Genomic DNA, 51020 nt, shown 5'->3' with positions numbered 1-51020 from the left:
CATCACCGCCGGCGCTGCAGCGGGGCGCGGCGCCTCGACTGGCGGCGCCACGCGTGCGACCGGGGGCGGCGCATCCGCCTCGGCGAGGCGGTCGATCGGTTCCTCGGCAAGCGCGCAGTCGACGCCGGCCTCCAGATAGAAGGCCAGCAGCTCGCGGACGGTGGGGGTGGGTTCGCTGATCATGGCAACTTATGTCATTTGGGTCAGTTTAGGGGCCCTTGCATCCCAGCGAAACGCATTTCCGAGGTTGTCCTGCCCGGAAAAATCGGAAACAAGGGGGCGCAAACGACCAGGGACCGTCTCAAGGGCTGAGATCAGATGAGCACCGAAGAACTTCCCCCGCGCGAATCCATGGAATTCGACGTCGTCATCGTCGGCGCCGGCCCCTCGGGCCTGTCGGCTGCGATCCGGCTGAAGCAGCTCAACGCCGATCTCAATATCGTCGTGGTGGAAAAGGGCTCGGAAGTCGGCGCGCATATTCTTTCGGGCGCGGTGATCGATCCCGCCGGCCTCGACAAGCTCTTCCCCGACTGGCGCGAGGATGCCGATTGCTCGCTCAAGACCCAGGTGAAGGACGATCGCTTCTACTGGATGACGGCGGGCGGCGCGATCAAGCTGCCGAACTTCCTGATGCCGCCGCTGATGAACAATCATCATTGCTACATCGGCTCGCTCGGCAATGTCTGCCGCTGGCTGGCGCGCAAGGCCGAAGCGCTCGGCGTCGAGATCTATCCGGGCTTTGCGGCAGCCGAAGTGCTCTACGACGAGGCTGGCAACGTGAAGGGCATCGCCACCGGCGACATGGGCATCGGCAGGGACGGCAAGCCGAAGGACTCCTTTACCCGTGGCATGGAATTGCTCGGCAAGTACACGCTGTTCGCCGAAGGCGCGCGCGGCTCTCTCTCCAAGCAACTCATCGCCAAGTTCGCGCTGGATGCGAAGAGCGAGCCGGCGAAATTCGGCATCGGCCTGAAGGAAGTCTGGCAGATCGATCCCGCCAAACATCAGAAGGGGATGATCCAGCATTCCTTCGGCTGGCCGCTCGACATGAAGACCGGCGGCGGTTCGTTCCTCTATCATTACGACGACAATCTCGTCGCCGTCGGCTTCGTCGTGCATCTCAATTACGACGATCCCTATCTGTCGCCGTTCGACGAGTTCCAGCGCTTCAAGACTCATCCGTCGATCCGCGGCACCTTTGAAGGTGGCAAGCGGCTCGCTTATGGCGCGCGCGCCATCACCGAGGGCGGCTACCAGTCGGTGCCGCGCCTGAGCTTTCCTGGCGGCGCGCTGATCGGCTGCGCGGCCGGCTTCGTCAACGTGCCGCGCATCAAGGGCGTGCACAATGCAATGGGCTCGGGCATGCTCGCCGCCGAGCATGTCGCAGCCGCGCTCGCCGCGGGCCGCGCCAATGACGAACTCGTCGAATACGAGAACGCGTGGCGCTCGTCCTCGGTCGGCAAGGATTTGTTCCTGGTCCGCAACGTCAAGCCGCTATGGTCGAAGTTCGGCACCGTGCTCGGCGTCGCGCTCGGCGGCTTCGACATGTGGTGCAACACGCTCTTCGGCGCCTCGCTGTTCGGCACCCAGTCGCACGCCAAGCCCGATCGCGCCACGCTCGACACGGCGAAGAGCCACGCTCCGAAAAACTATCCGAAGCCCGACGGCAAGATTTCCTTCGACAAGCTGTCATCGGTGTTCCTGTCCAACACCAACCATGAAGAGGACCAGCCGGTTCACCTGAAGGTTGCGGACATGAACCTTCAGAAGACCTCGGAGCACGACGTCTTTGCCGGTCCCTCGAACCGTTACTGCCCGGCCGGCGTCTATGAATGGGTGGAGGAGGGCGCGAGCCCGCGTTACGTCATCAACGCCCAGAATTGCGTTCACTGCAAAACCTGCGACGTCAAGGACCCGAACGGCAACATCACCTGGGTTCCGCCGGAGGGCGGCGGCGGGCCGAATTACGAGGCGATGTAGGATTCGGGCAAACTGCCGCACGATCGCGTGAGGGGAAGTGACCGCGGATCACACTGCCCGCGGCCACGATAAGGCCATAGTAAAAGGGTTTTGGGGCGGACAGGGCCGGTAAGGGTGAGCGCCGAATCGGCTTCCGAAAACCCCGCCGAATCCTTGCGATTGGGCGCTAAAAGCGGCATTGTTCCCGGCTATGACGGTTCCGGGTCCCGATGCCACCGGTCGCGTTTGCAAGCGAGACGACCCTGACCTCCCAAACTTAAGGCGAGCCCTGATGTTTTCAAATCGTTTCAACCGCTGGACTGCTGCTGCCATCGCCCTTGCCGGTTCTGCGATCGTGGCGGTCCCGGGCGTGGTCCTGGCGCAGACGCCGGATCATCCAGCCGACACGGCGGTGCAGTTTCCGACCCGGAATGATTTGAAGTCGCTCACCGGTGCGGGCAGCTATCTCGCCGCGCGCCACGCCAGCGTCGAACGCGACGCCTCGTCCGCTGCCGCCTTCTACCGTTCGGCGCTGCGCACCGATCCGAAGAACAACGAGCTGCTCGACCGCGCTTTCATCTCCTCCGTCGCGGATGGCGACATCGACGAAGCCGTCAAGCTCGCCGAGCGCATCCTGACCATCGACAAGTCGAACCGTGTCGCGCGCCTCGTGGTCGGCGTGCACGACCTGAAGATGAAGAAATATGCGACCGCCCAGAGCAACATCAATCAGTCGATCCGCGGGCCGATCACCGATCTGGTCGCGACGCTGTTGTCCGGCTGGGCCGCGTACGGCGCGGGCGACTCGAAGGCCGCTGTCGCCAGCATCGACAAGCTGACTGGCCCGGAATGGTATCCGCTGTTCAAGGACCTCCATGCGGGCATGATCCTCGAGCTCGCCGGCAAGGAGAAGGACGCCGGAACCCGTTTCGAGCGTGCCTACAAGCTCGACGATTCCATGCTGCGCATCACCGAAGCCTATGCGCGCTGGCTGTCGCGCAACAAGGATGCGGCCGCTGCGACCACCGTCTACGAGGCCTTCGACAAGAAGCTCGCCCGTCATCCGCTGATCCAGGACGGCCTGCGCGAGACCCGCGCCGGCAAGAAGATGCCGCCGCTGATCGATTCCGCGCAAAGCGGTGCGGCCGAAGCGCTCTACGGCATCGGCGCCACGCTGACCCGCCGCGGCGGCGAAGACCTCGCGCTGGTCTATCTCCAGCTCGCGCTCTATCTCCAGCCGAGCCATCCGCTCGCGCTGCTCTCGCTCGCCGACCTCTATGAATCGGTGAAGCGGCCGCAGATGGCGATCAAGGTCTATGAGCGCGTGCCGGCGAACTCGCCGTTGAAGCGCAACGCGCAGATTCAGCTCGCGGTCGATCTCGACTCCGCCGACAAGACCGACGAGGCGATCAAGATCCTCAAATCCGTGGTCGTGGAAGATCCGAAGGATCTCGAAGCCATCATGGCGCTCGGCAATATCGAGCGCGGCCGCAAGAAGTTCGGCGATTGCGGTGGGACCTACTCGCAAGGCATCGCGGTGCTGCCGGCCGGCGCCGATAAGTCCAACAGCGTCTGGTACTACTACCGCGGCATCTGCGAGGAGCGCTCCAAGCAGTGGGGCAAGGCGGAAGCCGACATGAAGAAGGCGCTCGAGCTCCAGCCCGACCAACCGCATGTCCTCAACTATCTCGGCTATTCCTGGATCGACCAGGGCGTCAATCTCGACGAGGGCATGAAGATGATCAAGCGCGCCGTCGAGCAGCGCCCCGACGACGGCTACATCGTCGATTCTCTTGGTTGGGCTTACTATCGCATCGGCAATTACGAGGAGGCGGTGAAGAACCTCGAGCGTGCGATCGACCTGAAGCCCGAGGATCCCACCATCAACGACCATCTCGGCGATGCCTACTGGCGCATCGGCCGCACGCTGGAAGCCAAATTCCAGTGGTCGCATGCGCGCGATCTGAAGCCCGAGCCGGACGATCTGCCGAAGATCGAGGCCAAGATCGCCAACGGTCTGACCGACGACAATTCGAATTCTTCAGCCGCGCAGGCAGAGAAGAAAAAGGACGACGGCAAGGGCGGCTGATCGGGGCGCGCATGATCCGGACCCGGAGGGCCGCGTTAGCGCAAAGTGTTCAGCGGTTTTCCGACAAGATCATGCGCAAATGAAGTCTTTGGGGGTTGGTCGCCGATGTCGGCGTTGATTGAGGAAGGACGGGCGAAGGTCAATCTGAGCCTTCGCGTCGTCGGCCGTCGCACCGACGGCTATCATGATCTCGAAAGCGTGGTCGCATTTGCCGATTGCGCCGATCGTCTTACGCTCGAGCCGGACGGAGAGCTGAAGCTCACCACCACGGGCCCGCTCGCTGCAGCCTGCGGCGAAACCGCTGACAATCTCGTGCTCAAGGCGGCGAGGCTTCTCGCTGAGGCCGTGCCCAACCTGAAGCTCGGCGCCTTCGCGCTCGACAAGGTGCTTCCCGTTGCAGCCGGTATCGGCGGCGGCTCGGCGGATGCTGCGGCAGCCTTGCGGCTGCTCGCGCGCCTCAACAATCTGTCGCTCGATGATCCCCGTTTGCAGAAGGTCGCGCTTGCGACCGGTGCCGACGTGCCGGTATGCCTGCTCTCGCGCGCCTGTGACATGACCGGCGTCGGCGAGCAGCTCCTGCCGCTGATGCTGCCCAGCATGCCCAGCGTGATGGTGAACCCGCGCGTTCAGGTCGCGACCAAGGATGTGTTCCAGGCACTGGGCCTGCGCAACGGCGAGCTTCTGGTCGGCGTCACCGATGTCTTCGAAGCGCCGGCCTGGCCGGAGGAGGGCGGGTCGATCGCCGATTGGGTCGACGTTCTTTCGACCGTGCCCAACGATCTCGAAGAGCCCGCTATGCGCATCGAGCCCGTGATCGGCGACGTGCTGGAGGCCTTGCTCGCCTGTGCCGGCGTCAAGCTCGCCCGTATGTCGGGTTCGGGCGCGACCTGCTTTGCGATCTTCGGCAGCCCGGCCGAGGCGCATGCCGCGGCCGAGACGATCCGCCGCGACCACCCCGGCTGGTGGGTGCATGCGGGGACGTTGAGCTAGGGGCGATCACCGCCTAGCCCGGATGAGCGAAGCGACATCCGGGACATTTCCTTCCGCGCGGTCTCCCGCATATCGCTTCGCTCATGCGGGCTACGATTCAGCGCAAAGCCGATGTGCCCGTCCTACGCATCCGCCAGCCCGAGGAACCGCCTGATCGCGCCGAGCACCTCGCGCGGCCGGTCGTGATGCAGCCAGTGTCCGGCGCCGCTGATCGTCTCGATGCGCGCCTTCTGGAAGTAGCGCTCCAGGCCTGCTCCCCTGGAGCCGGCGAGGAAGCTTTCGTCCGCATTCAGGAGCAGCGTGGGGCAGGAGATGCGCGCCCACAATGCGACGTGATCGTCCGGCCAGAGCCGGTGCGGCGCAGAGGCGCGCTGATAGGGATCGAACTTCCAGCTATAGGTGCCGTCCTCGTTCCGTTGCGCGCCGTGAGTTGCAAGATGCAGCGCGAGGTCGCCAGACAGCCGCTTGTTGTGAAGCACCATCTGCGCAGCCGCGTCCTCGAGGGTCGAATAGCGGCGCGGCGTGCGGTCGTGCAGTTTGTCGAGCTGGTTGACCCATTTGGCGATGCGCTCATGCGTGGGGGCCTTTTGCGCATCCGGCAAGACGGTCACGCCGTCGAGAACCACCAGTGCCGACACCTGTTCCGGAAACGATCCCGCATAGATCAGGCTCACCATCCCGCCCATCGAATGGCCGACGAGGATCACCTCTTGTGCGCGGGTGGTGCGGACGAGCTGCGCCAGATCGTACACATACTCGGTCAGTGCGTAGCTGCCGCCCCTGGTCCAGTCGGAATCGCCGTGGCCTCGAAGGTCGGGAGCGAGCACGCGAAAATGCGGCTGCAACGCGCGGGCGATTGCGTCCCAGCTCCGGCAATGATCGCGGCCGCCATGAACCAGGATGACGACCGGTGCGCCCTCATTGCCCCAGTCGGCATAATGCAGCCGCAGGCCGTGAGACTCATAGAAGCAACTCTTTGGCCCAAGCATCGTGTGGCGATCCTATGCGGACGCTAACCTTGCACCGGCCTACGCGCCAGCGCGAGCGAGCGGCCGAGACCTGCGATGAAAACGCCGGAGCCTTGGGTGAGGCGCTGCATGAGACGTGGCCGGCTGATCAGTTGCGCGCGGGTCAGCGACGCCATCAGCACCACGACGATATCGGCGAGCGTGTTCAGCGTCACCGAGATCGCGCCGAGCAGGATGAATTGCAGCGTCGGGCTGGCGGACGGATCGAGGAACTGGGGGATGAACGCCAGGAAGAAGGCCGTGGTCTTCGGGTTCAGCGCTTCGACCAGCACGCCGTCGCGGAAAGCGCGTTTATCGCCGACGGGCTCCGCCTCCAGCGCGGGAGGCCGGCCGGCGCTGCGAAAGGTCCGGACGCCGAGCCAGACCAGATACAGCGCGCCCAGGAACTTCACGGCGGCGAACAGCTCGGCGCTCGCAAGGATGATGGCCGAAATGCCGAGGCTGCCTGCGACCACATGGACCATACCGCCCAGCGCCGTGCCGGCAGTCGAAGCGAACCCGCTTGTGCGTCCTTCCGCCAAGGTCCGCGCGGCGACGTAGAAGATGCCGGGACCGGGAACCAGGGCAATGACGAGGGCGGCGGCGAGGAACAGCCAGAAGTTCGCGTCGACCATTCGCGGAGGCCGCTAAAGCGCGATGAATTTAGGTTGAATCGTCATCGCGCTTTAGCTCCCTGTTTGAACACGATCTTTTCGGAAAACCGCTGCACACTTTTCCGGATCGTGCGCTAGTGCGACCGTGCGAGGCAGAACGCCACGACCTGCTCCAGCGCGCTCTTCATCGGCGAGGACGGGAACAGCGCCAGCGCATCGACGGCCATGGCGCCGTAGTGCTGGGCGCGGCTCAGCGTGTCCTCGAGCGCGCGGTGCTTGTTCATCAGCCCGATGGCGTGATCGAGATCGGTGTCCCCAATCTCGCCGCGCTCCAGCGCCCGTATCCAGAAGGCGCGCTCGCTGTCGTTGCCGCGGCGGAACGCGAGCACCACGGGCAGCGTGATCTTGCCTTCGCGGAAATCGTCACCGGTGTTCTTGCCGAGCTTGGCGCTCTTGCCGCCATAGTCGAGCACGTCGTCGACGAGCTGGAAGGCGATGCCGAGATTCATGCCGACCGAGCGGCAGGCGGTCTGCTCGGCCTTTGGGCGGTTGGCGAGCACGGGCCCGACTTCGCAGGCGGCAGCGAACAGTTCCGCAGTCTTGGCGCGGATCACGGCGAGATATTCGTCCTCGGTGGTCGCGGTGTTCTTGGCCGCGGCGAGCTGCATCACCTCGCCCTCGGCGATGGTCGCAGCCGCAGCCGAGAGGATGTCGAGCGCCCGCAGCGAGCCGACCTCGACCATCATGCGGAAAGCCTGTCCGAGCAGGAAGTCGCCGACCAGCACGCTCGCCTCGTTGCCCCAGAGCATGCGCGCCGACAATTTGCCGCGCCGCATCTCGCTCTCGTCGACGACGTCGTCGTGCAGCAGGGTCGCGGTATGCATGAACTCGACGGAGGCGGCGAGCTTGATATGGCCGTCGCCGGTGTAGCCGGCGAGGTTGGCCATGGCGAGGGTGAGCATCGGCCGCAGACGCTTGCCGCCGGAGGAGATCAGGTGGTTGGCAACCTCCGGGATCATGGTCACCTCGGAGCCGGTCCGCGACAGGATGGTCGCATTGACCCGCTCCATATCGGGGGCGACAAGGGCAACCAGCTCTTCGATCGACGCGCCGGGAGTTTCGAAAGGTACGATTACGGCCACGCCGGTCTCCAATATTTGCCCCGGAAGGGCTATTCTGATCCAAAGACAATAGAAACTGCGGGCGGATGCGGCAAGTGCCGCGGAACCATTGACATTTCCGCCCACCCCGCGTCAGGCAGGAGGCTCGTTTTGCGCGAACTGGTTCGGACCAACGACATGGTGCTGGTGTCGGCGATCGGCGCACTGCTCGACGGCGCCAATATCCACCATCTGGTGCTGGACCAGAACATGAGCATCATCGAGGGCTCGCTCGGCATCCTGCCGCGGCGTATCCTGGTCCATGAGGACGATGCCAGCGAGGCGCGACAACTCCTGACCGAGGCCGGCCTCAGCCATGAATTGCGCGGCGATGACTGAGCTCGCCCAAAATGTCACGGAGGATGGCGTCACCGAGGACGCGTTCCTTGGCGGGCAATTGTGCCTGATGCAGAAGCGGTCTGGTCACCGCGCCGGTCACGATGCGATCCTGCTGGCCGCGGCGACCGCGGCCGAGGCAGGCGATCGCGTCGTCGATTTCGGCGCTGGCGTCGGCGCGGCGGGCCTTGCGCTGGCGCGTCGCGTCCCCGGAATCAGCCTGACGCTGGTCGAGATCGATCCGGAGCTTGGCAGCCTCGCGCGCGCCAACGCGGCCGCGAATGCGATTGAAGCCGAGGCGATCGTCCTCGACACCACGGCCGGTGCGGAGAGCTTCGCGGCCTGCGGCCTTTTGCCTGACAGTGTCGACGTCGTCCTGATGAATCCGCCCTTCAACGATGCCCTGCGCCACCGCGGCTCTCCGGACCAGGCGCGTCACGTCGCCCATGTCGCGACGGAGGAGACGCTGCATGCCTGGGTGCATGCAGCGCGGCGCATTCTCAAGTCCGGTGGTGCGCTGACCTTGATCTGGCGCGCAGATGGGATAGCAGACGTATTGACAGCGCTGTCACGCGGCTTCGGAAGCCTCTCGGTGTTGCCGGTTCATGGCGATACGGAGAAGCCTGCGATCCGCGTGCTGGTCCGCGCCATCAAAGGCGGCAGGGCACCGACGCGCATCCTGCCGAGCCTGATGCTCAACGAAGAGTCACGTGTGCCTAAAAAAGAGGTGCAGGAGGTATTGGCCGGAAGGGCGGTGCTGCCGCTAGCGGTGCCGTGAAAATCTACTGGGGAAGCGAGTTCGACTGCTGTTCTTGCGTCGTGGTGAAGCGAATCGCAGTGAAAAGCGCACCCATCAACATCACTAGCAGATAGATCTTCATGGTGCCCTCCGCTGCGCCATTGCAGCCTCCCAATGGAGACTTTGCAAAACACGTTCCAGGCACTTCCAATGACAGTCGCGTGATAAGAAATGGTAAAGACGAGGTAACGGCATGGCCGAACAATTGAGCGATACGAATAAGTCGTCCGGCCTGATTGACGGGTTCATCGAATATCTGCCGGCACGCTTCCGTCCCGGCGTCGCCGTCGTGCCGGTGGTGCGGCTGTCGGGAGTGATCGGCGCGGTGACGCCGCTGCGGCCGGGCATGACGCTCGCCGGCGTGGCGCGCGTGCTGGAGCGTGCGTTCTCGTTCCGGAATGCGAAGGCGGTGGCGCTCGTCATCAACTCGCCCGGCGGCTCGCCGGTGCAGTCGCGCCAGATCTATCTGCGGATCAAGCAACTCGCGGCCGAGAAGAAGCTGCCGGTGTTGGTGTTCGTCGAGGACGTCGCCGCCTCCGGCGGCTACATGATCGCCTGCGCGGGCGACGAGATCTTCTGCGATCCCTCCTCGATCGTCGGCTCCATCGGCGTGGTCGGCGGCAGCTTCGGCTTTCAGGAGGCGATCAAGCGGCTCGGCATCGAGCGGCGGCTCTATACCGCCGGCGAGCACAAGGCGATGCTCGATCCGTTCCTGCCCGAGAACCCTGATGACGTGGCGCGGCTCAAGAAGCTCCAGCGCGAGATCCACGCGATCTTCATCGCTCTGGTGAAGGAGAGCCGTGGCGGGCGCCTGAAGGGTGACGAGGACACGCTGTTCACCGGCGAATATTGGGCGGGCGATACCGCGATCTCGCTGGGTCTTGCCGACGGCATCGGCGATCTCCGCTCAACTCTTCGTGCCCGTTACGGCGAGAAGGTTCTCACCCCCGTGATCGCGCAGCCGACCGGGCTGCTGTCCGGCCTGTTTGGCCGCAAAGCGCCCGGCGCAGGCCAGCTTTCGGCCCTGGAGGGGGTGACCAGCCTGCCGGATGAGCTGATTTCGGCGCTGGAAACACGGGCGATTTGGGCAAAATTCGGGTTCTAGCAGTAGCCAGCCCGCGCCATTTGGTCCGAACCAAGCCAATTGCGGCGCGGGCCCGTCTGCGCGAGAATGCGCGTGGGGGCTGAGCATTGAACAAGGATCGACCGATGCCGCCGTTCGTTGCATTCGCGGGCGTCCTGGGCGGGCTAGCCGTGGTCCGCTGGGCCTACAAGACCGCTGTCCGGATCAACCAGGAGCTGGAGGAGATGCGCCTGTCGCGCGTCGCCGAAGCCGCCCGCATGGGGGAAATCCAGACGCTGAAGCGCGACCCGGTCACCGGGGCGTATCGCCCGGGCTAGTCATTCGACTTTCTTGCACTGTCATTCCGGGTTCGCCCTTCGGGCGCCCCGGAATGGCGTCGCTGTCTGGGGCCAAAGGGCCCCCCTTTGCCTTGATTCCCACCGCCGCCGTCGATACGGTCCCGCGCGATTCAAAACCCCCCGCGAAAGCCTGACCTGACGATGGACGCCTCATTGCCCGCCCATATGCGCCCGGACCGCTCGTTCCAGGGCCTGATCCTGGCGCTGCAACGCTATTGGGCGGATTACGGCTGCGTGATCCTCCAGCCCTACGACATGGAGGTCGGCGCCGGCACGTTCCACCCTGCGACCACCCTGCGTGCGCTTGGCCCGAAGCCGTGGAATGCCGCCTATGTGCAGCCCTCGCGCCGGCCGAAGGACGGCCGCTACGGCGAGAACCCCAACCGGCTTCAGCACTATTATCAGTTCCAGGTGATCCTCAAACCGTCGCCGCCGGACCTCCAGGAACTGTACCTGAGGTCGCTCGCCGCGATCGGTATCGATTCCGCCGTGCATGACATCCGCTTCGTCGAGGACGACTGGGAGAGCCCGACGCTGGGCGCGTGGGGCTTGGGGTGGGAATGCTGGTGCGACGGCATGGAAGTCTCGCAGTTCACCTACTTCCAACAGGTCGCCGGCGTCGAATGCGCGCCGGTCGCGGGCGAGCTCACCTATGGGCTGGAGCGGCTTGCCTGCTACCTGCAGGGCGTCGACCGCATCATGGATCTCAACTTCAACGGCCGCGAAGGCGACCAGAAGGTCACCTACAGGGACGTGTTCTTTCAGGCCGAGCAGGAATATTCGCGGCACAATTTCGAATATGCCGACACCGCGATGCTGTTCGAGCAGTTCAAGATGGCGGAAGAGGCCTGCAAGAAATACCTCGCGGCCGGCTGGCGCGAAGGGGGCAATCGGAAACAACACCTGATGGCGCTGCCGGCCTATGACCAGTGCATCAAGGCGAGTCACGTGTTCAATCTGCTCGACGCGCGCGGCGTCATCTCGGTGACCGAGCGCCAGAGCTACATTTTCCGGGTGCGCGAGTTGGCCAAGGCCTGCGGCGAGGCCTGGGTGCACACCGAAGCGGGCGGAGTGGCCTGATGCCCGATCTGTTGCTGGAGCTGTTCTCCGAGGAAATCCCCGCGCGCATGCAGGCGAAGGCGGCCGACGATCTGCGCCGCATGGTCACCGACAAGCTCGTCGCCGAAGGTCTCGTCTATGAAGGCGCCAAGGCGTTTGCGACGCCGCGCCGCCTTGCCCTGACCGTCCACGGCATCCCTGCGCGCCAGCCCGATCTCAAGGAGGAGCGCCGCGGTCCGCGCGTCGGCGGACCGGAGCCTGCGATCCAGGGATTTTTGAAAGCCACGGGCCTTGCCTCGCTGAGCGAAGCAAAGATCCAGAGCGACAAGAAGGGCGACTTCTACATCGCGCTGATCGAGAAGCCCGGCCGTGCAGCGATCGACGTGATCGCCGAGATCCTCCCCGTGATCATCCGCACCTTCCCCTGGCCGAAATCGATGCGCTGGGGCGAGCGCTCGGCCAAGCCGGGTTCGCTCAACTGGGTGCGTCCGCTGCACGCGATCACCGCGACCTTCGGGCTCGAGACAGAAGAGCCTGATGTCGTGAAGTTCTCCGTGGACGGCATCGAGACCGGCGAGACCACCTATGGTCATCGTTTCCTGGCACCCGCCGCGATCAACGTGCGCCGCTTCGAGGATTACGAGGCCAAGCTGCTCGACGCAAAAGTCGTGCTCGATGCCGAGCGGCGCAAGGATTCGATCCTGACCGACGCCAAGCAGCTCGCCTTTGCCCAAGGCTTCGAGCTGGTCGAGGACCAGAACCTGCTCGACGAGGTCGCGGGCCTCGTCGAATGGCCGGTTGTGCTGATGGGATCGTTCGATCAGGAATTCTTGTCGATCCCCGCGGAAGTGATCCGCGCCACCATCCGCAACAACCAGAAGTGCTTTGTGGTCAGCGATCCCAAAACGGGCAAGCTCGCCAGCAAGTTCATTCTCATTGCGAATATCGAGGCGACCGACGGCGGCAAGGCGATCGTCTCCGGCAACGAGCGCGTGATCCGCGCGCGGCTGAGCGATGCAAAGTTCTTCTACGAGACCGACCTCAAGACGAAGCTGGAAGACCGGCTGCCGAAATTCGAGCAGATCGTGTTCCACGAGAAGCTCGGCACGCAAGGAGAGCGCATCAAGCGCATCGAGCGCCTGGCGGCCGAGATCGCGCCGCTGGTCGGCGCCGATGTCGCGAAAGCCAAGCGCGCCGCGCATCTGGCGAAGGCGGATCTGCTGACGGAAGTCGTCGGCGAATTCCCGGAAGTGCAGGGCCTGATGGGCAAGTACTACGCGCTGGCCCAGGGCGAGGACACCTCCGTCGCCGCAGCCTGCGAGGAGCACTACAAGCCGCAAGGGCCGGCTGATCGCGTACCGACCGATTCGGTAAGCGTCGCGGTGGCACTCGCGGACAAGCTCGATACCCTCGCCGGGTTCTGGGCGATCGACGAGAAGCCGACGGGAAGCAAGGATCCCTATGCGTTGCGCCGTGCGGCGCTCGGAGTGATCCGGTTGATTGCCGAGAATGCGCTTCGCCTGTCGCTGTTGAAGGCGGCCGCGTCAGCGCTTGCCGGTTTGTCGGTGAAGCCCACGGATACGCAGAAGATTCCGAACGACCTCCTCGCCTTCTTCGCCGACCGTCTCAAGGTTCAGCTCCGCGAGCAGGGCGCGCGTCATGATCTTGTCGACGCCGTGTTCGCGCTCGGTGGTCAGGACGATCTCCTGATGATCGTGCGCCGCGTCGAGGCGCTCGGAAAGTTCCTCGACTCCGATGACGGCAAGAACCTGCTTGCCGGCACCAAGCGCGCCGGCAACATCCTCAGCATCGAGGAGAAGAAGGACAAGCGCACCTTCGACGGCGCGCCGGATGCTGCGCTCTACAGCCTCACGGAGGAGAAAGCTCTGGCGAAGGCGATCGGCGAGGTGAAGGCGGAAGCGAGCGCTGCCGTCGCGAAGGAAGACTTTGCCGCCGCGATGAGCGCAATGGCAAAGCTCCGTCCGCCGGTCGATGCCTTCTTCGACAAGGTCCGCGTCAACGACGAGGACCCGAAGGTGCGCGAGAACCGGTTGAAGCTCTTGAACGAAATCCGTAGCGCGACGCGTGCGGTCGCGGACTTCTCGAAGATCCAGGATTGATCGCTCTCGTGCCCCGGATGCTGCACAGCGCGCCGCCTCTTGCGGCGTGATGCGCTGCTGATCCGGGGCCATGCCGCGTGCTGGCGGCACGAAGCTGGGTCCCGGCTCTGCGTCGCACCGCTACGCGCTGCGACGCGTCCGGGACACGAGAGCGCGAAAAAAAGCCCCGCCCGGCGGGGGGATGACCGGGCGGGGCCTGATGTCCGAAAACTCTACGCGCGCCGAGCCTTGTTATTGGCCTTTTGGGGGCACGCCGGACATCTAGTCCAGAACCTCGACGATGCGTCGCGAGCGCGGCTCGACCAGCACGGTTTCGCCGTTCACGACGGTGTAGCGATAGGTCGTGGCGCCGAAGCGCTGCGGCACATCGTAATAGGTGATGCCGGTTTCCGGCAGCACGGTGCCGATCACGATGCGGTCGGGGACACTGAAGGCCGGCACGCGCTGCTCGACGACATAGTCGCGAAACGCCGGTCGCTGCTCGACGGCGATGCCAGGGCTGCGTTCGACCACGACGGGCGCGCGGCCGATCGTGACGTCGGCTTGCGCCTGCGCCGCGACGGGCGCGGCGAGCGCTGCGCCAAGCGCTGCAAGAGCAAGAATTCTGTTCCGCATAGGCAACTCCTTCCGAAGGACGATTTCGGGATGCGCCAGTGGCGCGGTCGGTTGCCAATGCTGCGGCGTGCGCAATGTTCCGGAAAATTGAGTGCCGCATTCGCGGCAATTTCAGGCAGTTTTCGTGCGAGGCGGAACCCAGGTATGGGCTTGTGCGTCTCTACTCGCGGAACCGGGCCCGGTATGATCCGGCCGCGATTCGCATCACCCCGAAGCCTCGAGAAAGAAATTTCATGCATCTCACCGTCGCCCACATCTCGCCGATCATGTCGCTGATCGCCGGCGTGCTCATCCTGATCATGCCGCGGCTCCTGAACCTGATCGTCGCGATCTTTCTGATCCTGAACGGCGCGATCGGGCTTGGCCTCTTGAAGTGGCTGCATCTCTAATCTCCCCATCCCCCTTCAGTCCGACTTGCGCGAGCCCGCCCAAAATGGTGTAAGGCCCGCGATTTCCCGTTCCTCTCGCAGGTTGTGTGCAAGCTATGGCCAAAGCCGCCTCGAAGCCTAAGAAAATCCCAGCGAAATCAAAGCCCTCTGCCAAGGCGAAAGCCGCGCCGGCGGCCCGCAAGGCGTTGCCCAAAAGCGCGGTGAAGAGCGCCGCGAAGACGGCTGCGAAGCCCGCCCCCAAGCCGGTCAGCAAGCCGGTGGCTCCCAAGGTCGCGGCGAAGCCTGCGCCGAGTGCCGCCAAGGCGGGCAAGTGGGTCTACACCTTTGGCGACGGCAAGGCCGAGGGAAAATCCGAAATGCGCGACCTGCTCGGCGGCAAGGGCGCGAACCTCGCCGAGATGGCCAATCTCGGCCTGCCCGTGCCTCCCGGCTTCACCATCCCGACCTCGGTCTGCACCTACTTCTACGCGCACGAGAAGACCTATCCGAAGGAATTGAAAGCGCAGGTCGAAAAGGCGCTCGACTATGTCGGAAAGCTGACCGGCAAGGCGTTCGGCGATGCCAAGAACCCGCTGCTCGTCTCGGTGCGCTCCGGCGCGCGCGCCTCGATGCCGGGCATGATGGACACCGTGCTCAATCTCGGCCTCAACGACGAGACCGTGGAAGCGCTGTCGGAATTGTCGGGCGACCGCCGCTTTGCCTATGACAGCTATCGCCGCTTCATCACCATGTATTCCGACGTGGTGCTCGGCTTCGAGCATCACCATTTCGAGGAAATCCTCGACACCTTCAAGGACAGCCAGGGTTATTCGCTCGACACCGACCTCACCGCGGAGGACTGGGTCGATCTGGTCGGCAAGTACAAGGATGCGGTGGCGCACGAGACCGGCAAGGAGTTTCCGCAGGATGCGCACGACCAGCTCTGGGGAGCGATCGGCGCCGTGTTCTCATCCTGGATGAACGCGCGCGCGGTGACCTACCGCAAGCTGCACGACATTCCGGAATCCTGGGGCACCGCGGTCAACGTGCAGGCCATGGTGTTCGGCAACATGGGCGAGACGTCGGCGACCGGAGTCGCCTTCACCCGTAATCCCTCGACCGGCGAGAGCAAGCTCTACGGCGAGTTCCTGATCAACGCGCAGGGCGAGGACGTGGTGGCGGGCATCCGCACGCCGCAGGACATCACCGAGGATGCGCGGAAAGAATCCGGCTCCGACAAGCCGTCGATGGAAACGGCGATGCCGGAGGCGTTCAAGGAGCTGACGCGCATCTACACGCAGCTCGAAAAGCACTACCGCGACATGCAGGACATGGAGTTCACCGTCGAGCGCGGCAAGCTCTGGATGCTCCAGACCCGCGGCGGCAAGCGCACCGCGAAGGCGGCGCTGCGCATCGCGGTCGAGCTCGCCAATGAGGGCCTGATCTCGAAGAAGGAAGCGGTGACGCGCATCGATCCGGCTTCGCTCGATCAGCTGCTGCATCCGACCATCGATCCCAACGCCAAGCGCGACGTGATCGCCACCGGCCTGCCGGCTTCGCCCGGTGCTGCCTCCGGCGAGATCGTGTTCTCCTCGGATGAAGCCGCCAAGCTCCAGGCCGACGGACGCAAGGTCATCCTGGTCCGCATCGAGACCAGCCCGGAAGACATCCACGGCATGCACGCGGCCGAGGGCATCCTCACCACTCGCGGCGGCATGACCTCTCACGCGGCGGTGGTCGCGCGCGGCATGGGCAAGCCCTGCGTCTCCGGCTGCGGCACGATCCGTGTCGATTATGGCCGCGGCACCATGAGCATCGGCTCGCGCACCTTCAAGACTGGCGATGTCATCACCATCGACGGCTCGCTCGGCCAGGTGCTTGCCGGCCGCATGCCGATGATCGAGCCGGAGCTGTCCGGCGAGTTCGGCACGCTGATGAACTGGGCCGACCAGGTCCGCAAGATCGGCGTGCGCGTCAATGCCGATACGCCGGAGGATGCGCGCACCGCGCTCAAGTTCGGCGCGGAAGGCATTGGTCTCTGCCGCACCGAGCACATGTTCTTCGAGGAGACGCGCATCCGCACGGTGCGCGAGATGATCCTCTCCGAGGACGAGCAGTCGCGCCGCGCCGCGCTGGCAAAGCTCCTGCCGATGCAGCGCGCCGACTTCGTCGAGTTGTTCGAGATCATGAAGGGCTTGCCCGTCACGATCCGGCTTTTGGATCCTCCCCTCCATGAATTCCTGCCGCACACCCACGCCGAGATCGAGGAAGTGGCGCGCGCCATGAACACCGACCCGCGCCGCCTGGCGGATCGCGCGCGCGAGCTCTCGGAGTTCAACCCGATGCTCGGCTTCCGCGGCTGTCGCATCGCGATCGCGTATCCCGAGATCGCCGAGATGCAGGCGCGCGCGATCTTCGAGGCCGCGGTCGAGGCGCAGCGGCGCACCGGCAAGGCCGTCGGTCTCGAAGTGATGGTGCCGCTGATCGCGACCAAGGCCGAGCTCGACCTCGTCAAGGCGCGCATCGATGCCACCGCCCAGGCGGTGCTGCGCGACACCAACACCAAGCTCGCTTATCAGGTCGGCACCATGATCGAGCTGCCGCGCGCCTGCCTGCTCGCGGCCGAGATCGCGCAGTCGGCCGAGTTCTTCTCGTTCGGCACCAACGACCTGACGCAGACCACCTACGGCATCAGCCGCGACGACGCCGCGAGCTTCCTCGGTCCCTACGTGACCAAGGGAATCTTGCAGATCGATCCCTTCATCGCGCTCGATCAGGAAGGCGTCGGCGAGCTCGTCAAGATCGGCGTCGCGCGCGGCCGCAAGACGCGCTCTTCGCTCAAGGTCGGCATCTGCGGCGAGCACGGCGGCGATCCCGCCTCGGTGGCGTTCTGCCACGCGATCGGACTCGACTACGTCTCCTGCTCGCCCTATCGCGTGCCGATCGCACGCCTCGCGGCAGCCCAGGCCGCGCTTGGCAAAGCGGTTGCAAGCCAGGCGTGAGCTTGATCAAGATCTGAGAATGAGAGAGGCGGGGCCAAGGCTCCGCCTCTTTTCGTTTGCGCGCAACTGCACCCACATCGTCATTGCGAGCGCAGCGAAGCAATCCAGAAATCGTTCCACGGTGACAGTCTGGATTGCTTCGCTGCGCTCGCAATGACGAGCTTCTTGATGCCGCATGCCGCGCACACACCGTCATCGCCCGCGAAAGCGGGCGATCCAGTATTCCAGGGGCGGTGACGAATACGGAGAAGCCGCGGCGTACTGGATGCCCCGCTTTCGCGGGGCATGACAGTGGTGATGTGGAGGCGCTCCTTCGCAACGACGGAACCGCGCGCGTCCCGTATTGATGCGCACGCGCAAGAGTTCCTTCACCATATGCGTTGACGAGACGTTTACCTCTTTGCATGAGGTCGCATTTACCAATGCGTCCGGTCGCCCCGTGAAAACGCCTGCGATTGCTTGAGTGTGTTGCATACGCAACGCCGATTAACTCCCCGGCAACCTAAATTAGATAGCAACAAAAAGGATCGAATTGCACGGACGAACTGCATTCGATCTTCTCTAGCGTAAGCGTTGCGTGAGCGTATCGATGTTTGTGTTGCGTAACCATCCGAAGGGCGCGCGGTTCGCGTCCTTCGGAATCGGTCTCTGCATCTTCGCATTGGTGCCGAGAGAGACCGGATATCAGGACATTGCTTCGCTGCTGGCGCGCCAACCCGGCGTCGCCGAGCGCTGGCAGAGGCAGGTATTCTCCGCGGCGTCCTCGATCCAGCTCGCCACCTACAGCTTTGCCCGGCCGATCGGAACCTCGGTTCCGCAGAGCGCGAGCTATCGCCTCGCGAGCCTGGACGATCGCGACGTCACGGGCAGCATCGCGCGCAATCCGGCGCTCCAGGCGCCGCCGCGCTATCAGGCCGCTGATTTTCCGCGCGTGGATCGCACGCTGAAGGGCGACCGTCTCTCGACCGTCACGCCCGCGCCGGCTGAGCCGGCCGCGCCATCGGCGGCGCCCGCCGCGCAGGATCCCGCGACATCGAACAGCTCGGTCTTTGGCGCCAAGACGGCCGCGTTGCCGCAGGCGATGTCGCCGGAGTCCGCGGCCGCGCTTGATCCCGAGCTCGAGGAAGCGCTGCGCGCGCCGCCGCTGCCGCAATATTCCACCACGCCATCGGCGAGCGACACCGCGCTGTCGCTTGCGGCCCAGCCGCTCAACGATTTGAAGCCGGCCCCAGCCGCGCCGGCGCGCGATCCCTTCAGCGTCAAGACGTCGAACCTGTTCTTCGGCAGCTCGTCGCTCGGCGGCAGCCTCGAGGGCATGGAGAGCTGGCAGCCCGGCGCCGAGCCGCTGATCGTGATGCCGGACCCCGATATGAAGGTGATGGCCTCGCTGCCGCCATCGTCGGAGGAGGAGGTCGCAAGGGCGACCGAGAGTGGCGAGAGCGTTGCGCCCAAGGGCGAGGTCAATGCCGACGACCAGCGCGTCAGGTCGCCGGCCGAACGGCTCGCCCTCGACGACAAGTCGCGCGCCAAATCAGAGAAGTGCCTGGCTGAAGCCGTGTACTTCGAGTCGCGCGGTGAGGCCGTGCGTGGCCAGATGGCGGTTGCTCAAGTGGTGATGAATCGCGTGTTCTCCGGCAAATATCCGGACACCGTGTGCGGCGTGGTCTATCAGAACAAGTACCGCCACTTTGCCTGCCAGTTCACCTTCGCCTGCGACAACAATCCCGACGTGATCCGCGAGCCCGACATGTGGGAGCGCGCCAGGAAGATCGCGAAAGCGATGCTCGACGGCCAGATCTGGCTGCCCGAGGTCGGCAAGTCGACGCACTACCATGCCTATTGGGTGCGGCCGTCCTGGGTCGCCGAGATGAAGAAGACGTACAAGTTCGGCGTGCACACCTTCTACCGGCCGCGCGCCTGGGGTGATGGCAGCGAGGAGCCAAGCTGGGGCACGCCGGCACAGACCGCCGCGCTCTCGGCCGAGCTCGCGCAGGAAGCCAAGAGCTCGGCCGAGCTGGGCGCGACGCGCTAGCGCGTTACGCCTCGATGTCCAGCGCGCAGTCGAAATTCGGCGCCGAATGGGTCAGCGCGCCTGATGAGACGTAGTCGACGCCGGTCGCCGCGATCTGTGCAATCGTATCAAGCGTGACACCACCGGACGCTTCCAGCGCGACGCGCCCGCCTGCGAGCTTCACCGCCTCGCGCAACGTGGCGATGTCCATGTTGTCGAGCAGCACCGCGTCGGCAAGGCCGGTGTCCAGCACCTCGCGCAGTTGCGCCAGCGTATCGACCTCGATCTCGATCTTCACGAGATGGCCGGCATGGCCGCGGGCGCGTTCCAGCACGGGGCGGATGCCGCCTGCGACCGCGATGTGGTTGTCCTTGATCAGGATCGCGTCATCCAGGCCAAAGCGATGGTTGAAACCGCCGCCGCAGCGCACCGCGTATTTCTCCAGCGCACGCAGCCCCGGCGTGGTCTTGCGCGTGCAGCAGATCCGCATCTTGCTGCCTTCGGTCTGGCGGACGTAGTCGGCCGTCAGCGTCGCAATGCCGGAGAGCCGGCCGACGAAGTTCAGCGCGGTCCGCTCGGCCGTGAGAATGGCGCGGGCAGGGCCCGATATCGTGAGCACGCGCTGTCCGGCCTTCACGCGCGCGCCATCGCGGACGTGCGCCTGCACCTTAATCGCATCGGAGAGCTTTTGCAGCGTCGCCAGCGCCAGCGGCAGGCCGGCGATCACGCCGGCCTGCCGCGCGACCAGGATCGCGTGGGCGGTGTTGGCCTCGGGGATCGTCGCGAGCGAGGTGATGTCGCCGGCGCGGCCGAGATCTTCGTCGAGCGCGCGGTGCACGGCTTCGTCGATCGCGAGCGGCGAGAGGAAGGCGTCGGGGTGGAGCAGGGAAGCAGGCGTCATGACAAGCGTCTCCGTCAGGCGATCATGGCTTGCGCCGTCCGGCGCGCAGGTTGTTCGGTCAACGCTTCGGCGATCTCGCGCGCAGCGGTGAGCGTCGTCATGGTGCGCTCCGCGAAGGCCGGCGCCTCGGTCGGATGGTCGGAGCGGAAATGCGCGCCGCGGCTCTCGTGGCGGGTGAAGGCGGATGCGGCAACGAGCAGCGCCGTGGTCGCCATGTTGCGAAGCGCGACGCTGCCGGCATCGCTCTCAAGCGCCGCAAAATGCTGCACGGCCTGCGCAAGTCCGTCGCTATCGCGGATCACGCCGACATTTGCACTCATCATTGCACGCAATTTCGTCTCGGTCCTCGTATCGATCGCGGCGTTGCGCGGCGTCACCAGCGCTTCCGGCAGGTGGGCCGGTGAGGGGATTGCGCGGCCGGCGATGTCCTCCGCGATGCGGGCGGCATAGACGACGGCCTCCAGCAGAGAGTTCGAGGCGAGCCGGTTGGCGCCATGCGCGCCGGTCGAGGATACCTCGCCGCCGGCCCAGAGCCCGTCGATGGACGTGCGGCCGTGTGTATCCACCGCGATGCCGCCCATGTGGTAGTGCGCGGCAGGCGCAATCGGGATCGGCTGCCTCGCCGGATCGAGGCCAGCCGCGATGCAGCTCGCATGGACGGTCGGGAATTTTTTGGCGAAGCGCGGCCCCAGCGCCTCCCGCGCATCGAGGAACGCGCCGCGGCCGGCCGCGATCTCCGCGAACACGCCGCGTGCGACGATGTCGCGCGGCGCGAGTTCAGCGAGCGAATGGCGTGCCGCCATGAAGCGTTCGCCCTTGCCGTTGATCAGAACAGCGCCTTCGCCGCGCAGCGCTTCGGTCGCAAGCGGCGCCGGATCGCGGCCGGCTATGATGGCGGTCGGATGGAACTGCACGAACTCCGGATCGGCGATGACGGCGCCGGCCCGTGCCGCGATCGCGAGACCCGATCCACTTGCTTCGGCGGGGTTGGTCGTGACGGCATAGAGGTGGCCGATGCCGCCGGTTGCCAGCACCACCGCGCGCGAAGCGATGATGACGGGGCGCGCCATCGCATTGCCGGCGTCGCGAAGCTGCAAACCGGTGACGGCGCCGTCTTCGGTCAGCAGCGCCTCGGCGACAAGGCCTTCGATCAGGCGGATCGACGGCGTGCGCCGCACGGCCTCGCTGAGCGCCGCGATGATCGCTGCGCCCGCCATGTCGCCGCGCACTTGCACGATGCGCCGCGCCGAATGCGCAGCTTCCCGCCCCACCGCAAGCCTGCCCTCGAGATCGCGGTCGAAGGGCACGCCGTAGCTGAGGAGATCGTGGATGCGCGGCGCCGCCTCGCGCGCAATCCCGAGCGCAACCGCTTCATCGACGAGACCCGCGCCGACCGCGACGGTGTCGGCGGCGTGCGCCTCGGGGCTGTCGCCTTCGCCGACGGCCGCCGCGATGCCGCCTTGCGCCCAGGCCGACGATGCGCCCTGTCCGAGCGGCGCGGCCGAGATCAGCGTCACGGGCCGCGGCGCCAGCTTGAGCGCACAGAACAGGCCGGCGAGGCCGCCGCCGACGATGACGATGTCGTCGGTGGTGCGGGTGAGATCGTGGATGGTGTTTGGCATGGCTGTCTCCAAGTTCTCCGCTGTCGTCCCGGCGAAGGCCGGGACCCATAACCCCAGGCGGAATTGTTTTGCGAAGTTGTTCGACGGCGTTCTTCGCAACGACGTCTGCCTGTGGTTATGGGTCCCGGCCTTCGCCGGGACGACAGTTGTGCTGTGTTGCCGCTCCGTGCTCAATTCTTCAGATTGATCATCCGCTCGACCGATCGCCGCGCGCGCTCGGCGATGGCGGGATCGATCATCACCTCCTCGCTGAGCGTCAGCAGGCTGTCCAAAATGTTCGACAGCGTGATGCGCTTCATGTGCGGGCAGAGATTGCAGGGGCGCAGCATCTCGATGTCGGGCAGCTCGGCGCGCACATTGTCGGCCATCGAGCATTCGGTGATCATCACGAGCCGCTTCGGCCGCTTCTCGCGCACCCAGTTGATCATGTGCGCGGTCGAGCCGGTGAAGTCGGCCTCCGCCAGGACGTCTGGCGGGCATTCCGGATGCGCGATGATCTGCACGGACGGATCGGCTTCGCGAAAGCTGCGCAGCTCTTCGCCGGTGAAGCGCTCATGCACCTCGCAGGCGCCTTTCCAGGCGATGATCTTCACGTCGGTCTTCGACGCAACGTATTTCGCGAGGTACTGGTCGGGCAGGAAGATCACGCTCGGCGCGCGCAGGCTTTCGACCATCTGCACCGCATTCGACGAGGTGCAGCAGATGTCGACCTCGGCCTTCACCTCGGCGGAGGTGTTGACATAGGCGACGACGGGCACGCCCGGAAACTTTTCGCGCAAGAGGCGCACGTCCGCACCCGTGATGCTGGCGGCGAGCGAACAGCCGGCACGGGAATCCGGGATCAGCACCGTCTTGTCCGGATTGAGCAGCTTCGAGGTCTCCGCCATGAAGTGCACGCCACATTGCACGATGATGTCGGCCTTCACCTTGGTCGCCTCGACCGCCAGCTGGAGCGAGTCGCCGCCGATATCGGCGACACAGTGGAAGATCTCCGGCGCCTGGTAGTTGTGCGCGAGGATCACCGCGCCCCGCGCCTGCTTCAGCTCGTTGATCGCCTTGATGGCCGGCGCCATCAGCGGCCACTCGATCGACGGGATCACGTGGCGGACGCGCTCGTAGAGGTGCGCCGTGGCCTGCTCGACCTCCGGTGTCCATTCCAGCAAAGGCCGCGGCAATGCGGGGCCGCGGTTGCCGACGGGCTTGCGTGCGGTGGGAGCGGGCTGGCCCTTCGGCCGCCTGGTGAAATCGTCGGGACCGTAAATTCCAGAGATCGGCATCGAAGCCTCCCGCTCTAATATACTCAATTTGAGTATATGTAGGCCGTTAGAAATCCGGCCCTTCAAGGCCGGCTGGGTTTGGGAGCCGCAATCAGGATTGGCCGGACACCACCGCAGCTCGGGAATGGGTCGGCAGCCCACGTTAATATGCTCAATGTGAGTAAATCAAACTTAGCATGCGGAGGCTCTGGCCGCCAGACCCTTTCGGACACATTCCCGTGCGCCCCCCGCTCAGGATTTGCAGGGCTGCAATGCCGGGCAGACCTCTTGGGATTTTCATGCAGATGCATTAATTGCTTCGGTCGCGGTGACCTATTCCGGACCCGCCAACGGCTCAAAAAGGAAATTGCATGTCGGCAAGCGTGGGCGACGTCGGTCCGGTTTCGCGTTCTTCCTCCTGGCGCACGCCAGCGATCATCATTCTCTGTGGCTGCGCCATCGGCATGCTGGGCTTCGGTCCGCGCTCGAGCCTCGGCTTCTTCGTCCAGCCAATGAGCCACGAATTTTCCTGGGGCCGCGACGTCTTCGGCCTCGCGATCGCCGTGCAGAATCTGTTGTGGGGACTGGGCCAGCCGTTCGCCGGCGCGGTCGCCGATCGCTTCGGCCTGTTCCGCGTGATGTGCGTCGGCGCCGTGCTCTATGCCGGCGGCCTGCTGTTGATGCGCTATTCCTCGACACCGCTGTCGCTCAACATCGGCGCCGGCGTCATGGTCGGCTTCGGCCTTGCCGGCTGCTCGTTCAATCTCGTGCTGTCGGCCTTCAGCAAGCTGCTGCCGGCCGAGAAGCGCGGCCTCGCGCTCGGCGCCGGCACTGCGGCCGGCTCGTTCGGGCAATTCCTGTTCGCGCCCGTGGGCGTCGCGCTGATCGACAATTTCGGCTGGCAGCAGACGCTCACGGTTTTCGCGGGCCTGATGCTTCTGATCATTCCGCTGTCGTTCGCGTTGTCGACGCCGCCGGTTGCGAGCTCGTCCAGCACGCCGGCCGCTGAGCAGTCCTTCACCAAGGCGCTTGCCGAGGCCTTCGGCCATCGCTCCTATGTTTTGCTCGTGCTCGGCTTCTTCACCTGCGGCTTCCAGCTTGCTTTCATCACCGTGCATCTGCCGGCTTTCCTCGTCGATCGCGGCATCTCCACGCAGGTCGGCGGCTGGGTGATCGCGGCCATCGGGCTCTTCAACATGGTGGGCTCGCTGAGCGTCGGCTGGCTGCAAAACTATCTGCCCAAGCGCTACATCCTCTCGACGATTTACTTCATCCGTGCGCTCGCGACGCTCGCCTTCATCTCGTTCCCGATCACGCCGTTCTCGGCAATCGCGTTCGGCGCCGTGTCCGGCCTGATGTGGCTCTCGACCGTGCCACCGACCTCGGCGCTGGTGGCGCTGATGTTCGGCACACGCTGGCTCGCAACCCTCTATGGCTTTGCGTTCGTCAGCCATCAGGTTGGCGGCTTCCTCGGCGTCTGGCTCGGCGGCATCGTGTTCGAGCGGTTCGGTTCCTACACGTCGATCTGGTGGCTCTCGATCCTGTTTGGCGTGCTCTCCGCGCTAATCAATCTGCCGATCGAGGAGAAGCCTGTCTCCAGAGCGGTTGCGCAGCCTGCCTGATCGGCTAAACATCCCCTGAAACAAGTCAGGGAGTGCAGTCGTGGCAACCTTCAAGGCGATCCGGATCGACAAGGCGGACAAGGGCACCACCGCCGCATTGACGCAGTTCGACGAAGCCGAACTGATGGAGGGCGACGTCACCGTGCGCGTCGAGTGGTCGACGCTGAACTACAAGGATGGTCTTGCGCTCACCGGCAAGGCGCCGGTCGTGCGCCGCTTCCCGATGATCGCCGGCATCGATTTCGCCGGCACCGTCGAGCAGTCTTCTCATCCGCAGTGGAAGGCGGGCGACAAGGTCGTCTGCACCGGCTGGGGCATGGGCGAGACGCATCTCGGCGCCTATGCCGAGAAGGCGCGGGTGAAGGGCGACTGGCTGGTCGCGCTGCCGCAGGGCCTGTCGGCGTGCGACGCCATGGCGATCGGCACCGCCGGCTTCACCGCGATGCTCGCGGTGCTGGCGCTGGAGAAGCAGGGCATCTCGCCGAAGAGCGGCCCCGTGGTGGTGACGGGCGCAGCCGGTGGTGTCGGCTCGGTTGCAACCGCCGTGCTGTCGAAGCTCGGTTACCACGTCATCGCCTCGACGGGGCGTGCGGCCGAAGCGGGTTATCTCCGGGAATTGGGAGCGGCCGAGGTGATCGACCGCAACGAGCTGTCCGTGCCGGCAAAGCCGCTCGCCAAGGAGCGCTGGGCCGGCGGCGTCGATAGCGTCGGCTCGACCACCCTCGCGAACCTCCTGGCGATGACGAAGTACGGCGGAGCGATTGCAGCCTGCGGTCTGGCCGCCGGTATGGATCTGCCGTCCTCGGTCGCGCCGTTTATTTTGCGCGGGGTGTGCCTTCTCGGCATCGATTCGGTGATGTGCCCGATCGCGCCGCGGAAGGCCGCCTGGCAACGCCTTGCGTCCGACCTGGATCGGACGAAACTATCTGAAATTACTAAGGAAATTTCGCTCGACCAAATCATCGAGTGGGGGCCGAAGATTCTCGCGGGCGAGGTCCGCGGCCGCATCGTGGTAAAAATTCTCTAACGGCGTTCAGACTTTACCAACCAAGCTGCTTCAATGTCGCCACGGTTGGTATGGTAAGCAGCGGGTAAAGAGATCAGGCTTGCCCGCTACTGGGGTTGTCGGAGTAAGAGCATGCTTGCGCGTATTGTGTTGGGGGCTGTCACGGCTGCGGCAACGGTCGCCCCGGCCATTGCAGGAAGTATGAACGCGGACGAGGCGCGCCGGTTCGTGGCGGGCAAGGTGTTCGCCTTCACCTGTTTCGATGGGACCCGCGGTGCAGGCCGCATCCTCGATGATCTCGGTGCTGCAGGCGCAGTGCAGTTCTCGGGCGCCGGTCCCGTTCGCCACCTTCGTCTGCCGGGCAACACGCTCCAGATCCGCGGCCAGAACGTCTGCGCCTCGATCAAGGGGATTCCGTTCGAACCATGCTTCAACCTGGAAAAGACCGATGACCGCAGCTTCCGCGGCTCGGTCTCGGGTATGAGCTTTGCCTATTGCGATTTCCACCACCAGGGTGGCAATCAGATGCTGATGGCGCGCGCGTCGGCGCGGCCGCGCTCGCTGCGCGCACCACAAGCGACCGGCTCCGTCAGTGCGTCTGCAACCGAAGTTGCCGCGCGTGTCGAGACGCCGCGCGTCGAGACCGGCCGCATCGAGCCGGTGAAGTCGCAAGCAAAGCCCGAAGCGCCGAAGAACGAAGGCCCGCTCGAGTTGCGCCGCTCGACCGACTGAGCCTTGCCGGCCCGGCGCATGTGCTTTCTGCGCCGCTATCGGTCAGACCTGACGAACTGTCTTCGCCGCCGCGCCGTAGTCATACGGGCGGCGGTTTTCATGCGGCGGCATCGCGCAGCCTCAGGCCCAACGCGCAATGGCACATGGATCTTCTCGACGAGAGCAAGCAGCTCGTGTTTCGCATCAGCCTGGCCGGTGAGGCCCCGAAGGCACGCGGCTGCACTGGCTAAAATCCGGGCAGCCTACCGCCGCGTGTGATTAACTTGTTAAACGCGCGTTCCGTGCCTGTTTTCAAGGAGTTCTCGGTCAAATTCCGTAGTTTGCCGGAGTGCGTTGTTAACCAAATTGGAATGACAGGCGCTCAGTTTTTGAGCGAAGGCGATCAACGCCGAGAGCGGCCGACAATGACTTGGCCGCGCCTATCCGGGGAAACGTGCCCATGCTGAGCCTTGTCCAGAATTTGCGGATCGGTACCAAGCTGGCGGTGACGTCGGCGTTCGGTATTCTTTTGGTCGGCGCCATGATCGCGAGCCAGCTCGTTGGCAATGGCAATGTCCGTCATTCCAACCAGGCCGCAATCGTGCAGCTGGAGCTGACGCGTGATGCCGTCGAAGCCAGGCTCTGGGTGCGCAGCATGCAGCTCAGCGTCCGGGATATCCGGCTCGCCAACAACGCAGGCGAGCTGCAAAAGGCGAACGATGCTCTCGTCGAACGCGCGAGGTCGCTGATCAACATCGCCGATACGATGCTCAGGCTGTCGCAATCGCGGGAAAACCAGGCGCGGATGGAGAAGCTCAAGAGCCTGTCCGGCGATTATGTCAGGGGGGCCCAGCAGATCGCGGCGATCCGCGGCGAGGCCATCGCTGCAACTGGCACGGACGCTGCCCGCCTTGCCAAGCTCGTCGAAGAGGGCGCGCGCCTCACCCGCGAGGTCACGCTGCCGATGGCCGGTCAGATGGACGAGGTCACCGGCCAGATTGCCGATTTCGCCAGGCACAGGAGCGAGCAGGAGATCGCCGGCTCCGTGCAGGAGATGGCTTCCAGCGAACGTGTCGGCATGATGGTCGGAGCGTTCGCGATGCTCGTCCTGATCGGCTCCTGGCTGATGTCTTTCCTGACCATTGCGCGGCCGATCCGCGTGTTGACGGTAGCCATGGACAAGCTCGCCGGTGGCGATTTCTCCGTGGTGCTGCCCGGGCTCGGCCGCAAGGACGAGGTTGGCGGCGTCGCCGCGGCCGTCGAGAAGTTCAAGATCGTATCCGAGCAGAAGGCGCGCGAGGAGGCCGAGGCGAAGACCAGGCAGGACCAGATCGCCGCCGCGCAGCGCAAGGCCGAGATGCACAAGCTCGCGAGCAGCTTCGAATCCGCCGTCGGCGAGATCGTCGACACCGTGTCCTCCGCTGCCACCGAGCTCGAGGCATCGGCCTCGACACTCACCTCCACTGCAGAACGCGCGCAGGAGTTGACCACGATGGTCGCTGCGGCCTCTGAGGAAGCCTCCACCAACGTGCAGTCGGTGGCCTCAGCAACGGAGGAGCTGTCCTCCTCGATCACCGAGATCAGCCGGCAGGTGCAGCAGTCCGCGCGCGTTGCCAATGAGGCGGTCGGCCAGGCGCGCACCACGACCGAGCGCGTCAGCGAATTGTCCAAGGCGGCCACCCGCATCGGCGACGTGGTCGAGCTGATCAACACCATCGCAGGCCAGACCAATTTGCTCGCGCTCAACGCCACCATCGAGGCGGCACGCGCTGGAGAAGCCGGTCGCGGCTTCGCCGTGGTGGCCTCCGAGGTCAAGGCGCTGGCCGAGCAGACTGCGAAGGCGACCGGCGAGATCGGCCAGCAGATCTCCGGCATCCAGACGGCGACGCAGGAGTCGGTCAGCGCCATCAGGGACATCAGCGACACCATCGAAAAGCTGTCGGAGATCTCCTCGACCATTGCGGCCGCGGTGGAAGAGCAGGGCGCGGCGACGCAGGAAATCTCCCGCAACGTGCAGCAGGCGGCGCAGGGCACGCATCAGGTGTCGTCCAACATCACCGACGTGCAGCGCGGAGCAGGGGAGACCGGGTCGGCCTCTACGCAGGTGCTGGCCGCCGCGCAGTCGCTCGCCGGCGACAGCAACCGCCTCAAGCTCGAAGTCGGAAGATTCCTCGACACCGTGCGCGCGGCCTGAAGGTCCGTCGTACCCTTCGAATTCCGAGTCTTGATCCCGTTTGCAACCGCCGCGCGCGCCAGCGCGGCGGCTGCGTGCGTTCTTGGCGCACTGCCGCAAGGAATGGCTCGCAGGGTTAACTTTCCCGAAAAGCCTCGCAGGCATGATCTCCGTCACAAGCCTCACGTTGGTTGTTCTGCAACCTATCATTGTGAGTGCGCTGAGCAGCGATCGTTCGTCGATGCGTACTAGTACGGAGTACCGAATTAACCGCGGCTTGGAACTCGGGGCCCATCTTCGACCCAAAGAGAACCAGCCAGCATTGTTGAACTGAGCACCGTCCGATCGTCTGTTCTGTCGATCGCGGCGGCAGCAACTGCATCTAACGTCCATCTGCCAGGATTACTGCGATGTCGAAATTGTCGATCCGATTGAAGATCTTGACTGTGTTGAGCGCTCTGGTGCTCGCGCTCGCGGGTGTTGGCATCATGGCGATCAGCACCATGCAGACCATCAACGCGCATACGATCGAGATTTCCGGGAGCTGGCTGCCCAGCGTTCGCGCGCTCGGATCACAGCGCGCCGACATCAACGAGCTGCGGGTCGCACTGCGCCTGCACCTGATGCAGGACACCGCCGAGGGCAAGGGCGCCGCCGAGAAGCGGATGGCCTCGCTGCGCGAGCGCATCGAGACGACGCGGATGAGCTACGAGCCCCTGATCACCTCACCTGAAGAGCGCGCCCTTTATGACCAGTGGAGCAAGGCCTGGGCCGAGTATCTCAACGGCGTGCAGGAGGTCATGCAGCTGTCGCGCAAGGGCATCGGCGGCTTCCCGGCCGACGCCAACGCGCTGTTGCAGACCAAGGTCGCCAAGATGGCACAGGCCGCCGATCCGCTTCTTCTGCAGGACATCGAGCTCAACAACAAGGGTGCCGAAGCGGAAACAAGGAAAGCCGCGGACAGCTACACCGCCGCCTTCCGCATTCTGGTCGGCATCATCGTGACGTCGGTGCTGATCGCGGCGGGCGCCGCCTATTTCCTGGTGCAGGACGTCTCGCGCGGCATCGCCTCGATCATCCGGCCGATGCAGGCGCTCGGCAATGGCGAGCTTTCGGCCGAAGTCCCGCATCGCGGCGAGCGGACCGAGATCGGATCGATGGCCGATGCGCTCCAGATCTTCAAGGACGCGCTGATCGCCAAGAAGGCGGCCGACGACGCGGCGGCGCGCGACGCCGAAGCCAAGATCGATCGGGCTCGCCGCGTCGACGGCATCACGCGGAATTTCGAGGCCATGATCGGCGAGATCGTCGAGACCGTGTCGTCGGCCTCGACCGAGCTCGAGGCGTCCGCGAGCACGTTGAGTGGCACCGCGCAGCGCGGCCAGGAGCTCGCGACCGTGGTTGCGGCGGCGTCCGAGGAAGCGTCGACCAACGTCCAGTCCGTCGCATCGGCCTCCGAAGAGCTGTCGTCGTCGATCACCGAGATCAGCCGGCAGGTGCAGGAATCGGCGCGGATGGCGGCGGAGGCCGTCGACCAGGCGGCGCGCACCAACGAGCGCGTCAACGCGCTATCGCAGGCGGCCGCGCGCATCGGCGACGTCGTCGAGCTCATCAACACGATCGCGGGACAGACCAACCTGCTCGCGCTGAACGCGACGATCGAAGCCGCGCGTGCCGGCGAAGCGGGCCGTGGCTTTGCCGTCGTGGCGTCCGAGGTCAAGGCGCTCGCCGAACAGACCGCGAAGGCGACCGGGGAGATCGGGCTCCAGGTTTCGGGCATCCAGACGGCGACGCAGGAGTCCGTCGGCGCCATCAAGGAGATCGCCGGCACCATCGAGCGGCTGTCCGAGGTGTCGTCGGCGATCGCCGCGGCCGTCGAGGAGCAGGGCGCCGCCACGCAGGAGATTTCGCGCAACGTGCAGCAGGCCTCGGTTGGCACGCAGGAGGTCTCCTCCAACATCACCGACGTGCAGCGAGGAGCGATCGAGACCGGCTCGGCCTCGACCGAGGTGCTCTCGGCCGCGAAGTCGCTTGCGAGCGACAGCACACGCCTCAAGGTCGAGGTCGCTCAGTTTCTGGAGTCGGTTCGCGCGGCCTGATCCTCATGCGCTCGTCTGCGTTGCGGGCGGCGGCATCTGCCGGCGGAACAAAATCCGCTGGTAGAGCCAGCCGATCGCGACCAGCACGATGCCGAGCCCCATGAACGACAGCGCGCGCCACACGCCGGTCAGCGTCGACATGTCGATGACGAAGGCTTTCAGGATCGTCAGCGCGATCACGAGAGCGGAGGCGAGCCGCGCGCGCTCCGAATTGACCAAAAGGCCGACGCCGAGCAGCACCACGCCGAAACCGAGCCAGCCGATCGAATAGGTGTATTGCTCGGCGCCCGTCGTCGCGCCGTAGAGCAGGACCGGCCCGTGATAGAAACGGCGGATCTCCAGCGTCACATAGGCGAGAGCGAACACCAGCGCGCCGCCGGCGATCGTGTTGGCGTAGGCGGTTGGGCGATGCCCGGCCACCGCATAGGACAGCAGTAGCATGAGCACTGCCGGCAGCGCGTAGCCGAGCAGCAGCAGGTTGAACACGAGACCGCCGACATCGATGCTGGTGAGCAGCCACGGATTCTCCAGGATCAGGAGGCCGAACACGCTGATGAGGCCGGCAATCACCGTGAGCACAATCGCGCCGATATTGTGCACGATACTGCCGCTGCGCAGCCTTAGCCGTTCGAGGCCGATCGCCATGGCGAGCGTCACGCAGGCCTGGAGCGCGAATTCGAGTAGCGATGGCGGCGACGTCATGTCGCTGCCGGTCGCGAAGTGACGGATCTCCATGAAGGCGAGCAGCGCGGTGAACAGGATCGCGGCGGCTTCAACCATCCGCAGCGGCGCGTCGTCGCCGCGACGGTGCAGGAAGCGGCTCGCCGCCCAGAACGACAGCGCCGGCACGCCGTAGCCCCAGAGCAGCCAGTTGAAGATCGGCGTCGTGCCGACGGCATCGCCAACGATCCGCGGATCGTAGACGATGCGGGCGGTGACGATCGCGGCGAGGATCGCGGCGAGCCAGCGCAGGAAGGCGATCGGCCGCTGGATCGAGATCCAGGCCGTGCCGAGCGACATCAGCGCCAGCGCGATCGTGAGCCAGCCCTTCTCCAGCGCAAAGGTCAGCGCCAGCGCCAGCGCGCCGAGCGTGCCGCTTGCGAACAGGGCAATCGATATTGCAAGGCCGGGCCGGTTCTCGCGGCGGGAGAGCGCTTCGGTCGCCGCCGCGAAGGCGGCGGCGAGCAGCACCGCGAGGATTGCGAACGGGATCGAGCGGTCGAGATGTGCGATGCGGGCGTAGAGCGCGACCAGAAGCGCAATCGGCGTGAAGGTCGCCGCGGCCGACCACACCACGGGAATGATCGCGGAGGTCGAGCGTCCCTGCGCGAGAAAGCCCGCGCCGCCAAAGCCCGCGGCGAAGATCGCGGCCATCACCAGGTGCAGCGTCACCGAGCTGTCGGTCGCGGTCGGCCCGATGCCGGGCAGGGGACCGCCGGGCAGCACCAGCATGTCGGGATTGGCGCGCACAGCCCATTCGGCGAACACGATGAAGACGAGCGCTGCCGCAGCGCCAAGTGCGCCGGTCGCCGCTGGCGCGCGCCAGGCGACGAACAGCGTTCCCGCGATCAACAGGGTGAACGTGATCAGCGCGAGGTCGGCATGCGCGCTCGACAGCACGATCAGCATCGCACCGAAGAGATAGGCGGCGAGCGAGCCGGAGGACACCGGTTCGATCTGTCCGTCGTCGATGGTCGGACCGAACATGAAACCGCACACCACCAGCAGGGCCGCGAGCACGAAACCCGCGATCACATGGAAGGCGTGGGGCGCGGCGAGTTGTGCGCCGAGGTCGAGGCCCGGGAAGGTCCACAGCAGCGCAAAGACGATGGTGGTGACCGCGAGCCAGCGCCACAGCCGGATGCGCGCGAGACCAAAGCTCGCCGCGCTGACGATCGCCAGGTAAATGTAGAGCGCCCAATAGTCCGGCTTGCCCGAGGAGACCAGGATCGGCGTGACGAACGCGCCGACCACGCCGAGGCCGGCGAGTGCCGGCCCGTGCAGCAGCGCCGCCGCGAGCGTGCCGAGCGCGACGAGGCCCAGCAGCACGAAGGCGGTCGCAGGCGCGAGGAAATCGTAGAGCGCGTAGGCCGCATAGACGGTCGCAAACGCCACCGCCGTGCCGGCGGCGGTGAGGATTGCGGGGATGTTGGCGATCGGCAGCGCCTGGATGTCGGCGATGCTCTCCTTGCGCCGCGTCCATTCACCGGCGCCAAGCAGCCCTAGCGCGAACAGGCCGCCGAGGAACACGCGCACGCCAGGGCCGAGTAGGCCGGCCTCGATCGAATAGCGCACCATGAAGAAGCCGCCGAGCGCGAGTGCCAGGCCGCCGATCCACACCACCCAGCGCGTGCCGAGCCGCTCTTCGAGACCCGGCCCCGCGGCCGGCAGCGGAGGCGGCGGCGCAGCGTCCGGGTCGATTGGTGAGGGTGCAGCCTGATCGGCGACGAGCGGCGGCGCCAGCTCGGCGTCAGGCGCAGGCGATTCGGTTGCGGTCGGTGTTGCAGGCGCAAGCGTCTGCTCCATCTCCTGCTGTGGTGTCAGTGGCGGTGGCTGGATCGGCCGCGGCGTGTGCAGGTTGGCTTCCAGCGCGCTCAGCCGCCGGCGCAGGTCGGTTGCCTGATTGGAAGCCTTCAATGCAATGAGGAAGGCGGCGATCGCGATCATCACCGCAAAGACGTCGAACGGGGCGTCGAACATAAGGCCTCCAGGCGAGCGGCGAGAAGGCCGATCGCGTAACAGTCTCCTAGCGCCGGGAGCGGACGCGCAAGCCGGGTGCCGGCCGCTCCTGGAGCACTTCGCGGCGGAAGCGATAGAGCGCTGCCGGCCGCCCGCCCGTCTGTGTCGACATCACCCCGGTTGGTTCGACCAGGGCCTCGCTCTCCACCAGACGACGGAAGTTCTGCTTGTGCAGGTGCCGGCCGGAGATTGCCTCCACCGTATGCTGCAATTCCGTGAGTGTGAACTCGGCGGGCAAAAGTTCAAAGATGACAGGACGATACTTCAGCTTTGCCCGCAGCCTTGCAATCCCTGTGGCGAGAATTCGGCGGTGGTCGAATCGCATCGAGAGGCCGAGCGCGGGAAGCACCTTGCGCGCTAATGCCGCAGGACGGCCGTCGCGCCGCGCCTCCTCGATCAGCCCGGCCTCGTAGAGCAGCTCGTAACGATCGAGCACGCGCTCCTCGTCCCAGGCCGCGCCGTCGAGGCCGAAATTGAGCCGCACGCGATCCTTGCGCGGCAGCGCGCGGATCGTCTCCGGCGTCTCCTCGTCGGCCCATTTGGTCAGCGCCGGAATGATGTCACGGGCGATGATCTGAGGCCTCTGCTCGCGCCAGTCCTCCCAGGGGAAGAAGCGATACCACGGCTCGAACGTCGCGCCTGCCGCGCGCACGCCGTTGTCGGCGGCCCGCGTCAGCGCGAGATAGCCGATCGAGACCATATGGGCGCCGGTATCGGCGGCCTCGGCATGCCGGCCACGATCGCCAAAAGTATAGAGCTGCTCGACATAGCCGAGCCGCAAGCCAGCCTGTTCATCGACCCAGGCGCGCAGGCCGATCTCGAAGGTGCGATGCGTCAGCGCATCGAAGGGGCCGAAGGGCAGTCCCGCCGGGCCATCGCTGCCGCGCGCGGTGAGGATCAGCGGCTCGTGCGCCTCGATCGCGACAATCGCGGCGGTCAGGCCGATCTCGATCGGCGTCAGCAGCTTGTCGCTCATCCGGGAAACGGGTTTTGCGAGGTCATTCGAGCTCGATCACGAACGGACGGCCTTCCACCATCATCGCGCCGGGGCCCATCTCGTCGAGCGCGCGCAACATGCGGCCGTCGCGGCGGAGCGCGCGATCGGCGAGCTCGACGATGCGGCGGTTGGGCGAGGCGATCGGGGAGGCCGCGCGGATCTTCTTCGCGATCTCGATCTCGTCGCGATGCGGATTGAGCAGGCATGCGGCGGCAAAGGCGCTCGCGGTGGAGCGGCTGATGCCGGCATAGCAATGCACGACCAGCGGCGCGCTGCGATCCCAGCCGCGGACGAAGTTCAGCACCTGGTTGATATGTCCTTCCGAGGGTGCGACGAAGCCGTCCATCTCCTCGGTGATGTCATCCATCGAGATTTTCAGATGATTGGCCGGCAGCACCGATACGGGCCGCACCACCTGCTCGACATTGGCCATCACGGTCAGCACATGGCTGGCGCCGGTGAGACGAACGGTTTCGGGAAGGGCGGCAAGCGAGCAGACGTGGATCATGATTGACCTTTTCGTCGGTGATTATAGCGAGCGCGCGCGGCTGAGCAAAGCAAAGCGCACAGCTCCACCCGATCATTCACTTCGTCGTCCCGGACAAGCGAAGCGCAGATCCGGGACCCAGCCACAGGATTGGGTTTTACGAAGACGCGTCGTTACCAGCTTCGCGCCACAAGTTTTTCCTGGGGGTATGGGTCCCGGCCCCCCGTGCGCAATTACGCACTAGGCCGGGACGACGGCGGAGCCAGGGGCGCCAGCCGCGCAAGTCAACGCTACGAAAACACCGCATTGAACCGCTCCAGAAACCGCTTCTCGGCCCTGGCGGCCGTCCATGGCGTCAGGTAATCGCGCAGCACCGTTTCGGGCAGGCCGGGGTCGCGGCCGAACAGGCGCCTGGCCTCGCTCTCGCTGAAGCCGGCGAGCTCGGTCGCTTCGAGATAGGCCGCGCCGTGGTCGGCGGCCTTGATGGCCAGCGTGATCTCGTCGGGCAGCACCGCGGGCAATCCGAAGCGGATGTGGATGGCGCCGAGCAGGCGCTTTTCCACCGCCTTGTAGTGACCGTCGAGCACCGCCTTGAACGGCGAGATCATGTCGCCGATCACGTATTCCGGCGCATCGTGCAGCAGGGCGGCGAGCCGGACGCGCTGGTCGACACGCGGGCTTTCGTGGCGCATCACGGTTTCGACCAGCAGCGTGTGCTGGGCGACGGAGAAGATGTGCGCGCCCGTGGTCTGACCGTTCCAGCGCGCGACGCGCGCCAGCCCGTGCGCGATGTCGGCGATCTCGACGTCGAGCGGCGAGGGGTCGAGCAGGTCGAGCCGGCGGCCGGACAGCATGCGCTGCCAGGCGCGGGACTGCAGGTCGTTTGCGGTGCGCTTTGCGGCCTTCATTTGGCTTTGAGGCGCGGCTTGCGCTGCGCCTTGCCGCAGGACGCGTGGCAATGGCAGTCGACGAGATGGTCGTTGACCATGCCGGTCGCCTGCATGAAGGCGTAGACGATGGTGGGGCCGACGAATTTGAAGCCGCGCGAGGACAGCTCCTTGGAGATCTGCACCGACAGCGGCGTCGAGGCCGGCACGCTCGCGGTGGTCTTGAACTTGTTGACGAGCGGCCTGCCGTCGACGAAATCCCAGAGCAGCTTCGAGAAGCCGGGGCCCTTCTCCATGATCTCCAGATAGGATTTTGCGCTCGCAATCGTGCCCTCGATCTTGGCGCGGTTGCGCACGATGCCGGCATCGTTCATCAGTGCGTGGACCTTCTTGGCGTTGTAGCGCGCGATCTTCTCCGGCTGGAAGTCGTCGAACGCTTTGCGGAAATTGTCGCGCTTGCGCAAGATCGTGATCCAGGAGAGGCCGGCCTGGAAACCGTCGAGTATCAGCTTCTCATAGAGCGCGCGGTCGTCATATTCCGGCACGCCCCATTCGGTGTCGTGATAGGTGACATACAGCGGATCTTCGCCGGGCCAGGGGCAACGCGTCAGGCCGTCGGCATGCAGGCGAGGAGCGCGGCTCATGCGACGGGCTGCTTCGCTGGAATGCGGACCACATCGGGGTCCGCGAGCCTCACTTCGAGCCCGCCAGCGGTCAGCGTCTGTCCGGCATCGAGCGCGTCGGCGACGCGGTCGATGCGCACCAGCGCAATGCCCTTGCCCTGCGCCGTCGAGCCGATCGTGCCGACAGGCTTGTCGCCGGCGAGGATGGTCGCGCCCGCCTCGGGGGAGGGGCCGTCGAGCAGCACCTTGACGCTGCGGGTGCGCGCGGTGCCGCGATGCTGCATGCGCGAGACCACCTCCTGGCCGATATAGCAGCCCTTGTCGAAATCGACGCCTGCGAGGCGATCCATGTTGGTTTCGTGCGGGAACGCATCGCCATACATGAAATCGAGCCCGCCGCGCGGCACACCCTGTGCGATGCGATGCGCCTCATATTCGGACGCATCCACGAGCTCGGCGCCGATCAGCGCGACAAGCTTCTCCTTGAGTTCCGCGGGAATCAGGATGCGCAACCCGAGCCGTTCGTCGCGCGGGTCGGTGAAGGCGAGGTCCGGCTGGGCGGCAGGCGTGCCGTCCCAGCCTGCGAGCACGCCGAGGTCGTCGGAGAGATTTTCCACGGTGACCTTGGCGCGCAGCTTGTAGAACTTCAGCTTGGTGGCGAGGGTTTCCGCCAGCGCCTTCGGGCAGTCGATCAGGAAGCCGCCGCCATGGCCGGCGGGCGCCTCCGTGATCAGGAAATCCACGATGATCTTGCCCTGCGGCGTCAACAGCGCACCGAATCGGCCGAGCCCGGGCTTGAGCCTGCCGACATCCGTGGTGATGAGGCCGTTGAGGAAGCTCTGCGCATCCTCGCCTGCGACCTTGACCACGCCCCGATCGGGGAGAAACGCTGCCTTCATTGCGAAAATCTCTTGCGACATGTCGGCTTCGAACGTAAGCCCGCCCTGCTTAAACGACAAGGCCTCGAGCCCTGCGCCTGAGGGATGAGAGAGACGGACAGCCATGACCCAGCGTTTTGACGTGATCCTGAAATCCGGCACGGTGGTCAATCAGGACGGCGAGGGGGTCCGCGACATCGGCATCGTGGCCGGCCGCATCGCGGAGATCGGCTCGCTCGCGCAAGGCGCAGCCGCCGAGGTGATCGACTGCAAGGGCCTGCACATCCTGCCCGGCGTGATCGACACGCAGGTGCATTTTCGCGAGCCCGGCCTGACGCACAAGGAAGATCTCGAGACCGGCTCGCGCAGCGCGGTGATGGGCGGTGTCACCGGCGTGTTCGAGATGCCGAACACCTCGCCGCTCACGGTGACGGAGGCCGATTTCACCGACAAGGTGAAGCGCGGCCATCACCGCATGCATTGCGATTTCGCCTTCTTCATCGGCGGTACGCGCGAGAACGTGCAGGATCTGCCGCATCTCGAGCGTGCGCCGGGCTGCGCCGGCGTCAAGGTGTTCATCGGCTCTTCGACCGGCGCGCTGCTGGTGGAGGACGACGACAGCCTGCGCCGCATCTTCCAGGTGATCCGCCGCCGCGCCTCGTTCCATGCGGAGGACGAATATCGCCTCAACGAGCGCAAGTCGTTGCGCATCGAGGGCGATGCGCGCTCGCATCCCGTTTGGCGCGACGAGACCGCGGCGCTGATGGCGACGCAGCGCCTCGTCAAGTTCGCGCGCGAGACGGGCAGGCGCATCCATGTGCTGCACATCTCGACCAAGGAAGAGATCGAGTTTTTGCGCGACCACAAGGATGTCGCCTCCTGCGAGGCGACGCCGCATCACCTCACCATGGCCGCGCCCGAATGCTATGAGCGGCTCGGCACGCTCGCGCAGATGAATCCGCCGGTGCGCTCGGCCGACCACCGCGCCGGCATCTGGCGCGGCATCGAGCAGGGCATCGTCGACATCCTCGGCTCCGACCACGCGCCGCATACGCTGGAGGAGAAGGCGAAAGTCTATCCCGCCTCGCCCTCGGGCATGACGGGCGTACAGACGCTGGTGCCGTTGATGCTCGACCACGTCAATGCGGGCCGGCTGTCGCTCACCCGCTTCGTCGATCTCACCAGCGCCGGCCCCGCGCGCCTCTTCAACATCGCCTGCAAGGGCCGCATCGCCGCGGGCTATGATGCCGACTTCACCGTCGTGGACCTCAAGCGCAGCGAGACGATCACCAACAAATGGATCGCCTCCAAAGCGGCCTGGACGCCTTACGACGGCGTGCGCGTCACTGGCTGGCCGGTCGGCACCTTCGTCCGCGGCAAGCGCGTGATGTGGCAAGGCGAGCTCGTGGCGCCGTCGCAAGGCGAGCCGGTGCGGTTTCTGGAGACGCTGAAGCAGTAACGTAAGTACGGTCAGGCGGGTCCAAAAGATCCGCATCCTCAGTGAATCCTGTGGTAATGGGTCCTGGCTTTCGCCAGGACGACGTTGGGGGAAATGAGAATGACCCACCCAACATCCCTCATCTCCCCCGAGCAGCTCGCCACCATGCTCGGCCAGCCGTCCTTGCGCCTTTACGACTGCACGACCTATCTAGAGCCCGCGCCGCAAGGCAGCAGCGATCCCTATCTCGTCGTACCCGGCGACAAGACGTTTGAGGCCGGCCACATACCCGGTGCCGATTTCCTCGACCTGCAAGGCGAGTTCTCCGACGCATCCACGCATCTGCGCTTCATGATGCCGGCGATTGCGCAGCTCGAGACCGCCTTCGGTCGCCACGGCCTCGATGCCTCGAGCACGATCGTGCTCTACAGCATCGGCAGCATGATGTGGGCGACGCGGTTCTGGTGGATGCTGCGCTCGCTCGGTGTCGACGCGCTGGTGCTGGATGGTGGTTTCGACAAGTGGAAGGCCGAAGGGCGACCGATCGAGCAGGGAGCGCCGAGCGGCTATCCAGCGACGACGTTCAAGGCCGCGCTGCGCCAAGGCTTCTTCGTGGACAAGTCTGCGGTGCTCGCGCGAATCGACGATCCCGCGAGCGTAACCGTCAACGCGCTGGGGCCGCAATTTCACCGCGGGCTGGAACCGAGCCGCTATGGCCGGTCCGGTCGCATCCCCGGCAGCGTGAACGTGCCGGCGGCAACCCTCGTGAACGGCGCCGACAAGACGCTGACTACGCTCGCCGACGCCGAGGCGAAGTTCGCGGCGCAGGGCATCACGCGCGACAAGGACGTGATCTGCTACTGTGGCGGCGGCATCTCAGCGACCATCGATCTCTTCCTGCTGGCGCAACTCGGCTACGACAGGCTCACGCTCTACGACGGTTCCATGGGCGAATGGGCGAGGGATTCAGAGCTGCCGATCGAGACGGGCTGAGAGGTAGATTGGTGGGAACCTTTTGGGCTGGCCTGCATCCAATGTCCGGAAAAGCTGGAGACGAGCCCGTGACCGCGATGCAACGCACTGCAACATCGGAAGCCGCAGGTATCGCCGAGGCCGAGCTGGTCGAGCGCGCAAGGGCCCGCGATGAAGCTGCGCTGCGCGCGATCATGCAGGCCAACAATCGCAGACTCTATCGGCTGGCGCGTGGCATTCTGCGCAACGACAGCGAGGCCGAAGATGTGGTGCAGGAGACCTATGTGCGGGCTTTCACGCATCTCGACGGCTTTCGCGGCGAGTCCGGCCTGTCGACCTGGCTGTCGCGCATCGCCATCAACGAGGCGCTTGGCCGGGTGAGAAGTCGCAAGGTGCATGTCGAACTCGGCGCGCTGCCGGAGGCAACGCTCGAAGCCCAGATCATCCAGTTTCCCGTGTCCTCCGCCGCAGGCGATCCGGAAAAATCCATGGCCCAACGTGAAATCCAGCGCGTCGTCGAGCACGCGATCGATGAACTGCCCGACGTGTTTCGCATGGTCTTCATCGCGCGCGTGATGGAGGGCATGAACGTGGAGGAGACCGCGGAACTGCTCGGCGTCAAGTCTGAAACCGTGAAGACGCGGCTGCACCGCGCTCGCGCAATGCTGCGGGAGAATGTCGAGAAGAAGATCGGGCCGGTGGTGATGGATGCGTTCCCGTTTGCCGGCCAGCGCTGCGAGCGCCTGACCGAGATCGTGCTGAAGCGGCTCGGCGTCGGCGCGTAATTTTCTCGGGAACGTCTGCGACGCTTCTCCATCCAATGCCTGTGATGGTCACATGCCGGGAAGGACCGGCACCACAGGAGTGTCAAGCCATGTTCATCCGATGCAGCGCGGCGATCGCCACGATCGCCCTTCTGATCAGCCCTGCGCTGGCGCAAGGCGCAAAACCCAGCGATCCGCAGATTGCCCATATCGCCTACACTGCGGGCGTGATCGACATCAATGCCGCCAAGCAGGCGATGAAGAAGGCGAAGAACAAGGACGTGAAAGCGTTCGCGCAGGACATGGTGCGCGACCACGAGGCGGTGAACAAGCAGGCGCTCGCGCTGGTCAAGAAGCTGAATGTCACGCCGGAGGACAACGACACCAGCCGCACGCTGTCGAAGCAGGCGAGCGACAAGCTCGCCGAGCTCGACAAGCTGAGCGGCGCCGCCTTCGACAAGGCCTATGTCGAGAACGAGGTTGCCTATCATAAGGCGGTCAACGGCGCGCTCGAGACCCAGCTCATTCCATCGGCGAACAATGCGGAGCTGAAGGGCCTGCTGCAGACGGGCTTGAAGATCTTCCAGGGTCATCAGCAGCATGCCGAGCACGTCGCGGCCGAGCTGAAATAGGGGAGGCGGCGATGCCGGGACGGCTGTTGGCGATGACCGCGATCCTGCTCGCGGCGATGCTCGTTCCGGCGCGCGCCGCGACCGTGCAGATATCGATGGAGAATCTCGAGATTTCGCCGGCTGAGGTCTCGGCGAAGGTCGGCGATACCATCGAGTGGATCAACAAGGACGTCTTCGCCCACACGGCGACGGCGAGGAACGGCGATTTCGACGTGAACCTGCCGGCGAAGAAGTCGGCGACGTCAGTCGTGAAGAAGGCGGGAACCGTGGAATACTACTGCCGCTATCATCCCAACATGAAAGCGACGCTCAAAATCGAACCGTAATATTTCCTCGGCGATATCGGGAAAAAATCCCGCCGCTTTGCGGATTATTGCTTATCTCGTGACGCGCGCTTTCGTGCGATCATGCGGAGCCATCGCGACCTGTCGTGAGGTCATTCATCCGCAGACTTCGCCCCGCCTCCTCCGGCGGGGTGATTTTTGGCTACTGCTTGGCGAGCCCGACCGAGAACTCGCCGTTGCGGATGCGCGCGGGAAAGCCCTCGACGAATTTCGCCACCGCATCCTCGCCATAGGTGCCGACGAGCTCGGCGAGCGCTGCGAACAGGCTCGCCTGCGCCAGACAATCGCCGTCGACACCGTCATGGCGCGCTTCCGCCCAGGCCTCGTTGAGATAGCTGAGCGCAGCCTGCTTCTGTTCGTGGTCGGGCAGCGGCGCGCGGGCGGGGGCGTAGGACACGGGAATGCTCATGAAACTCGAACAGGCTGGAGGCGCGATCCACGGCGATGCGCTGCGTGAGAGGTGTAGCACGCAGATTAACCCCGGCTAGGCCACATCTTTAGGAAAGGTTAACGGAGGTGAACAATGTGGATGAGTTGTGCCGGCGATGCATGCGCAAAGGTCGGCCCCTCATCCTGAGGAGCCTGCGAAGCAGGCGTCTCGAAGGATGGAGGGCCGCGCTGCCGCAGCGGGGGCCTGCATGGTTCGAGACGGCGCTGACGCGCCTCCTCACCATGAGGGTTGAGAGCCTAGGACTGGGGTCCGCTCAGTTCGCGTAACGCGCCGTGAGATCGCGGGAGATCTTCGAGCCTTCCTCGATGTAGCGGCGGATCGCGACGGTGGCGGCCGGCGTACAGCTCCGGTAGGTCTGCTGAAAACCGTTATAGCCGCGGTTGAAGCCGGCGATCATGCGGGTGCGGCGCTCGCCGGAGGGGGTTTCGGCGTCGATCAGCGCCTGCATCTCGTTGCGCCATTTGTTGCCTTCGTTCGCCCCGCAGATGCCGCGCAGATAGTGCAGGCCGCCGAGGATTTCCGCGAGCCGCTGCAAATCGCCGTCGAACGGCGCAGCCACGTCCTGGGCCCGGGCGGGCAGGACGGCGCAGGCAAGAATCAGGGCCAAAACGGCCGGAAATCGCTTGGACATCGGCGGGTGTATGCCCCTTAAGGGCGGCAGACGCAAGGCAGCCACCCCGGCCCTCAGGCCCCGATCAGGCGCCTTGCGGCCTGGATGACCTCGTCCAGTCCCCCGGTCAGCTTGAGGTCGCTGAGGCCGCCCAGCGCCTCGGGAGCGAGCCAGCGGAAATCGTCCAGCTCCTCGTTCAGAACTGGCTCCCGGGCCGTCCAGCGCGCGGCAAAGGACATGATCAGGTAGTGCCCGGTGCTCCCCGTCGACGGCAGCACCTCGCGCCAGCCGGCGAGGCCCACTATCTCGATTTCGAGCCCGGTTTCCTCCTCGACCTCGCGCGTCAATGCCTGGTGCAGCGATTCGCCGAACTCGACCCGGCCGCCCGGCAGCGAATGGAAGCCCTTGGCCGGCGAGCGGGCGCGGCGGACCAGGAGCACCTTGCCGTCGCGGAAGATCGCGGCTGAGACCGCAAGCTGGGGATGGCTCGGCTGCACGGTGTCGGCCTCAATTCGACATGATGGTATCGACGTCGGCTTCCGCGCCGCCGTTGATGATGCCGCCGCAGGCCGCGATCAGCGGCTTGACCCAGAGGGTGGCCTGCTCGGCCAGCCGCACGCGCGTCGTATCCTTGTCGACCTCGCGCATGGCCGAGCCGACCGCGGTCAGGATCGAGGTCATGGTGTCGGTGATGTGGTCGAACTGGGCGCGCACGTTGGGAGCGGCCTTCTCATAGGCCTCGATCGCGAGATCGCGCGCCTTGAAGTTCGAGGCCGTGAAATGCTCAGCGTAGGACAGCGGCGTCCAGGTCAGAAAATCTTCGGCGCATTCCGGCATGTCCGGGACCATTTCGAGCAGCATGACGGCTTCATTGAAATGGTTCAGATAGTCGGTGGCAAGCCCGGTCCGCGGGTTGATGTTGGCCACGCGCAGCCGCTCAGCCCAGGCCGCCGCCTCGGGGCCCGTCACTACATGTGTCCGCGCGGGTTCGGCGACCATTGAGCTCATCGGCCGCAGTGTTAACGTTGGGGGTTAAAAGGTGCTGAACGGACCCCATATAGGCCCCTCAAGGATGTGCGGACGCTTTGTCATAACTTCGGCCCCGGCGGCTTTGCGGCAACTCTTTGGCTATCTCGATCAGCCGAATTTCCCGCCACGGTACAACGTGGCCCCGACACAACCGATTCCAGTGGTGCTGGTCGACAAGGGCGCGCGGCATTTCCAGCTCATGCGCTGGGGGCTGCTGCCGACCTGGGTGAAGGATCCCCGTGGTTTTACGTTGCTGATCAATGCGCGCTCGGAGACGGTGCTGGAAAAGCCCGCCTTCAAGAACGCGATTCGCAGGCGCCGCGGCCTGATTCCGGCCGACGGTTACTACGAGTGGAAGGCGGTTGACGGCCGCAAGCAGCCCCATTTCATCCATCGCGCCGATGGACAGCCGCTCGGCTTTGCCGCGGTGTTCGAGACCTGGGTCGGGCCGAACGGCGAGGAGCTCGACACCGTCGCGATCGTCACGGCGGCCGCGAGCGAGGATCTCGCCGCGCTGCATGACCGCGTGCCGGTGACGATTTCGCCTGACGATTTCGAGCGCTGGCTCGACTGCCGTGGCGACGAGGTCGATGCGATTCTGCCGCTGATGATCGCCCCGCGCATTGGCGAATTCGCCTGGCACCCTGTCTCCACCCGCGTCAACCGCGTCGCCAATGACGATGAGCAGCTTGTGCTGCCGATCAGCACCGAGGAGATGGAAGCGCAAGCACTGAGGCCGAAGAAGGCGACGCGAAAAGCCGCAGTCGCGTCGCCGGATGACGGGCAGGGGTCGTTGTTTTAGGTGTAACCACAAAACACACTGTCGTCCCGGACAAGCGAAGCGCAGATCCGGGACCCATAGCCACAGGAAGTGGTTATGGAGCGAGATGGTGGTTACGAATCTTCGCCAAATTCAATCCTGTGGCTATGGGTCCCTGGCTCGCGCTTTTGCGCGCCCCGGGACGACATGGGAGTCTGCGGCGTCGCCCTCACACAATCTCGCGCTTGTGCAACTCCGCAATCTCCGCCGCGTCAAACCCGAGCTCGCCCAGCACCGCATCCGTATCCGCGCCCAGTTCAGGCGCCATGTGGTCGAGCTTGCCGCCGCCGTGGGCGAGCTTGAAGCCGCTGCCGGCAAAGCGCAGGCGGCCGTAGGGCGTCTCTACCTCCTGGATTGCGCCGCGCGCGACAATTTGCGGATGGTCGATGATCTCCTCGATGGTCCAGATGCTGGCACAGGGCGCGCCGGCATCCTCCAAAATCGTCTCCCATTCGCGCGGGCTCTTCGTTGCCAGCGCTTCCTCGATGATGGCGCGCAACGCCCTTTCGTTCTCGTTGCGCGAGAACCAGTCGGCAAAGCGCGGATCGCCCAGCGTGTCCGCGCGGCCGAGCGTCGTCATCAATGCGCGGTATTGCTTCTCGTTGTTGACCGCGAGCAGGATGTAGCCGTCGCCGCACCGGAACAGGTTCGCGGTGGTCTTGCGGCTGACCGCCTGGTTGCCCGAGAGCTGCTGGCGATGGCCGGCGACCGACCAGTCCGCGATCTGGCCCGACAGGAACGCAAGCGTCGCCTCCAGCATGGAGACGTCGACGAGCTGCCCCTTGCCGGTGCGGTCGCGCTGATAGAGCGCACTGGACACGGCGAACGCCGCGGTCGCGCCCGAGAGCACGTCGCACACCGCAAAGCCCGCGCGCGTCGGCCCGGTCGAAGGGTGCCCGGTGATCGCCATGATGCCGGAGAGCGCCTGCATCTTGCCGTCATAGCCGGGGCGCAGCCGATCGGGGCCGGTCTGGCCGAAGCCGGACACCGCGCAATAGATCAGCTTTGGATTGATCGCAGACAGGGCCTCATAGCCGATGCCGAGCTTGTCCATCACGCCCGGGCGAAAGTTCTCCATGACGACGTCGACCTGGGCTACGAGCTTCTTCACGATCGCGATCGCATCCGGCTTTTGCAGATCGAGCGTCAGGCTGCGCTTGTTGCCATTGATCGCCTGGAACGCGGGCGCGAGCCCACGCTCGGCCCATTCGCGGCTGAGCGGCGTGCGGCGCATGTCCTCGCCCTCGCGCCGCTCGACCTTGATGATTTCGGCGCCCAGCAGCGCGAGCTGGTAGCTCGCATAGGGGCCGGCGAGCACTTGCGTGAAGTCGAGGATCTTGACGCCTTCGAACGGCCTCGTCACGGCGTGTTCTCCCGTCAGGCCGCGCGGTTGCCGCGCGCGATCTCCTTCTGCTTGTCGAATTCGGCGCGCCGCCGCGCGAGCTCTTCGGGCGAAAGCTGAGCGACGTTGTTGTAGTCGAGCTTCCAGGAAGCGTCCTCGCTCCAGCGCAGCGGCGATTGCATCGTGGTGCGCGGGCCGCTGGCGGACTCGAGGAGCTTTAATGCGAGCTCCAGCGTCTGCGACTGCGAGGCGACATCGTGCGGCTTGCCGGCGGAATTGCCGAGCGGGAAGTCGGAGAACAAGAAGCGCGGCACGGCGGCGTGCTCGACGATGTCCTTCGCGCAGCCCATGATCACGGTCGGAATGCCGCCCGCTTCCAGATGCCGTGCGACCAGCGCGGTGGTCTGGTGGCAGACCGGACAGTTCGGCACCAGGACTGCGACATCGACCGCATCAGTGAGGCAGCGCGCCAGAATCTCCGGCGCGTCGATGTCGAGGGTGACGCGATGGCTGCGGTTGGTCGGCGCGCCGAAGAAGCGCGGGCTCACTTCGCCGATGCGCCCCGCGGCGGAGGCCTTCAGGAGCTGCGGCAATGGAAACCAGGTGCCGCTGTCGGTCGCGCTCGTGTGCTTGCGGTCGTAGCCGATATGCGAGATGCGCAAGTCGTGCGCATTCGAGGTGTTGCCGTCATAGACCTCAAAGAACTTTGCGCCGCCATTATACGCCGCGCCTGGCCCCTGGTCGCCCTTGGTCGGATCGTAAGGTGCGGCCGTCGTGATGATCGTCACGCGCGATTGCGTCAGCGGTTTCTTCAGCGGCTGGAACGGCGCGTCGACATAATGCGCCCAGCGGTACGGCGTGGTGTAGCCGATCGCCGCATAGTAATCGCGGGTCCGCTGCATATAGGGAATTGGAGCGTCGTAGTCGGGCGCAAAGCCGAATTCCTCGTCGCGCGGAGCTGACATGGGGCGCTCTCCTCTCGTTCTCGTTGCGGACAGAGTAGAGATAGTCGGCGATTTGCTCAACAGCCCGCAGGGCGACGCAGGTCTGAATTGCACTCATGCTGGAGCGAATTGCGCTGTCTTCCCCTCTCCCCTTGTGGGAGAGGGTGGCTCGCCGCGCAGCGGCGAGACGGGTGAGGGGTCTCTCTCCGCGAGTGGGCCTCTCGACGACTGAGCGCGCGGATAAAACCCCTCATCCGGCGCTTCGCGCCACCTTCTCCCACAAGGGGAGAAGGGAGGGCAGCTCGTAAGGGTCAACGAAACACATGCAGCGCCGCGTATTGCAGCAGCATGATCGTCTTCGCATCCACGATACGCCCATCCGCGATCATCGCGAGCGCCTCGTCGATCGACAGCTCCAGCACCTCGATCTCCTCGCCCTCGTCGGCGAGGCCGCCGCCGTCGCCGATCTTCATCTCCGGCTCGTATTCCGCGACGAAGAAGTGCAGCTTCTCCGTGACCGCGCCGGGGGTCATGAAAGCTTCGAACACCTTGTGGACGTCGTGCAGGCGATAGCCGATCTCCTCCTCGGCCTCAGTGCGGATACGCGCTTCGGGATCGGCGTCGTCGAGCATGCCGGCAGCGGCTTCGATCAGCAGGTCGTCATAGCCGTTGACGAAGGCAGGATAGCGAAATTGCCGCACCAGCACGACGGTGCGCCGCTTGCGATTATAGGGCAACAGCGTCGCACCGTTGCCGCGGTCATAGACCTCGCGGGTTTGCGTCTGCCATTCCCCATCGTCGCGGCGCCACTCGAAGGTCGTCGCTTTCAAAACATACTTCTTGTCCGAGAGCAGGCGGACATCTTTCACGCGAACGCGGTCGGAAACTGACATGTCTGCCTCTGCGCTACGGAGTCGGGTCCCGGCCGTCGAGCCATTTGGCGAACATCACCGACGTCGACTCTTCGAATCCGAGTGAGGTGTAGAACGCGCCGGCCTGCTTGTTCTCGCGGCGGACCAGGAGTTGGAGTTTTGCGATGCCGGCCTGGCGCAGCCAGTCCTCTGCGGCGGCCATGATCATGCGGCCATAGCCGCGCTTGCGGCAATCGGGATCGACCGCGACGTAGTAGATCCAGCCGCGATGGCCGTCATGGCCGACCATCGCGCTGGCCACGATCGCATGGCCGTCCCGCCCGATCAGCACGGTCGAATTCGCCTCACGCCGCGCCAGCGCGATGTCGGCATGCGGATCGTTCCAGGGCCGCGTCAGGCCGCAGCGCTGCCACAGCGCGACGACGGTTTCGACATCGGCATCCGCGATGTGAGCGATCGCGAGCGGGGAAGGGGAGACTGATACGTTCACAGCACTTTACCGGGGTTCATGATTCCGAGCGGGTCGAGCATCGCCTTGACCTGCCGCATCAGCTCGATCGCGGTCTTGTCCTTGACGTCGGGCAGTTCGTCGCGCTTGAGCACGCCGATGCCGTGCTCGGCCGAGATCGAGCCGCCCATGCGCAGCACGATCTCGAACACGACCGCATTGACGTCATGCCAGCGGGCGAGGAAGTCGGCGGCGTCAGCGCCGACCGGCTGGCTGATATTGTAATGCAGGTTGCCGTCGCCGAGATGGCCGAACGGTACCGGCCGCGCGCCGGGGATGAGCTTCACCACTGCGGCATCGGCCTCCGCGATGAAGGCCGGCACCGCGGCGACGGGCACGGAGATGTCGTGCTTGATCGAGCCGCCCTCCGGCTTCTGCGCCGCCGACATCTCGTCGCGCAGCTTCCAGAAGCCGGCGCGCTGCGTCAGGTTCGCAGCGATCACGGCGTCGTCGACGATCTCTTCCTCCATCGCGCGGGTGAGGATCGATTCCAGTGTCGCGCGCGCATCGTCGCGCGGCGAGGATAATTCCATCAGCACGTACCAGGGATGCTTCTGCTCCAGCGGATCGCGCACGTCGATGCCATGGCGGATGGAGAAATCGACCGCCATCTCCGCCAGGAGCTCAAAGCTCGTCAGCACGTTCGAGGCTTCGCCTTGTGCGATCGTCAGCAGCTTCAGCGCTTCGGCCGGCGACTTCAGCCCGACAAACGCGGTCTCGATCGCCCGCGGTTTCGGAAACAGCTTTAAGGTCGCGGCTGTGATGATGCCGAGCGTGCCTTCGGCGCCGATGAAGAGGTTGCGCAAATCGTAGCCGGTGTTGTCCTTCTTCAGCTTCGACAGCGCGTTGAGCACGCGCCCGTCGGCGAGCACGACCTCGAGCCCCAGCGCCATCTCGCGCGCGACGCCATAGGCGAGCGCGGCGGTGCCGCCGGCATTGGTGGAGAGATTGCCGCCGATGGTGCAGCTTCCTTCCGCCCCCAGCGACAGCGGGAACAGGCGATCGACCTCGGCCGCCTTCTGCTGCGCGATTTGCAGCACGACTCCGGCCTCGCAGGTCATGGTGTTGGAGGCGGTGTCGACCTCGCGGATCTTGTCGAGGCGGCGCAGCGACACCACCACCTCGCCATTGTGCGGCGTCTGGCCGCCGACGAGGCCGGTGTTGCCGCCCTGCGGCACCAGCGCGATTCTGTGTTCGGAGGCGAGCTTGCAGATCGCGGAGACTTCGGCCGTCGAGCCCGGGCGCAGCACCAGCGGCGAACGGCCATGGAACAGGTTGCGCTCCTCGGTGAGGTAAGGCTCGATATCGGCCGGATCAGTCACGGCATATTTGGCGCCGACAATGGCGCGAAACTTCTCGATCAGCTCGGGTGCAAGCGGAGGGATGGCAGGCTTCGTCACGTTCATTTCTTCTTCTTTCCTCACCGCTTGTTAGCGTGCGACGGCTGCACGCCGCAGCCGGTCGTTGATCGCTTCGCCGAGCCCGTCCTCAGGAATCGGCATCACCGCGATTCCGCGCGGGCTCTTCGCGTCCAGGGCGCGAAGATGACCGAACAGGTTGGCGGCGGCCTCATCGAGATCACCGCTCGCTGACAAATTCATGACGCTTGCTGCCTGTTCGATGCCGGGCAACACGGCCGGTCCGAAGGCGAGCAGCGCCTCGCCAGGGGTCACGTCGCGCACATTGAGCCGCACGGCGGCGCGCGGCGCGTAGTGCGAGGCGAGCATGCCGGGCGCGAGCGGCTGGCTGTCGTCGCTCTCGACGTCTTGCGGCGGCCGCGCCAGCGGCGCGCCGAGCACGGCCTCGATTTTCTCGCGCGACAGTCCGCCGGGGCGAAGCAGCATCGGCGCCTCGAAGCAGCCGAGAATCGTCGATTCGACGCCGACCTCGACCGGCCCGCCGTCCACGATCAGGTCGATCCGCCCCGCAAGATCGCTGTCGACATGCGCCGCCAGTGTCGGCGAGACATGGCCTGAGATGTTCGCCGACGGTGCCACCACCGCCCCGCCGAAGGCACGCAGGATCGCCTGTGCGACCGGGTGGGCGGGAATCCGGATCGCGACCGTATCGAGCCCGGCGGTCGCGAGCTCGGCGACCGGGCAGTTGTCCGTCTTCGGCACCACCAGCGTCAGCGGCCCCGGCCAGAAGGCTTGCGCGAGCCTGATAGCCTGCGAGTCGAACCGTCCGATGCGCCTTGCCGCCGAAAGGTCCGCGACGTGAGCGATCAGTGGATTGAAGGCGGGGCGGCCCTTGGCGGCGTAGAGATGAGCAATCGCGGTCGCGTTGCCGGCATCTGCCCCGAGCCCATAGACCGTCTCGGTCGGGAACGCGACCAGCAGGCCGGCCGCGAGCGCTCGCGCGGCGGCATCGTTGGCGGCCGGTCCGGCCGGTAGAATCTCGGTGGTCAAGCCCGTTTTCACTGGGACAAAATTCCTCAAATCGGCCGCTTGCGGTGTGCCAAACCCGACGCTATAAGCCGCCTTCTTGTCGGAGTGTGGCTCAGCCCGGTAGAGCACTGCGTTCGGGACGCAGGGGTCGCAGGTTCGAATCCTGCCACTCCGACCATGATTTTCTTAGGCTTTTTGCCTTCTTTCCCGAACGCTTTCAAGGCTAACCACCGTATCGACCACCGAATTGGGTCTGGCCTTAGAGCATGATGTTTTTATACGGAAACATAGCCTGAATTTTTGAGATAGTTGGCGCATTCCTCTTTGGAGAAGATATCGAGGAGTTCGCCGACCT

Annotated in this window: 46 protein-coding genes, 1 tRNA gene and 1 pseudogene; 24 read left to right on the top strand and 24 right to left on the bottom strand. The window is 65.3% G+C overall.

Going from position 1 to position 51020, the window contains the following annotated elements; all coding sequences use genetic code 11:
- Positions 1–183, bottom strand: a pseudogene (locus tag QQL28_RS42540) (uracil-DNA glycosylase); the annotation flags it as partial.
- A gap of 135 nt (positions 184–318) precedes the next feature.
- Here QQL28_RS42540 and QQL28_RS42535 point away from each other — a divergent pair.
- From QQL28_RS42535 to QQL28_RS42525, 3 genes are all read left to right on the top strand, one after another.
- Positions 319–1980, top strand: coding sequence for an electron transfer flavoprotein-ubiquinone oxidoreductase (locus tag QQL28_RS42535; RefSeq protein WP_284275419.1), 1662 nt, complete (start codon positions 319–321; stop codon positions 1978–1980).
- A 271-nt stretch (positions 1981–2251) separates the two neighbouring features.
- Positions 2252–4048, top strand: a complete 1797-nt coding sequence (locus tag QQL28_RS42530; RefSeq protein WP_284275417.1) for a tetratricopeptide repeat protein — start codon at positions 2252–2254, stop codon at positions 4046–4048.
- 105 nt (positions 4049–4153) lie between these two features.
- A complete protein-coding gene (locus QQL28_RS42525; RefSeq protein WP_284275415.1) occupies positions 4154–5038 on the top strand; it encodes a 4-(cytidine 5'-diphospho)-2-C-methyl-D-erythritol kinase in 885 nt (294 codons plus the stop codon).
- A 122-nt stretch (positions 5039–5160) separates the two neighbouring features.
- On the opposite strand, the gene QQL28_RS42520 is transcribed toward QQL28_RS42525, so the two are convergent.
- The 3 genes from QQL28_RS42520 to QQL28_RS42510 all read right to left on the bottom strand — a co-directional run bounded on the left by QQL28_RS42520 (position 5161) and on the right by QQL28_RS42510 (position 7801).
- Positions 5161–6027, bottom strand: coding sequence for an alpha/beta fold hydrolase (locus QQL28_RS42520; protein ID WP_284275412.1), 867 nt, complete (start codon positions 6025–6027; stop codon positions 5161–5163).
- Positions 6028–6050: 23 nt separating this feature from the next.
- Positions 6051–6680, bottom strand: a complete 630-nt coding sequence (locus QQL28_RS42515; RefSeq protein ID WP_284275410.1) for a LysE family translocator — start codon at positions 6678–6680, stop codon at positions 6051–6053.
- Positions 6681–6793: 113 nt separating this feature from the next.
- Positions 6794–7801: a polyprenyl synthetase family protein gene (locus tag QQL28_RS42510; protein ID WP_284275408.1), complete on the bottom strand. Its 1008-nt coding sequence runs from the start codon at positions 7799–7801 to the stop codon at positions 6794–6796.
- A gap of 129 nt (positions 7802–7930) precedes the next feature.
- On the opposite strand from QQL28_RS42510, the gene QQL28_RS42505 reads away from it, so the two are divergent.
- From QQL28_RS42505 to glyS, 6 genes are all read left to right on the top strand, one after another.
- Positions 7931–8158 (top strand): putative signal transducing protein, encoded by a 228-nt coding sequence (locus QQL28_RS42505; RefSeq protein WP_027524291.1) that lies wholly within the window; start codon positions 7931–7933, stop codon positions 8156–8158.
- Positions 8151–8933, top strand: coding sequence for a tRNA1(Val) (adenine(37)-N6)-methyltransferase (locus QQL28_RS42500; protein WP_284275405.1), 783 nt, complete (start codon positions 8151–8153; stop codon positions 8931–8933). Before QQL28_RS42505 ends, QQL28_RS42500 begins: the two co-directional genes overlap by 8 nt.
- Positions 8934–9147: 214 nt before the next feature.
- Positions 9148–10059 carry a S49 family peptidase gene (locus tag QQL28_RS42495; protein ID WP_284275403.1) on the top strand — a complete coding sequence of 304 codons (912 nt, stop codon included), beginning with the start codon at positions 9148–9150 and terminating at the stop codon, positions 10057–10059.
- A 104-nt stretch (positions 10060–10163) separates the two neighbouring features.
- On the top strand, positions 10164–10355 hold the full coding sequence (locus QQL28_RS42490; RefSeq protein WP_027524294.1) for a hypothetical protein: 192 nt from the start codon (positions 10164–10166) through the stop codon (positions 10353–10355).
- Positions 10356–10517: 162 nt separating this feature from the next.
- Entirely contained in the window at positions 10518–11456 is a 939-nt protein-coding gene (locus tag QQL28_RS42485) for a glycine--tRNA ligase subunit alpha (protein WP_284275401.1), read from the top strand.
- Positions 11456–13555: a glycine--tRNA ligase subunit beta gene (glyS, locus tag QQL28_RS42480; RefSeq protein ID WP_284275399.1), complete on the top strand. Its 2100-nt coding sequence runs from the start codon at positions 11456–11458 to the stop codon at positions 13553–13555. The genes QQL28_RS42485 and glyS overlap by 1 nt, the downstream gene beginning before the upstream one ends.
- 261 nt (positions 13556–13816) lie before the next feature.
- Here the strand turns inward: glyS and QQL28_RS42475 are convergent, their stop codons facing one another.
- Entirely contained in the window at positions 13817–14170 is a 354-nt protein-coding gene (locus QQL28_RS42475) for a DUF1236 domain-containing protein (protein WP_284275397.1), read from the bottom strand.
- 233 nt (positions 14171–14403) lie between these two features.
- On the opposite strand from QQL28_RS42475, the gene QQL28_RS42470 reads away from it, so the two are divergent.
- The 3 genes from QQL28_RS42470 to QQL28_RS42460 all read left to right on the top strand — a co-directional run bounded on the left by QQL28_RS42470 (position 14404) and on the right by QQL28_RS42460 (position 19572).
- Entirely contained in the window at positions 14404–14559 is a 156-nt protein-coding gene (locus QQL28_RS42470; RefSeq protein WP_254105814.1) for a DUF3096 domain-containing protein, read from the top strand.
- 95 nt (positions 14560–14654) lie between these two features.
- Positions 14655–17540 (top strand): pyruvate, phosphate dikinase, encoded by a 2886-nt coding sequence (gene ppdK / locus QQL28_RS42465; RefSeq protein WP_284275394.1) that lies wholly within the window; start codon positions 14655–14657, stop codon positions 17538–17540.
- A gap of 589 nt (positions 17541–18129) precedes the next feature.
- Positions 18130–19572: a cell wall hydrolase gene (locus tag QQL28_RS42460; RefSeq protein ID WP_284275392.1), complete on the top strand. Its 1443-nt coding sequence runs from the start codon at positions 18130–18132 to the stop codon at positions 19570–19572.
- Between the two features lie 4 nt (positions 19573–19576).
- Here QQL28_RS42460 and nadC read toward each other — a convergent pair whose 3' ends face one another.
- From nadC to nadA, 3 genes are all read right to left on the bottom strand, one after another.
- Positions 19577–20452 (bottom strand): carboxylating nicotinate-nucleotide diphosphorylase, encoded by an 876-nt coding sequence (nadC, locus tag QQL28_RS42455; RefSeq protein ID WP_284275390.1) that lies wholly within the window; start codon positions 20450–20452, stop codon positions 19577–19579.
- Positions 20453–20466: 14 nt separating this feature from the next.
- Positions 20467–22074 carry an L-aspartate oxidase gene (locus tag QQL28_RS42450; protein ID WP_284275388.1) on the bottom strand — a complete coding sequence of 536 codons (1608 nt, stop codon included), beginning with the start codon at positions 22072–22074 and terminating at the stop codon, positions 20467–20469.
- A gap of 170 nt (positions 22075–22244) precedes the next feature.
- A complete protein-coding gene (nadA, locus tag QQL28_RS42445; RefSeq protein ID WP_284275386.1) occupies positions 22245–23351 on the bottom strand; it encodes a quinolinate synthase NadA in 1107 nt (368 codons plus the stop codon).
- Between the two features lie 350 nt (positions 23352–23701).
- Here nadA and QQL28_RS42440 point away from each other — a divergent pair, with 350 nt between their 5' ends.
- From QQL28_RS42440 to QQL28_RS42420, 5 genes are all read left to right on the top strand, one after another.
- On the top strand, positions 23702–24952 hold the full coding sequence (locus tag QQL28_RS42440) for an MFS transporter (RefSeq protein ID WP_284275384.1): 1251 nt from the start codon (positions 23702–23704) through the stop codon (positions 24950–24952).
- Positions 24953–24992: 40 nt separating this feature from the next.
- Entirely contained in the window at positions 24993–25979 is a 987-nt protein-coding gene (gene acuI / locus QQL28_RS42435; RefSeq protein ID WP_284275382.1) for an acrylyl-CoA reductase (NADPH), read from the top strand.
- 111 nt (positions 25980–26090) lie between these two features.
- Positions 26091–26690 carry a hypothetical protein gene (locus tag QQL28_RS42430; protein WP_284275380.1) on the top strand — a complete coding sequence of 200 codons (600 nt, stop codon included), beginning with the start codon at positions 26091–26093 and terminating at the stop codon, positions 26688–26690.
- Between the two features lie 439 nt (positions 26691–27129).
- Complete coding sequence (locus QQL28_RS42425; protein WP_284275378.1) at positions 27130–28863, top strand: methyl-accepting chemotaxis protein; 1734 nt, start codon at positions 27130–27132, stop codon at positions 28861–28863.
- Positions 28864–29252: 389 nt separating this feature from the next.
- Entirely contained in the window at positions 29253–30941 is a 1689-nt protein-coding gene (locus QQL28_RS42420; RefSeq protein ID WP_284275377.1) for a methyl-accepting chemotaxis protein, read from the top strand.
- A 3-nt stretch (positions 30942–30944) separates the two neighbouring features.
- Here the strand turns inward: QQL28_RS42420 and QQL28_RS42415 are convergent, their stop codons facing one another.
- The 6 genes from QQL28_RS42415 to ygfZ all read right to left on the bottom strand — a co-directional run bounded on the left by QQL28_RS42415 (position 30945) and on the right by ygfZ (position 37573).
- Positions 30945–33641 carry a DUF2339 domain-containing protein gene (locus QQL28_RS42415; RefSeq protein WP_284275375.1) on the bottom strand — a complete coding sequence of 899 codons (2697 nt, stop codon included), beginning with the start codon at positions 33639–33641 and terminating at the stop codon, positions 30945–30947.
- A gap of 46 nt (positions 33642–33687) precedes the next feature.
- Entirely contained in the window at positions 33688–34656 is a 969-nt protein-coding gene (locus QQL28_RS42410; RefSeq protein ID WP_284275373.1) for an NUDIX hydrolase, read from the bottom strand.
- A gap of 22 nt (positions 34657–34678) precedes the next feature.
- Positions 34679–35185, bottom strand: a complete 507-nt coding sequence (locus QQL28_RS42405) for a tyrosine phosphatase family protein (RefSeq protein WP_284275371.1) — start codon at positions 35183–35185, stop codon at positions 34679–34681.
- A 269-nt stretch (positions 35186–35454) separates the two neighbouring features.
- A complete protein-coding gene (locus QQL28_RS42400; RefSeq protein WP_284275369.1) occupies positions 35455–36072 on the bottom strand; it encodes a YfbR-like 5'-deoxynucleotidase in 618 nt (205 codons plus the stop codon).
- Positions 36069–36695: a DNA-3-methyladenine glycosylase I gene (locus QQL28_RS42395; protein ID WP_284275367.1), complete on the bottom strand. Its 627-nt coding sequence runs from the start codon at positions 36693–36695 to the stop codon at positions 36069–36071. Before QQL28_RS42395 ends, QQL28_RS42400 begins: the two co-directional genes overlap by 4 nt.
- Positions 36692–37573: a CAF17-like 4Fe-4S cluster assembly/insertion protein YgfZ gene (ygfZ, locus tag QQL28_RS42390; RefSeq protein WP_284275364.1), complete on the bottom strand. Its 882-nt coding sequence runs from the start codon at positions 37571–37573 to the stop codon at positions 36692–36694. Before ygfZ ends, QQL28_RS42395 begins: the two co-directional genes overlap by 4 nt.
- Before the next feature lie 103 nt (positions 37574–37676).
- Between ygfZ and QQL28_RS42385 the strand changes: the two genes are divergently transcribed.
- The 5 genes from QQL28_RS42385 to QQL28_RS42365 all read left to right on the top strand — a co-directional run bounded on the left by QQL28_RS42385 (position 37677) and on the right by QQL28_RS42365 (position 41684).
- Entirely contained in the window at positions 37677–39011 is a 1335-nt protein-coding gene (locus QQL28_RS42385) for a dihydroorotase (protein ID WP_284275362.1), read from the top strand.
- Positions 39012–39110: 99 nt separating this feature from the next.
- Positions 39111–39983: a sulfurtransferase gene (locus tag QQL28_RS42380; RefSeq protein WP_284275361.1), complete on the top strand. Its 873-nt coding sequence runs from the start codon at positions 39111–39113 to the stop codon at positions 39981–39983.
- A gap of 77 nt (positions 39984–40060) precedes the next feature.
- A complete protein-coding gene (locus QQL28_RS42375) occupies positions 40061–40747 on the top strand; it encodes an RNA polymerase sigma factor (protein ID WP_284275422.1) in 687 nt (228 codons plus the stop codon).
- A gap of 89 nt (positions 40748–40836) precedes the next feature.
- The gene (locus QQL28_RS42370) at positions 40837–41358 is read left to right on the top strand and encodes a DUF4142 domain-containing protein (RefSeq protein ID WP_284275359.1); all 522 of its coding nucleotides are present in this window, start codon (positions 40837–40839) and stop codon (positions 41356–41358) included.
- Positions 41359–41369: 11 nt separating this feature from the next.
- Complete coding sequence (locus QQL28_RS42365) at positions 41370–41684, top strand: cupredoxin domain-containing protein (RefSeq protein WP_284275356.1); 315 nt, start codon at positions 41370–41372, stop codon at positions 41682–41684.
- 160 nt (positions 41685–41844) lie between these two features.
- Here QQL28_RS42365 and QQL28_RS42360 read toward each other — a convergent pair whose 3' ends face one another.
- The 4 genes from QQL28_RS42360 to QQL28_RS42345 all read right to left on the bottom strand — a co-directional run bounded on the left by QQL28_RS42360 (position 41845) and on the right by QQL28_RS42345 (position 43771).
- A complete protein-coding gene (locus QQL28_RS42360) occupies positions 41845–42111 on the bottom strand; it encodes a hypothetical protein (RefSeq protein ID WP_027524319.1) in 267 nt (88 codons plus the stop codon).
- A gap of 295 nt (positions 42112–42406) precedes the next feature.
- Complete coding sequence (locus tag QQL28_RS42355) at positions 42407–42784, bottom strand: TIGR02301 family protein (protein ID WP_283042960.1); 378 nt, start codon at positions 42782–42784, stop codon at positions 42407–42409.
- A 53-nt stretch (positions 42785–42837) separates the two neighbouring features.
- Positions 42838–43260, bottom strand: a complete 423-nt coding sequence (locus QQL28_RS42350) for an NUDIX hydrolase (RefSeq protein ID WP_284275352.1) — start codon at positions 43258–43260, stop codon at positions 42838–42840.
- Positions 43261–43270: 10 nt separating this feature from the next.
- Positions 43271–43771 (bottom strand): hypothetical protein, encoded by a 501-nt coding sequence (locus QQL28_RS42345; protein ID WP_284275350.1) that lies wholly within the window; start codon positions 43769–43771, stop codon positions 43271–43273.
- A gap of 64 nt (positions 43772–43835) precedes the next feature.
- Between QQL28_RS42345 and QQL28_RS42340 the strand changes: the two genes are divergently transcribed.
- Positions 43836–44594, top strand: a complete 759-nt coding sequence (locus QQL28_RS42340) for an SOS response-associated peptidase (protein WP_284275348.1) — start codon at positions 43836–43838, stop codon at positions 44592–44594.
- Positions 44595–44781: 187 nt separating this feature from the next.
- Here QQL28_RS42340 and QQL28_RS42335 read toward each other — a convergent pair whose 3' ends face one another.
- From QQL28_RS42335 to QQL28_RS42310, 6 genes are all read right to left on the bottom strand, one after another.
- Positions 44782–45975: a CaiB/BaiF CoA transferase family protein gene (locus QQL28_RS42335; protein WP_284275346.1), complete on the bottom strand. Its 1194-nt coding sequence runs from the start codon at positions 45973–45975 to the stop codon at positions 44782–44784.
- A 14-nt stretch (positions 45976–45989) separates the two neighbouring features.
- Complete coding sequence (locus QQL28_RS42330; RefSeq protein ID WP_284275344.1) at positions 45990–46919, bottom strand: glycine reductase; 930 nt, start codon at positions 46917–46919, stop codon at positions 45990–45992.
- Between the two features lie 290 nt (positions 46920–47209).
- A complete protein-coding gene (locus QQL28_RS42325) occupies positions 47210–47791 on the bottom strand; it encodes an NUDIX domain-containing protein (RefSeq protein ID WP_284275342.1) in 582 nt (193 codons plus the stop codon).
- Positions 47792–47804: 13 nt separating this feature from the next.
- The gene (locus QQL28_RS42320) at positions 47805–48260 is read right to left on the bottom strand and encodes a GNAT family acetyltransferase (RefSeq protein WP_284275339.1); all 456 of its coding nucleotides are present in this window, start codon (positions 48258–48260) and stop codon (positions 47805–47807) included.
- A complete protein-coding gene (locus tag QQL28_RS42315) occupies positions 48257–49684 on the bottom strand; it encodes an FAD-binding oxidoreductase (RefSeq protein WP_284275337.1) in 1428 nt (475 codons plus the stop codon). The genes QQL28_RS42320 and QQL28_RS42315 overlap by 4 nt, the downstream gene beginning before the upstream one ends.
- Positions 49685–49708: 24 nt before the next feature.
- Positions 49709–50686, bottom strand: coding sequence for an L-threonylcarbamoyladenylate synthase (locus tag QQL28_RS42310; protein ID WP_284275335.1), 978 nt, complete (start codon positions 50684–50686; stop codon positions 49709–49711).
- A gap of 80 nt (positions 50687–50766) precedes the next feature.
- On the opposite strand from QQL28_RS42310, the gene QQL28_RS42305 reads away from it, so the two are divergent.
- Positions 50767–50843, top strand: a tRNA-Pro gene (locus QQL28_RS42305).
- The last annotated feature ends 177 nt before the right edge of the window (positions 50844–51020 follow it).

This window comes from Bradyrhizobium iriomotense (genome assembly GCF_030160715.1).
GTDB lineage: Bacteria > Pseudomonadota > Alphaproteobacteria > Rhizobiales > Xanthobacteraceae > Bradyrhizobium > Bradyrhizobium iriomotense.
The sequence above is the reverse complement of the archived record's forward strand: the minus strand, read 5'-3'. Positions and strand labels throughout refer to the sequence as shown.

Coding starts and splice junctions, on each gene's coding strand:
- QQL28_RS42535 (WP_284275419.1), top strand. CDS start 319: ATGAGCACCGAAGAACTTCCCCCGCGCGAATCCATGGAATTCGACGTC.
- QQL28_RS42530 (WP_284275417.1), top strand. CDS start 2,252: ATGTTTTCAAATCGTTTCAACCGCTGGACTGCTGCTGCCATCGCCCTT.
- QQL28_RS42525 (WP_284275415.1), top strand. CDS start 4,154: ATGTCGGCGTTGATTGAGGAAGGACGGGCGAAGGTCAATCTGAGCCTT.
- QQL28_RS42520 (WP_284275412.1), bottom strand. CDS start 6,027: ATGCTTGGGCCAAAGAGTTGCTTCTATGAGTCTCACGGCCTGCGGCTG.
- QQL28_RS42515 (WP_284275410.1), bottom strand. CDS start 6,680: ATGGTCGACGCGAACTTCTGGCTGTTCCTCGCCGCCGCCCTCGTCATT.
- QQL28_RS42500 (WP_284275405.1), top strand. CDS start 8,151: ATGACTGAGCTCGCCCAAAATGTCACGGAGGATGGCGTCACCGAGGAC.
- QQL28_RS42495 (WP_284275403.1), top strand. CDS start 9,148: ATGGCCGAACAATTGAGCGATACGAATAAGTCGTCCGGCCTGATTGAC.
- QQL28_RS42490 (WP_027524294.1), top strand. CDS start 10,164: ATGCCGCCGTTCGTTGCATTCGCGGGCGTCCTGGGCGGGCTAGCCGTG.
- QQL28_RS42485 (WP_284275401.1), top strand. CDS start 10,518: ATGGACGCCTCATTGCCCGCCCATATGCGCCCGGACCGCTCGTTCCAG.
- glyS (WP_284275399.1), top strand. CDS start 11,456: ATGCCCGATCTGTTGCTGGAGCTGTTCTCCGAGGAAATCCCCGCGCGC.
- QQL28_RS42475 (WP_284275397.1), bottom strand. CDS start 14,170: ATGCGGAACAGAATTCTTGCTCTTGCAGCGCTTGGCGCAGCGCTCGCC.
- QQL28_RS42470 (WP_254105814.1), top strand. CDS start 14,404: ATGCATCTCACCGTCGCCCACATCTCGCCGATCATGTCGCTGATCGCC.
- ppdK (WP_284275394.1), top strand. CDS start 14,655: ATGGCCAAAGCCGCCTCGAAGCCTAAGAAAATCCCAGCGAAATCAAAG.
- QQL28_RS42460 (WP_284275392.1), top strand. CDS start 18,130: ATGTTTGTGTTGCGTAACCATCCGAAGGGCGCGCGGTTCGCGTCCTTC.
- nadC (WP_284275390.1), bottom strand. CDS start 20,452: ATGACGCCTGCTTCCCTGCTCCACCCCGACGCCTTCCTCTCGCCGCTC.
- QQL28_RS42450 (WP_284275388.1), bottom strand. CDS start 22,074: ATGCCAAACACCATCCACGATCTCACCCGCACCACCGACGACATCGTC.
- nadA (WP_284275386.1), bottom strand. CDS start 23,351: ATGCCGATCTCTGGAATTTACGGTCCCGACGATTTCACCAGGCGGCCG.
- QQL28_RS42440 (WP_284275384.1), top strand. CDS start 23,702: ATGTCGGCAAGCGTGGGCGACGTCGGTCCGGTTTCGCGTTCTTCCTCC.
- QQL28_RS42430 (WP_284275380.1), top strand. CDS start 26,091: ATGCTTGCGCGTATTGTGTTGGGGGCTGTCACGGCTGCGGCAACGGTC.
- QQL28_RS42425 (WP_284275378.1), top strand. CDS start 27,130: ATGCTGAGCCTTGTCCAGAATTTGCGGATCGGTACCAAGCTGGCGGTG.
- QQL28_RS42420 (WP_284275377.1), top strand. CDS start 29,253: ATGTCGAAATTGTCGATCCGATTGAAGATCTTGACTGTGTTGAGCGCT.
- QQL28_RS42415 (WP_284275375.1), bottom strand. CDS start 33,641: ATGTTCGACGCCCCGTTCGACGTCTTTGCGGTGATGATCGCGATCGCC.
- QQL28_RS42410 (WP_284275373.1), bottom strand. CDS start 34,656: ATGAGCGACAAGCTGCTGACGCCGATCGAGATCGGCCTGACCGCCGCG.
- QQL28_RS42405 (WP_284275371.1), bottom strand. CDS start 35,185: ATGATCCACGTCTGCTCGCTTGCCGCCCTTCCCGAAACCGTTCGTCTC.
- QQL28_RS42400 (WP_284275369.1), bottom strand. CDS start 36,072: ATGAAGGCCGCAAAGCGCACCGCAAACGACCTGCAGTCCCGCGCCTGG.
- QQL28_RS42395 (WP_284275367.1), bottom strand. CDS start 36,695: ATGAGCCGCGCTCCTCGCCTGCATGCCGACGGCCTGACGCGTTGCCCC.
- ygfZ (WP_284275364.1), bottom strand. CDS start 37,573: ATGAAGGCAGCGTTTCTCCCCGATCGGGGCGTGGTCAAGGTCGCAGGC.
- QQL28_RS42385 (WP_284275362.1), top strand. CDS start 37,677: ATGACCCAGCGTTTTGACGTGATCCTGAAATCCGGCACGGTGGTCAAT.
- QQL28_RS42380 (WP_284275361.1), top strand. CDS start 39,111: ATGACCCACCCAACATCCCTCATCTCCCCCGAGCAGCTCGCCACCATG.
- QQL28_RS42375 (WP_284275422.1), top strand. CDS start 40,061: ATGCAACGCACTGCAACATCGGAAGCCGCAGGTATCGCCGAGGCCGAG.
- QQL28_RS42370 (WP_284275359.1), top strand. CDS start 40,837: ATGTTCATCCGATGCAGCGCGGCGATCGCCACGATCGCCCTTCTGATC.
- QQL28_RS42365 (WP_284275356.1), top strand. CDS start 41,370: ATGCCGGGACGGCTGTTGGCGATGACCGCGATCCTGCTCGCGGCGATG.
- QQL28_RS42360 (WP_027524319.1), bottom strand. CDS start 42,111: ATGAGCATTCCCGTGTCCTACGCCCCCGCCCGCGCGCCGCTGCCCGAC.
- QQL28_RS42355 (WP_283042960.1), bottom strand. CDS start 42,784: ATGTCCAAGCGATTTCCGGCCGTTTTGGCCCTGATTCTTGCCTGCGCC.
- QQL28_RS42345 (WP_284275350.1), bottom strand. CDS start 43,771: ATGAGCTCAATGGTCGCCGAACCCGCGCGGACACATGTAGTGACGGGC.
- QQL28_RS42340 (WP_284275348.1), top strand. CDS start 43,836: ATGTGCGGACGCTTTGTCATAACTTCGGCCCCGGCGGCTTTGCGGCAA.
- QQL28_RS42330 (WP_284275344.1), bottom strand. CDS start 46,919: ATGTCAGCTCCGCGCGACGAGGAATTCGGCTTTGCGCCCGACTACGAC.
- QQL28_RS42325 (WP_284275342.1), bottom strand. CDS start 47,791: ATGTCAGTTTCCGACCGCGTTCGCGTGAAAGATGTCCGCCTGCTCTCG.
- QQL28_RS42315 (WP_284275337.1), bottom strand. CDS start 49,684: ATGAACGTGACGAAGCCTGCCATCCCTCCGCTTGCACCCGAGCTGATC.